We start from the raw sequence: 55,788 nt of genomic DNA, 5'->3' as shown, positions 1-55,788 counted from the left end.
CTCTGCGGCCCGACGCGGAAGCGCGCGCCGTCGAACTCCAGGATCGAGCCGCCGCCCGCCGCCACGGTATGGATGCTCATCATGGGTGCGCGCATGCGCACGCCCGCCACCTGGGTCTCGAACTCGCGCTCGAACTCGCCCGCGAAGTGCGACACGTCGGTGGAGGTTCCGCCCATGTCGAAGCCGATCACCCGGTCGTGCCCCGCGAGCCGCGCGGTGCGCGCCATGCCCACGATGCCGCCGGCGGGGCCGGACAGGATCGCATCCTTGCCCTGGAAGGCATGCGCGTCGGCGAGCCCGCCGGAGGACTGCATGAAGAACAGCTTCACTCCCGGCATCTCGGAGGCCACCTGCTCCACGTAGCGGCGCAGGATCGGCGACAGGTAGGCATCCACCACCGTGGTGTCGCCGCGGCTCACGAGCTTCATCATCGGGCTGGTCTCGTGCGAGGCGCTCACCTGCGAGAAGCCGGTCTCGCGCGCGATGCGGGCCGCGGCCTGCTCGTGCGCGGTGTAGCGGTAGCCGTGCAGGAACACGATCGCGACGCTGCGCAGGCCGCGCGCGTGCGAGGCGGCGAGCGCGTCCCGCAGCTGCGCTTCGTCCAGCGCCTCGATCACGTCTCCGTGTGCGCCCACGCGCTCCCGCGCCTCGACCACCTCGCCGTACAGCAGTTCGGGCAGCACGATGTGGCGGTCGAACAGGCGGGGCCGGTTCTGGTAGGCGATGCGCAGCGCATCGCGGAAGCCGCGCGTGGTGACCAGCAGCGTGGGCTCGCCCTTGCGTTCCAGCAGCGCATTGGTGGCGACCGTCGTCCCCATCTTCACGCACTCGACCTGCTCCGGCCGGATCGCCTCGCCGGCCTGCAGCCCGAGCAGGTGGCGGATGCCCGCCACCGCCGCATCGCGGTACTGCTCGGGGTTGTCCGACAGCAGCTTGTGCGTGACCAGCGTGCCGTCGGGCCGGCGCCCCACCACGTCGGTGAAGGTGCCGCCGCGGTCGATCCAGAACTGCCAGCGGCCGGGCGGGGAGGAAGTGCGGATGTCTTGTGCCATGGCTTTCCCGGCACTGTAGCCTGCGCGGCCACGGCGATGTGTCGGCCCGCGTCGCCGGGGAAACACCGGAGGCGCTGGCATCGTCCTTGCGGCTATGCTCGGCCGCTTACCGTCCGAGCACTGTCCTGGAGCATCATGAACTTCCGACCCGCCCTTCCCCTGCTGGCCGCGTGCGTGGCCGGCCACGCCTTCGCGCAGGCCAAGTGGGACCTGCCCGCCGCCTACCCCGCGGGCAACTTCCACACCGAGAACCTGGTGCAGTTCGCGAACGACGTGGAGAAGGCCAGCGGCGGCAAGCTGAAGATCCAGGTCCACGCGAACGCCTCGCTGTTCAAGGCCAACGAGATCAAGCGCGCGGTGCAGAGCGCGCAGGCGCCGATCGGCGAAGTGCTGCTGGTGAACTTCGAGAACGAGAACCCGATCTACGGCGCCGACGGCATCCCCTTCCTCGCCAGCAGCTACACCGAGGCGCGCAAGCTGGCCGCCGCCCAGAAGCCCTTCCTGGACAAGCTGCTCGCCGCCCAGGGCATGCGGCTGCTCTACACGGTGGCGTGGCCGCCCCAGGGCATCTACGCCAACAAGGAGCTCGCCTCCGTCGCCGACATGCGCGGCCTGAAGTGGCGCGCCTATAGCCCCGCCACGGCGAAGATCGCCGAACTGGTGGGCGCCCAGCCGGTGACCATCCAGGCCGCCGAACTCTCGCAGGCGCTGGCCACCGGCGTGGTGAACAGCTACATGAGCTCGGGCTCCACCGGCTACGACTCCAAGACCTACGAGAGCATCAAGTACTGGTACGACACGCAGGCCTGGTTGCCGAAGAACGCGATCATCGTGAACCAGAAGGCCTTCGACGCGCTGGACAAGCCCACGCAGGAGGCCGTCCTGAAGGCCGCCGCCGAGGCCGAGAAGCGCGGCTGGGCGCTGTCGGAGGAAAAGAACGAGTGGTACAAGAAGGCGCTCGCGGACAAGGGCATGAAGATCATGAAGCCCGCGCCCAAGCTCACCGCGGACATGAAGCAGGTCGGCGCGATCATGCTGGCGGACTGGCAGAAGAAGGCCGGGCCCGACGGCGTCGCGCTGGTGAACGCCTTCAACAAGAAGTAGGGCGGCCGGTTTGCGCCGCTTCCTCGACCGGCTCTACCTCGTCTCTGGCGCCCTCGGCGCCATTTTCGTGCTCCTGATCTGCGTGCTGATGCTGGCGCAGAGCCTGCTGCGCGAGTTCGGGGTGCGGACCGGCGGCGTCAACGAGGTGGTGGCGTGGTTCTGCGCCGCCGCCTCCTTCTTCGCCATGGCGCACGCGTTCAAGCACGGCGACTTCGTGCGGGTGACGCTGCTGCTGGAGCACCTGCCCGAACGCGCCCGCCGGCGGCTGGAGATCGCCTGCCTGGCGGTGGCGGCGGTGGCCGTCGCCTACCTCGCCTTCTGGGCCAACCGCTTCACCTACGACAGCTGGGCCTTCAACGAGATCGCGCAGGGCCTGGTGCCGATCCCGATCTGGATCCCGCAGCTGAGTTTCGCCCTCGGCTCCCTGCTGCTGCTCGTCGCGGTGGTGGACGAACTCGTGCTCGTGCTGCGTGGGGCCAAGCCCAGCTACGTCACGGCGGTCGAGGAACGGCACGCGCGCGGCGACTTCTCCTCCGACGTGTAGGCAGCCATGGACATCCTCCTCGTGGGCGGCCTGCTGCTGCTGGTGATGATGGTGCTGCTGACGGGTGGCGTCTGGATCGCCATGACCCTGGCCATCTGCGGCTGGGTGGGGCAGGCCTTCTTCACCAGCACCTCGCCGGGCAACAACCTGTTCTCCTCCTTCTGGGAGTCGAACGCCTCCTGGGAGCTCGCGGCCCTGCCCCTGTTCATCTGGATGGGCGAAATCCTGTTCCGCAGCCGCCTGAGCGAGGAGATGTTCGAGGGACTGCGGCCCTGGCTCAATCGCGTGCCCGGGCGCCTGATGCACACGACCATCCTGGGCTGCGGCATCTTCGGTTCGGTGTCGGGCTCCTCCGCCGCCACCTGCGCCACGATCTCGAAGGTGGCCCTGCCGGAACTGCTCAAGCGCGGCTACAGCGAGAAGATCGCGCTCGGCTCGCTGGCCACGGCGGGCACGCTGGGCATCCTGATCCCGCCCTCGATCACGATGGTGGTATACGCGGTGGCGGCGGACGCCTCCATCATCCGCATCTTCCTGGCCGGCTTCCTGCCGGGGCTGCTGCTGATGGCCCTGTTCTCGGGCTACATCGTGTGGTGGAGCCTGCGCCACCCGGACCAGGTGCCTCCCGCCGATCCGCCGACCAGCCTGCGCGAGAAGATCCGGCGCTCCGGCAACCTGATCCCGTGCAGCGCGCTGATCGTCTTCATCGTCTGGGTGCTGATCGCCGGCTGGGCCACGGCCACCGAATGCGCCGCCTACGGCGTGCTGGGCTCGCTCGCGCTGGCCTGGTGGAGCAAGTCCCTCACCTGGGAGTCCTTCTGGGAAGGACTCATGGGCACCACGCGCAGCAGCTGCATGATCATGTTCATCCTCGCGGGCGCGGCCTTCCTCACCAAGACGATGGCCTTCACCGGCATCCCGCGCGCGCTGGCCGAATGGGTGAACGCGCTGCAGCTGTCGCCCTATTCGCTGATCTTCGTGCTGACGCTGGTCTACCTCGTGCTCGGCACCGCGCTGGACGGCATCAGCATGATCGTGCTCACCAGCGCCGTGGTGCTGCCGATGATCCAGAAGGCCGGCTTCGACCTGATCTGGTTCGGCATCTTCATCGTGCTGCTGGTGGAGATCGCGGAGGTGACGCCGCCGGTGGGCTTCAACCTGTTCGTGCTGCAGAACATGACCGGCAAGGACAGCAACACCATCGCGAAGGCGGCGATCCCCTTCTTCGCCTGCCTGGTGGTGTGCATCGCCCTGATCACGCTCTTCCCGCAGATCGTCACCGTCCTGCCGGACATGGTGATGGGCAAGGAGAAGTAGGCGGCTCAGGCCGCCGTGCTGCGTTCGAGCTGCTGCACCAGTTCGGCCACCGCCCCGGCGATCTGCGGCGGTCCCGCATCGGCATTGCCCTCGACCGCCAGCAGGTGGTCCATCTCCTGCACCAGCAGCAGCCGCGCATCCCGCCGCGCCGCATGCAGCAGCTCCGCGTTGCGTACCGGCACCTGCGCGTCGGCGCTGCCGTGCACCAGCAGCGCCGGCAGCGGCAGGTCCGCCAGCACCTCGGCGGGGTCGTAGCGGAACCAGGAGATCAGGTAGGGCTGCACGGTGGGGCGGAACAGCAGGCACAGCGCGTCCGGCGGATCGTCCATCGTCTGCTCGTCCGCGAGGGTGGCCAGCGCGGCCTGCACGGCCTCTTCCAGCAATTCCGGCAGGCGGCCCTGGAGCTGTTCGCGCATCAGGTCGCAGGCGCGCATGCCGGCGCCCGCCACCGACACGACCGCCTGGGCGGGCGCGTCCCGGGCCGCGAGCTTGGCAACGAGGGCACCCTCGCTGTGCCCCAGCAGCAGCAGGGTGCCCAGCCGAGGGTCCGCGCGCAGCCGCCCGGCGAGCGCTACCGCGTCGTCGACGAGATGGCGGAACCGGAGATCCTCCTCCTGGAGGCCGGGGTGCACGCTGGCGCCTACGCCCCGCTTGTCGTAGCGCAGCGAGGCGATGCCCTTCGCGACGAGCGCCTGCGCGAGCCTGCGCATGTGGCCGGGGGCGCCCGGCAGCAGGGCGCTGTTGCCGTCCCGGTCGGCCGGGCCGGCGCCCGCGATCAGCAGCACGACGGGCCAGGGGCCCCGGGTGCCCGGAAGCGCCAGGGTTCCGCTCAGCTTGCCGGCGGGGGTCGTGAGTTCGAGCGGCTCCTCGTGCATGTCGAAGGCCAATCTAGCAAGACTGCGGCCTGCCCCGGGTGGGACGGGTCGGCTTGTGCTTGTCGGAGAGGGGGAGGGGGAATCGGTCCAGCTAGCGGGCAGCCGCCACGCCGCAGACGATGGACCCCGGCTCGTTGCCCTGGACCGCCCGCATGTTCTTCGCCTGCCCCACCTCCATGTCGCGCGGCAGGACGACGCCGTTCTTCACGGCCAGCACTTCGGCCATGATGCTCACCGCGATCTCCGCCGGGGTCTTGCTGCCGATATAGACGCCGATGGGCCCGCGCAGCCGCTGCAGGTCGGCCGCCGTGAGGCCGAAGTGCTCGATCATGCGCTGGTGCCGCGCCTCGTTGTTGCGCCGGCTGCCGATGGCGCCGACGTAGAAGGCTTCGGTCTTGAGCGCCTCCATCAGGGCGAGGTCGTCGAGCTTCGGGTCGTGCGTCAGCGCGATGACGCTGCTGCGCCGGTCGGGCCGGAAGGCCGTCACCATGTCGTCGGGCATCTCGGCCACCACGCGCGCGCCCGGCACGCTCCAGGAACCCCGGTACTCCTCGCGCGGGTCGCACACCGTGACCGCGAAGCCGCTGAACAGCGCCATGGTCGCCAGGTATTCGGTGATCTGCCCCGCGCCGATCAGCAGCATGCGGTACTCCGGGCCGAAGGTATTGACCAGCAGTCCGTCGGAAATGCTCAGCTCTTCCGGCGCATCGGCGTCGGCCAGCGTGACCTGGCCATCGGCCAGCCGCACCGTGCGGCGCACGAGCCGCCCTGCCTCCAGCGAACGCACCAGTTCCTCGATCGGGCCCAACCCGGGGTCGTATTCCAGTAGCAGTTCCAGCGTGCCGCCGCAGGGCAGGCCGAAGCGGTGCGCCTCGTCGGCCGTGACGCCGTACTTGACGAAGGACGGCGGCCCCGACGGGATCTGGTGGCCCGGCTCCTTGCCGGAGTAGGCCTGCGTGTGGCGGTAGATCAGGTCGTCCTCGATGCAGCCGCCGGAGACCGAGCCGACCACCGCGCCGTCTTCGGCCAGGGCCATGATGGAGCCCACCGGCCGCGGCGAGGAGCCCCACGTGCGGACCACGGTGGCGAGCAGCGCCCGCTTGCCGGCGGCCCGCCAGTCGCGCAGGGTGCGCAGCACCATCACGTCGAGGTTTTCCATGGCGTCTCCTTGCCCGCGATCAGAAGGCGTAGACGGCGTTCACGCCCAGCAGCCAGGTGCGGCCCGGCGCCGGCTCGAAAAAGCGCCGGTTCCCTTCGTTGACGATCACCGAGCCGATGTAGTCCCGGTCGGCGAGATTGTCCACCCGCACGTATTCACGCACGGTCCACCGGTTCAAATTCTGCGCCAGCGCAAACCTCAGGTTCCACAGGGTTGCCGAGGGGGCGAAGTCGGTGTTCCGGTCGTCGACCGCGATCTTGCCGACGTAGCGCAGTTCCAGCCCCGCCTCCAGCCCCCAGGGCGCGTGCCGGTACACCAGTTCGGCGAAGGCGTTGCCGCGCGGGATCCCGGGGATGCGGTTGCCGGCGGGCACCACGACGGGCGGATTCGCCGCCGTGGGACAGGGCGCCGACGGGCAGGTCAGGAAGTCGGAGCGGTAGGTCGCGTCCAGCCAGGTGAGCGCGGCGTAAGTCGACCAGCCCTCGGCCCAGCTGCCGGCCAGCGCCGCCTCCAGGCCGCGCCGGCGCGTGCTGCTCGCGTTCTGGAAGGTGCTGCGGCCGCCCTGGTTGGTCAGCACCACGAGCTCGTCGGAGGTGTTGGCCTGGAACAGCGCGGCGTTCACGCGCCAGTTGCGCACCGGTTCGGCCTTGACGCCGACCTCGTAGTGGCGGCTGTAGGCGGACCTCAGGTCGAAATTGAGGCCCGTCTGGCCGTTGGGCCGGTAGGAGAGCTCGTTGAAGGTCGGCGTCTCGAAACCCCGGCCCACCGAGCCGTACACGTTCAGGACGTCGCTCACGTGCCAGATGAGGCCCAGCATGGGCGTGGTGGCCGAGTACTTCGCCGAGCCGCTGTCGTCGGGGTTGGCGCCGACGATGAAGTGGTCCTCGGACTCGAAGCGCACGTCGGAGTGGCGCAGGCCCGCGGTGACGCCGAAGCGCTCGCTGTCCCAGTTCACCTGCGCGTACTGGTCGAAGCTGCGCACGCGGTTGTCCTCGTTGCGGCGCTGCGCGCCCTTGACCCCCAGCGTGGTGCCGACGAAGTTCTGGAAGCCCTGGCGGTGCTCGTCCAGCTGGTCGGCATACAGGCCGGCGGTGAAGCTCAGGGGGTTGCCGCCCACGCGGGTCTTGTAGATCCATTGCCCGTCGACGCCCATGAAGTCGCGGGCGAGGTCGATCACCCCGCCCGGATGCGTGATCGGCGCCTGGGTCGCCACCGGGATGGCCTGGAATTGCTCCGTCCCGCGCTGGCCGCGCCAGCCGGTGAGCTTCAGGCCGTTGGCCTCGTTGAACTGGTGCTCCAGGACCATGCCGAGCTGCTGCTGGTCCACCGACTTGCGGGTGTTGAACTGCAGCGCCGCCGGGCTGGCCTGCCGCGGGTCGGCCTCGAATTCGGCCCGCGTGAGCCCCAGCGGATCCTGCGTGTCGGGCATGTCCACGGCGTTGGCCACGAAGGTGACGCGCGTGTCGGGCGAGCCTTGCCACTTCACCTTGGCGTTGAGCCCGTTGCGCTTCGCCGCGCTGTGCTCGCGAAAGCCGTCGGTCTCGAAATGCAGGGCATTCAGGTTCCAGTTCCACGCGCCCTGCTCGCCGGCGAAGCGCGCGTTCACGCGCCGCACGCCGTCGCTACCGACCGCGCCGGCGGCCTCGGCCTGCAGGCCCGGCGCGCCGTCGGCGGTGAAGATGCTGATCACGCCGCCGGAGGAGTTGCCGTACAGGGACGAGAAGGGGCCGCGCAGCACCTCGATGCGGTCGGCCGAAGTCAGGTCGAAGTGCGAGATCTGGCCCTGCCCGTCCGGCGCGGTGGCCGGGATGCCGTCGGCGTACAGGCGCAGGCCGCGCACGCCGAAGGTGGAGCGCGCGCCGAAGCCGCGCACCGAGATCTGCAGGTCCTGCGCGTAGTTCTGGCGATTGAGCGCCACCACGCCGGGCACGCGCACCAGGCTCTCGGACAGGTTCACCTGCAGGTTGGCGTCGCGGATGGTCGCCCCGTCGAGGGCGTCGATGGAAGCCGCCGTGTCGAAGGCCCGCTGCGCGACGCCGGGCGTGGCCGTGACCACCACGGGGCGCAGCGTGCGTTCGGCCTCCTGGGCGGGCGGCGCGTTCGCGGGTGTCTGCGCGTGGGCATGCAGGGACGCCAGCGCGGCGGCTGCAAGGACGGTCGTTCTCATTGGGGCTCCCCGGGGATCGGACGGATTCTGCGGTGCGAGGATTCAGGGCTGAGGGAGGGATTTCACTCAGACGCGACGAGGGCCGGCCGCAGCCAGCCCCCGTTCGCCCGCGGCCCCCGTGCCGCCTACTTCTGCAAGGTGGTGAGGAAGCCGATCACCTCCTCGATCTGCGCGTCGCTGTAGGTCGCCTTCCATGAGGGCATTCCCGCATCCTGGCGACCGTTCTTGATCGTGGTCAAGGCGGTGTCCTTCCAGTTGTCCTTGTAGCGCCGCTGCAGCTTGCGCAGGTCGCGTTCGGACACGGGGCTGGCGCCGTCGGTGCCGTGACAATGCGAGCAGACGTTGTTGAACAGCGTGCGGCCCGGGATGACGCCCTCGGCGGGGGCCGATGCGGCCGGCGCGTTGGTGCGCGCCACCATGGACGAATGCACCGTCAGGCCCGCGGAGAGGTTGGCGGATCGCGCGTCGGGCGCGACCCGGCGTGCCACCAGCGGCATCGGCTTGCCGCGCGGGAAGCCGTACTTGCGCGCCAGTTCCTCGATCTGCGGCTGCAGTTCCGCCAGCGCCTTGTCGATGCGCGCGGCCAGTTCGTCCTGTCCTCGCCGCACGCCGACGGCGACCTGTCCGCCCAGGCCCTCGCCGGTGACGGGCGTCACCTGCCAGCGGCCGCCGTGCCGGCGCGCGTTCTCGTAGCCGGCGTTCGGCCCCCAGAGGATCGCCACCTCGACCTCGCCCCGCTCCAGCGCCGCCAGCGCTTCGTCGTTCGCGCGGAAGCTGCTGGTCGCGTACCCCTGCTGCGCCGCCAGCAGGATGTGCGGCGGCGAGCCGTGCAGCACGCCGATGCGCTTGCCCCGCAGATCCGCCAGGCCGCTCACGGGCAGCACGGACGGCGCCACGATCGCGTAGCTCACGTCGAGGAAGGGCTTCGTCTTCAGCAAGCCGCGCACGCGGTAGTCCGCGTTGGCCGGCAGCGCGAAGTACGCATCGCAGCCATCCTGCAGGATCGTGTTGCGCAGCGCCTTGCGCTGGTTGTAGGTGAGCCACCAGACGAACTCGGGCGACTCGCCGAGCTTCTGGCTCACCAGCCGCGCGAGTTCCACGTACAGGCCCTTCTCGGGGCCCTCGGACTTGCTGAAGGGCAGGTTGTCCGGATCGGCGCAGATGCGCAGGGGCTCGGCCCCGGCGCTCGTAGCGCCGAGCGCGATGCAGGCCGCGAGGGTACAAAGGACCCTTCGCGCGAAACGGCGAATGCTCATGGCAGGCTCCTGGTGCAGGGACGTCAGTTCAGGCTGAACACGAACAGCGTGCCGCCCTCGGGACTGGCTTCGACCATCTTCTCGCCCAGCGCGCCGTAGAAGGCGGGGATCGACAGCGTGCGGCCGGAGACCACGGCCACGTACTGCTTGCCGTCGATCGCATAGGTCATCGGCGCCGCGGAGATGCCGGAGCCGGCGTTGAACTTCCACAGTTCCTTGCCGCTCTTCGCGTCCAGCGCACGGAACCAGCCCTTGATGTCGCCGTGGAACACCAGCCCGCCCGCGGTGGTCAGCATGCCGCCGGTGTACGGCAGGTCGTCTTCGCGGAACCAGACCTTCTGCTGCTTCACCGGATCCCAGGCCGTCACGCCGCCCATGTAGGCGCCGGGCACCTTCTTCGAGATGTCGAAGTTCACGCCGAGGAAGAACTGCCCGCGCTTGTAGTCCTGCTGCACACCTTCCATGTCCATGCAGGAGTTCATGCTGGGGATGTAGACCAGGCCGGTCTGCTGGCTGTACGCCATGGGCATCCAGTTCTTGCCCCCGATCAGGTTCGGGCAGATGTCCGTCGCCTTGCGGCCCATGCCCGGTCGCTTCACGTTGCCGGCGGTCTCGATCGGCCGGCCGGTCTGGAGGTCGATGCCGCTGGCCCAGTTGACCACCGGGATGAACTGCTTGGCCGACAGCAGCTTGCCGTTGGCGCGATCGAGCACGTAGAAGAAGCCGTTGCGGTTGGCCTGCATGATCACCGGCACCTTGCGGCCGTCCACGGGCAGGTCCGCGAACACCAGTTCATTGACGCCGTCGTAGTCCCATGCGTCATGCGGCGTGAACTGGTAGTGCCACTGGATCGCACCGGTGTCCGGGTTCAGGGCGAGCACCGAGGCCGAATAGAGGTTGCTGTACGGCCCGATGTCGGAACTGTCGTTGCCGCGCACCACGGCCGACCACGGGCCCGGATTGCTGGTGCCGTAGTAGACGAGGTTGAGCTTCGGGTCGTAGGAGCCGATGTGCCAGGCCACCGCGCCGCCGTACTTGCCCGAGTCGCCCTTCCAGGTTTCGCTGCCCTTCTCGCCTTGCGCCGGCACGGTGTGGGTGCGCCACAGCTCCTTGCCCGTCGCGGCATCGAGGCCGACCAGCGCGCCGCGCGCGCCGTACTCGCCGCCGCCGAAGCCGGTGATCACCACGTTCTTCGCCACCGTCGGCGGCGAGGTGATCACGGAACCCTGCGTGTAGTCGACCACCTTGGTCTCCCACAGCTCCTTGCCGGTCTTGGCGTCGAGCGCCACCACGTGGCCGTCGAGGCGGCCGACCAGCAGCTTGCCCTCGTGGTAGGCCGGGCCGCGGTTGTTGACGTCGCAGCAGGCGTACTGGTCGATGCCCTTGGGCACGTCGGGCGAGTAGCGCCAGCGGACCTCGCCGGTCTTCGCGTTGACCGCGAACACGTTCTTGGGCCCGAACGAGGAAGTCACGAAGAGCGTGTCGCCGATCAGGATCGGCGTGGACTCCTGCGAGCGCACCGTGCCGAGCTGCAGCGCCCAGGCCACATTGAGCTTGCTTACGTTGGCGGTGGTGATCTGGGCCGCGTTGCTGAAGCGGGTGTTGCCGGTGTCGCCGCCGTACACGGGCCAGTTCTGCGCGGAAGCGCCGGCAGTTGCCAGCGTGAGGCCGAATGCCACGGCCAGGGATGTGAGTCGCATCGAATGTCTCCTCGGGGACCTTGGGGAAGGGAGGAGCGAAGTGTTCGAGACACACCCCGGACGGCCTTTCAGGGTTAGACCTTAGGACCTCGTTTCATTCTCAAATTGGGACAGGAGGGCGCGTCGCGTCTCAATTTGGGACACGTTTTCATCACGTCGAAGCCCGTCCGAACCCCGTCGAACCCCGTCGAATCAGGTCGAATTGCAATCGGCCGCTGTCGAATCCCGTTGGTTCTGCGCCGGGCCGGGAGTTCACGCCGGACCCGCCTGCGGGCGCCGCGCCGCGCCGCGCTGCGGGTCGTAGCCCCACAGCGCCAGCGCGAAGAACGCGACGGTGCTGCCCGCCGCGATCGCGAGGCTGGGCACGAGCGCCTGGCCGTACAGCGCGAAGCGCATGGCCTCCACCGCGTGCGTGAAGGGGTTGAACTGCGCGATCGCGTGGACGATCCACGCGCCCGACTCCTGCAGCTTCCACAGCGGGTAGAGCGCGGTGCTGAGGAAGAACATCGGGAAGATCACGAAGTTCATCGTGCCGGCGAAATTCTCCAGCTGGCGCACGTACACCGAAAGCACGAGCCCCAGCGCCCCGAGCATCAGCGCGGCCAGCAGGAACACGGGCAGGGACGCCAGCACGTAGCGCCATTCGAGGTCGATGCCGAAGAGCAGCGCCGCCAGCAGGAAGGCCAGCATCTGCGCGAGCGTCAGCGTGGCGCCGCCCAGCAGCTTGCAGGCGAGGATCCACCAGCGGGGCAGCGGCGCCGTCAGCAGCAGCCGCATCACGCCCATCTCGCGGTCGTAGACCATGGCGAGCGAGCTCTGCATGCCGTTGAACAGGGCCACCATCCCGAGCAGGCCCGGCACCAGGTAGACCCGGTACTCGATGTAGGTCTCGTAGGGCGGCGCGATGGCGACGCCGAACACGTTCTGGAAGCCGGCGGCGAACACCAGCAGCCACAGCAGCGGCCGCACCAGCGCGGACATCAGCCGCCCCGGCTGCCGCGCGAAGCTGTGCAGCTCGCGGCCGGCCACCGCGCGCAAGGCCCTCAATGCGTGTGCGGCGTTCATGGCGCCTTGCACCCCGTTTCGGGCGCGTCGTAGCCGAGCGTGTCGAGCGTGATGCGCGGATGCAGGAAGCCTTCCAGCGGCGCGATGTCGGCGATGCCGCCGCCGTGCGCCAGCAGGACCGGCTGGCGCAGCTGGCCGTCCCAGGCGCGGAAGGTGAGGCGCTGGCCCTTGTAGCCGTCCACGGCGATGGCGCCCTGGCGCAGCGCCTGCACCTGCTGCGCGAGGGAGGTCTTGATGTAGGCCGCCGCCACTTCCGCCGCGCAGCGCGCCGCCATCCACGTCGCCCAGTCGTAGCTGCCCATGGTCCGCTGGGCGCGGCGCAGGAAGCGGCGCGTGAGCTGCGGCGCGCCGTGCCGCTCGTAGAAGGGGCTCCAGGCCTGCGCCACCAGCCCGTTGCTCCCGAGCACCGGCCGCGGCAGCACGGTGCGGTAGGGCACGCCCGCGGCGAACTCGCCCTGCGCATCGAGCACGACCACCGCGTCGTAGTCGCGCTCGGAAGTGAGCAGGCGCACGTTGCCCAGGTCGCGCTCGCGCGGATCGTTGGACAGCTTGAAGGCGCGCTCGGCGACCGGCTTCACCCCGAAGCGCTTCGCGCTGCGCTGCCAGGCGGCCTGCAGCAGCCGGTCGCCCGGCGTGGGGCCGACCAGCACCACCGGCCGGTTCCACTTGCGCGCCACCAGCAGCTGCGCGATCGCGTCCATCTGCATGGCGTGGCTCGGAAGGGTATGAAAGAGCTGGGGCGCGCACTGGCCGGCGCGCAGGATGTCCTCCGGCGCGGCGGCGTTGAACAGCATCACGTCCTTGCCCTTCGCCGCCGCCACCACCGCGGCCACGCCGGGGGCGGGCAGTTCCAGCACAACGTGCTGCACGCCGCGCTGCAGCAGTTGCTGCAAGGCTGCCGGCAGCCCCGCGGCGCTCTCGGCTTCCACCGGCACGAGCTGCGCCGCGCTGCGCTCCGCCATCTGCAGCGTCACGAGGCTGTCGTTCAGGGCGATCTCCGCGGCGGGCGCCGACCGGCCGGCGGGCGCGTCCGGAAAGCCGCGCAGCAGGGTCTGCGGCGAATAGCGTTCGTCGTCGCCCTGCGTGATCAGCCCGAGCAGGAAAGGGCGCTGCGGCTGCGCGCGCGCCGGCAGGCAGGCGGCCGCGCCGGCGAGCAGCAGCGCCCGCCGTGTGCTCCGCGCTTGCGCGCCCCCTTCAGTCATCGATCACCACGCCGTAGGGCACGCGGCCGACCTTCAGCGTCTTGATTCCCTTCATGGTGGCGGTGTCGACGATGGTCAGGTCGTCCGACAGGCCGTTGGCGACGTAGAGCTTCCCGCCGTCGCGGGACACCGCCAGCCCCCAGGCCCGCCGGCCCACCAGCACGTAGCCCTTGACGTTGCGGGTGGCGACGTCCACCGCCGCGACGTGGTTCGCGCGGCCCAGCCCCACGTAGGCCGTCTTGCCGTCGGGCGACAGGGCCATGCCCACCGGCGTGACGTCCTCGCTGCGCATGCCCTGCGGCAGGAACTTGATGGTGGCCTGCACCGTGTGGTCGCTGGTGCGGATCACGCTGACGGTGCCATCGAGCTCGTTGGTGACCCACAGCTCGCCGCCGGCCGTGAGCAGGAAGCGGCGCGGCCGCTTGCCGACCGGCACGTTCTTCAGCACCTTGCGATTCGCGGTATCGATCACGTGGACCACATTGGCGACCTCCGAAGTGACGTAGACCAGCTTGCCGTCGGCGCTCACCTTGACGCCCTCGGGCTCGCCGCCGATCTTCACCTCGTACGCCTTCTTGCGCGTGCCGAGGTCGAAGGCCGTGAGGACGGAATCCTCCTCGTTGGACACGTACAGCATCTTGCCGTCGGGACTGAGGTCGAAGGCCTCGGGATCCTCGCCGACATCGAGTTTCGCCATCACTTTGCCGGAGGCGATGTCCCAGGTGAGCACGCGGTGGTCGTCGCTGCAGGCGATGTAGAGAAGGCTGCGGTCGGGGCTGTGCTGCATGTGGCGCGGCCGCTTGCAGACGACCGGCGAGGCGATGACCTCGCCCTTGGCGGAATCGATGATGGCGATGGCGTTGTCCTTCTCGGAGGACACGAAGATCCTGCCGGTGTCCCTGGCGAACGTCGCGGTGGTGGTGAGCACGCCAACACCAAACAACCGAACGCAGAGGACGCAAAGGTTTCGCAGAGAACGCAAAGGAATCCTTTCAAGGATGTTTTTTGCGCCCTCTGCGGAACCTTTGCGCCCTCTGCGTTCCGGATGTCGAATTGATGCCCGATCAAGCCGCGACGCGCTCATTCTTCTGTCCTCCGGTGAGTTGCAGGAAGGCCTCCTGCAGCGTAGGCGCGCCCTGCGCCTCGCGCAGGTCCGCGGGGGGGCCGTCGAAGCGCACCTTGCCCTTGTGCAGCACGATCACGCGCTGGGCGCGCTCGGCTTCGTCCACCAGGTGCGTGGCCCAGAGGACGCCGAGGCCGCGCTCGGCGCGGGCGCGCAGCACTTCGTCGACCAGCTGCGCGCGCGAGGCCGGATCCAGCCCCACGGTCGCTTCGTCCATCAGCAGCAGGCGCGGCTCGTGCAGCAGCGCCCGCAGCAGTTCCACCTTGCGCCGGTTGCCGCCCGAGAGCTCGCGCGCCGGCTGCGCCGCCACCGGCGTGAGGCCGAAGCGCTCCAGCAGGGCGGCGATGCGCGGCCGCGACACGGCGCCGGGCAGCCCGTGCAGGTCGGCATGGAACTTGAGGCTGGCCCGCACCGACAGGTTCAGGTCCAGCGCCGGCTGCTGGAACACCACGCCCAGCTGCGCCAGCGCACGCACCGGGTCGCGCCGCATGTCCGCGCCCAGCACCTCCACGCTGCCGCTGTCCGCGACGAACAGGCCCGTCAGCAACTGGAACAGCGTGGTCTTGCCGGCGCCGTTGGGCCCCAGCAGGGCCACCATCTCGCCGGAGCGCACCTGCAGCGACACCCCGTCCAGGGCGAGCGTGCGGCCGTAGCGCTTGGAGACTTCGCTGCAGGCGAGGACGGGCGCGGCGTCCACGTCACTCCGCATGGGTGGGCGTGATGCCGAGCCGGGCGAGCAGCTGGCGCTCGCGCGCCGTCACTTCCTGCACGAAGCGGCCGTAGTCCGCCGTGTTCAGGTACTCGGGCTCCTGGTCGTACTTGGCCAGTTCCTGCAGGTGGATGGGATCGAACAGCGCGGCGCGGAAGGCGTCGTGCAGCTTGCGCACGATCCCCGCGTCCACCGCCGCGGGCACGCCGATGCCGTAGGGCGAGGTGTAGACGGCCTGCGGGTGCCCCAGCTCGCGCAGCGTCGGCACCTGTGGCCAGCGCTTGCTGCGCTGGGCATTGAAGGTGGCCAGCAGGCGCAGCCGGCCGCTTTCGACGTAGGGCGCGAAGCCGGTGGAGTTCACGCCCACCATCAGGGTCTTCGTCGCCACGGCCAGCATCTGGTCGGCCGTCCCCTTGTAAGGCACGTGGATGTAGCCCACGTGTTCGCGCGAGAGCACGTCCTCCATCGCCAGGTGGGCCGTGCTGCCGATCCCCGTCGAACCCACCGTGAGCTCGCCCGGGTGCTGCCGACCCCAGGCGACCAGGTCGCCGAAGGTCTGGAAGGCGCTGTCGGCCGGCACCACCACGCCGAAGGTGACGCCGGAGACCTGGATCACGGGCGTGATGTCCTTCAAGGGGTCCCAGGGCACCTTGCGCTGCAGCGGCGCGCGGTACAGCGTGATCGGCAGCTGGCCGAGCGTGTAGCCGTCCGGGGCGGCGGCGCGCAGCGCGGGGCCCACCAGGGTGCCGGCGGCGCCCGGCCGGTTGTCGATCACGATGCTCTGCCCCAGCTGGCGGGCGGCGAGGTCGGCCAGGATTCGCATGGTGATGTCGGTCTGGCCGCCCGCGGGCCAGGGCACGATCAGCGTGATCGGCCGCGCCGGCCAGGCCGCCGGCTGCGCGAGCGCCAGCGCCGGGCAGGTGACGAGGCTGGCGAAGGCGCCGACGAAACCACGCCGGCGGAGCATTGGGGCACGTTGCGCATCGTCCAAGTTGGAATCCTCCTTCAGCGCACGAGCATCAGCAGCGCCACCAGCACCACGACGCCGAACACGATCCAGACCCACGCGGGCATGCGCCTGGCGCCGGGCTCGGCCAGCGGCGAGGGCGCCTCGGCCGAGGCCACATAGGCTTCGGGATGCCGCCGCTGCATCTCCTCGTCGAACCGGCGGAAGAAGTCGTCGGCCATCGAGCGCGCGACGCCGTCGACCAGCCGCTGGCCGACCTGCGCGATCTTGCCCCCGATCTGGGCCTGGGCGGTATAGGTCAATTCGCAGCCCGCCCCTTCCACGGGTGGGGCGAGGCTGACCCGGGCGTTGCCCTTGCCGAAACCGGCGGCGCCGCCGCTGCCCTCGAAGGTGAGGGTGTAGCCGTTGGGGGCCATCACCTCCTGCAGCTTGATGTTGCCGGCGAACTTCGCGGCCACCGGCCCCACCTTCACGCCCATGTTGATGGCGTACTGGTTGTCGCCGGCCGGTTCCACCTTGTCGCAGCCCGGGATGCAGGCCTTCAGCACGTCCGGGTCGTTCAGCGCGTCCCAGGCCTGCTGCTGGGTGACGGCGAGATGGCGGCTGCCTTGCATTTCCATTCTTGTCGTTCTCCGTTTCTTCTAGCGCTCGAGCAGCGCGGCGAGGCTGGCGGCCAGCTCCTCCAGCTTGCTCAGGTTGTGCACGGCGAGCATCGCATGCGCATGCCGGTGCAGCACCACCGCGCCGCGCGCGAGCGGAGCATAGCCCTCGAAGCGCAGCAGCGGGTTGAGCCACAGGAGCCGGCGGCAGCGGTGCGTCAGCCAATCGAGTTCCCGGGCCAGTTGCTCCGGCTCGCCGGTATCGAGCCCGTCGCTGATGACCAGCACCAGCGAGCGGCGCCCCACCAGCCGGCGCGCATGGCGCTGCCGCAGGGTGGCGAGCGACTCGCCCAGGCGGGTGCCGCCGGCGAAATCGTCGATCGCGGCCGCGGCAGCGGCCAGCATGGCATCCGTGTCGGCGACGCGGAAGGCGGGCGTCAGGTCGGTGAGATGGGTGCCGAAGGCGAACACGTCGCGCCGCCGGTGCGCGCGGGTGGCCGCATGCAGGAAGGCGAGCAGCAGGCGGGCGTAGCGCTCCATCGAGCCGGACACGTCGACGAGCACCAGCAGGGGCAGCGGCTCGCGGGTCCGCCGCATGCGCCGCAGCACCAGCAGCTCGCCGCCGGTATGGGCGGCATGGCGGATCGTGCGCGCCCAGTGCAGCTGCTTGCCGCGCGGGCCGGGACGCATGCGGCGCATCTCGATCTCGGGCACCGGCAGCGCGACCTCGCGCGCGAGCCGCTCCACCAGGCGAAACTCGCTCGCCGAGAGGGCATTGAAGTCGGCGTGCTTCAGGCGCGCCAGGGTGCTGGCCGTCATGGCGGCGTCGAACTCGACCTCCTGGTCCGGCTTGCGCTCGCCGCCGCCGAAGCGCTTCTGCGGCGCCAGCGCCTCGGCCACCCGCGGGCGGCGCTGCGGCTTCGCCGCGGCCTTGGTGGAAGGCAGCATCTGCGCCAGCAGGCGGTGGGCGAGCTCGGGGTCGCGGAAGAAGGCGTCGAAGAGCTCGCGGAAGACGGCGCGTTCCTGCTCGCGGGACACCAGCACGGCCTCCATGGCCGCGCCCAGGTCGGCCTTGTCGGAGACGCCCACCAGCTGCGCGGCCTCCTGGGCCAGCGCGATGCGGGCGCTGTCCACCCGCAGGCCGGCGCGGCGCAGCGCGCGGCCGAAGCCCGCGATGTTGTCCGCCAGCTTGCCGGTCCGCGCGTCGCCGAGGGTCGTCATGGCAGCACCCGCCCGCCCTTCAGGCGGGCTCGGCCTCGGGCTTGAGCAGCTCGGTGGCCAGCTCGCGCGTGAGCGCGGCGACGTCCTCGCGCTGCTTGAACAGGATGCCGGCCGTGTCGGCCACCACCTCCGGATCGAGCGTCAGCGTGTCGAGCGCGACCAGCGCCTTGGCCCACTCCACGCTCTCGGCGATGCCGGGCGCGCGCTGGAAGGCATTGGCGAAAGGCTGGCTGCGCAGCCTCCCGACGAAGGCGGCGACCTGCCGCGACAGCGAGTCGCTGGCTTCCGGCACCCGGGCCCGCACGATGGCCAGTTCGCGTTCGCGCTCCGGGTACTCCAGCCAGTGGTAGAGGCAGCGGCGCTTGACCGCGTCGTTCAGTTCGCGGGTGCGGTTGCTGGTGAGGATGGTCACCGGCGTCGCCCGCGCGGAGATGGTGCCGATCTCCGGGATGCTGACCTGGTACTCGCCCAGGTATTCCAGCAGGAAGGCCTCGAAGGGTTCGTCGGCGCGGTCCACCTCGTCGATCAGCAGCACCGCGCCCGGCTCGGGAGCCTGCAGCGCCTGCAGCAGCGGACGGCGGATCAGGTAGCGGTCCTGGTAGACCTCGCGCTCGATCTGTTCGGCGCTTTCGCGGCCCTCGGCGGCGCGCATGTGCAGCAGCTGCGCCGCGTAGTTCCATTCGTAGAGCGCCTCGCGCAGTTCCAGTCCGTCGTAGCACTGCAGGCGCAGCAGGGTGCGCTGCAGGGCCACCGCGAGCGACTTGGCCAGCTCCGTCTTGCCCACGCCGGGCTCGCCTTCGAGCAGCAGCGGCCGCTGCAGCTTCAGCGCGAGGAACACCGCGGTGGCGAGGCGCCGCTCGGCGAAGTAGCCGGCGGACTGGAGGGACTGCTGCAGGGCGTCGATGGAAGGGAAAGGCGATGCGCTCATGGTCCTTGGGATTGTCCCCTCCCCCTCTGGGGGGAGGGAGGATCAGCCGACTCAGCCGCCCAGCTGCGCGACCGCCCGCTGCGCCAGCACCGAGATCAGGTTCGCCCGGTACTCCGCGCTGCCGTGCAGGTCGCCCGAGAGCTGGCTGGCGTCGATCTTCACGCCGGCCGCCGCGGCCTGGGTGAAGCTCTTGGCCAGCGCCTGCTCCAGCCCCGCGTGCCGGAACACGCCGCTGCCGCCGCCCGTGACCGCGACGCGCACGCCGCCGTCCGTCTGCGCGACCAGCACGCCCACCAGCGCGAAGCGCGAGGCCGGCTGCTTGAACTTCAGGTAGGCCGCCTTCTTCGGGATCGGGAAGCTCACCGCGGTGATCAGCTCGCCTTCCTGCAGCGCCGTCGCGAACAGGCCCTGGAAGAAGTCGTCGGCCACGATCTTGCGCTGTGTGGTCTGCACCGTGCCGTTCAGGCCCAACACCGCCGCGGGGTAGTCGGCCGCGGGATCGTTGTTGGCGACCGAGCCGCCGATCGTGCCCATGGCGCGCACCTGCCGGTCGCCGATGCTGCCGGCCAGGTCCGCCAGCGCCGGGATCGCCGATTTCACGTCGGCGCTCTCCGCCACGTCGGCATGGCGCGTCATGGCGCCGACCACGAGGGCGTTGCCCTCGCGGCGGATGCCGTCGAGTTCGCGGATGGCGCCCAGGTCCACCAGCTGCTCGGGATTGGCGAGCCGCAGCTTCATGGACGCCAGCAGGGTCTGGCCGCCCGCCAGGACCCTGGTGCCGCCGGCCTGCGCCAGGCGCTGCGCATCGGCGACCGAGGCGGGACGTTCGAAGGTGAATGCGTACATGTGAATGTCTCCTTCGTCTTCGGGTCAGGGCTTCGCGGCCTGGATGGCTTCCCACACGCGCCGCGGCGTGGCGGGCATGTCGAGGTCCTTCACGCCGAGGTCGCGCAGCGCGTCGAGCACCGCGTTGATCACCGCCGGCGGCGAGCCGATGGCGCCGGCCTCGCCGCAGCCCTTGGTGCCCAGCGGGTTGTGCGTGCAGGGCGTGCACACCGTGTCGAGCTGGAAGTTGGGCACGTCGTCGGCGCGCGGCATGGTGTAGTCCATGAAGGAGCCGGTCAGGAGCTGGCCGGTGTCCTTGTCGTACACGCACTGCTCCATCAGCGCCTGGCCGATGCCTTGCACCAGGCCCCCGTGCACCTGCCCCGCGACGATCATCGGGTTGATGATGGTGCCGAAGTCGTCCACCGCGGTGAAGCGGTCGATCCGCACCTGGCCCGTGGCCGGGTCCACCTCCGCCTCGCAGATGTAGCTGCCGGCCGGGAAGGTGAAGTTGGTCGGGTCGTAGAACGCGGTCTCGTTCAGCCCCGGCTCCAGCTTGTCGAGCGGGTAGTTGTGCGGCACGTAGGCCGTCAGGGCCACCTGGCCGAAGGGGACCTTCTTGTCGGTGCCCTTGACCTGGAACTCGCCGTTGACGAACTCGATGTCGCCCTCGCCCGCTTCCATCAGGTGCGCCGCGATCTTCTTGGCCTTGGCCTCGATCTTGTCCAGCGCCTTCATGATGGCGGCGCCGCCGACCGAGATGGAACGCGAGCCGTAGGTGCCCATGCCGAAGGGGACGCGCCCGGTGTCCCCGTGCACCACGTCGACGTTCTCGACCGGGATGCCCAGCCGCGCCGCCACGACCTGCGCGAAAGTGGTCTCGTGGCCCTGGCCGTGGCTGTGCGAGCCGGTGAACACGGTGACGCTGCCGGTCGGGTGCACGCGGATCTCGCCGCACTCGAACAGGCCGGCGCGCGCGCCGAGCGCGCCCGCGATGTTCGAGGGCGCGATGCCGCAGGCTTCGATGTAGCTGCTGTAGCCCAGGCCGCGCTTGAGGCCCTTCGCCTCGCTCGCCTTGCGGCGCTGCTCGAAGCCCTTGACGTCCGCCAGCGCGTTGGCCTTGAACAGCGCGCCGTGGTAGTCGCCAGTGTCGTACTGCAGCGCGACCGGCGTCTGGTAGGGGAACTGGCTGATGAAGTTGCGCTCGCGGATCTCGTCCTGCGGCAGGCCGAGTTCCCAGGCCGCGCGCGTCACGATCCGTTCCAGCAGGTAGGTGGCCTCGGGACGGCCGGCGCCGCGGTAGGCGTCCACCGGCGTGGTGTTGGTGAACCAGGCGTCCACCTCCACGTAGATCTGCGGCGTCGTGTACTGGCCCGCCAGCAGGGTGGCGTACAGGATGGTCGGCACCGCGGTGGCGAAGGTGGACAGGTAGGCGCCCAGGTTGGCGTCGGTGTGCACGCGCAGGGCCAGGAACTTGCCCTGGCTGTCCATTGCCAGTTCGGCGTGCGTCGAGTGATCGCGGCCGTGCGCGTCGGACAGGAAGGCTTCGGCGCGGTCGCACGTCCACTTGATCGCGCAATTGAGCTGCTTGGAGGCCCAGGTCAGTGCCACGTCCTCGGCATACAGGTAGATCTTGGAGCCGAAGCCGCCGCCCACGTCCGGCGCGATCACGCGCACCTTGTGCTCGGGCAGGCCCAGCACGAAGGCGGTCATCAGCAGGCGCTCGACGTGCGGGTTCTGGTTGGCGACGTACAGCGTGTACTCGTCGGTCGCGCGGCTGAACTGGGCGACGACGCAGCGCGGCTCCATCGCGTTGGGCACCAGCCGGTTGTTCGTCAGGTCGATCTTCGTGACGTGCTGCGCCTTGGCGAACACCGCGTCCACCGCGGCCTTGTCGCCGATCGCCCACTTGTAGCAGCGGTTGTCCGGCGCGATGTCGTGCAGGGGCGTCGAGGCCGAGGCGTCGCGCGCGTCCACCACGGCGGGCAGCACTTCGTAGTCGACTTCCACCGCTTCGGCGGCATTGCGCGCCTGCTCGAGCGTGTCGGCCACGACCATGGCGACGTGGTCGCCGACGTAGCGCACCCTGCCCTGCGCCAGCACCGGGTGCGGCGGCTCCTTCATGGGCGTGCCGTCGGTGCTGGTGATGAGCCAGCCGCAGGGCAGTCCGTTGACCTTGCCCGCCAGGTCCTGCCCGGTGAAAACCCTGGCGACCCCGGGCATCGCCTGGGCCTTCGACGTGTCGATGCCGCGCAGGTTGGCGTGGGCGTGCGGGGAACGCACGAAGACGGCGTAGCGCTGGTTCGGCAGGTTGATGTCGTCGGTGTACTGGCCGCTGCCGGTCAGGAAGCGGTAGTCCTCCTTGCGGCGGACGGCCTCGCCGATGTGCGGCAGCTTGGCGAAATCGGATGCACCCATGGCGTGTCTCCTCTTCTGGATGTCGTGCTGCTTGTGCTCAGGACCTGGACGCCATCGCGGCCTGGCCCTGCTGGACCGCCTTGACGATGTTCTGGTAGCCGGTGCAACGGCAGAGGTTGCCATCGAGCTGCTCGCGGATCTGCGCCTCGCTCGCGTTGGGGGTGCGGTGGCACAGGTCCAGCGCGCTCATCACCATGCCGGGGGTGCAGAAGCCGCACTGCAGGCCGTGGCACTCCTTGAAGGCCGCCTGCATCGGGTGCATGGTGCCGTCCGGCTGGGCGAGGCCCTCGATCGTGGTGATGTCGGCGCCGGGGTGCTGCACCGCCAGCGTGTTGCAGGACTTGATGGCGCGGCCGTCGACGATCACGGTGCAGGCGCCGCATTGCGCCGTGTCGCAGCCGACGTGCGTGCCCGTCAGCCGCAGGTGCTCGCGGATGGCCGTGACCAGCAGCGTGTTCGGCGCGACGTCCAGCGACGCCGCCTTCCCGTTGACTTTGAATGAAACCAGCATGTCGCGTCTCTCCTGAGAAGGAACCCGGGGAGGGCATTGTTGAATTCGGCATGGGGGCACTGGCTAGGCGAAACCCTAGGTTGGGGTGACACTGGCGCGAAATTCTCAAAATGGAACAGGCAGGACAGTCCCGCGTCAGCGAGTGCGCCGGACACTCCCGCCAGGAGACAAAGGAGCGCCCCATGACCGTTCCAGGACTGGCTGCGGCCCACGACAGGCTGCAGCAGATCGAGCGCGTGCGCCAGGCCGTCCTGGAGGAAGGCCGGTCCATGACCGAGGTGCTCGTCCATGCGTGGTACGACGGCACGTGGATCGAACGTTCCTGGCGCCGCTGCCTGGACAGCGGCCAGCGCCCGGAGTACGACGTCGGCTTCGAACTCGTCCCGCGCCAGCAGGAGAAGCGCGTCGGAGAGGCGAACCACACCCTCGTGGCGGCGGCGCGTCCGGTGCTCGAGCAGCTCGGCCGGGCGATCGCCAGCACGCGCTACTTCGCGATCCTGACCAACCGCGAGGGGGTGGTGGTCGATACCCATGGACCGATCGACATGGCGGACCCCCGCGCGAATGCGATCGCCCGCATCGGCGTCGACCTGTCCGAACGCGCCGTGGGAACCACCGCGATCGGGGCCGCGCTGTCGGAGCTGCAGCCGGTCTGGCTGCACCGGGGCGAACACTTCTTCCACGCCACCAGCTGCTACAGCTGCGCCGGCGCGCCCCTGTTCGGGCCGGACGGCCAGTGCGTGGGCATGCTGGACCTGACCGGCATCGACGCCTCCGAACGGCCCGAGCTGAAGCACCTGGTGGCGCAGTCCGCGCGCAGCATCGAGAACGCGCTGGCCCTGTCGCGGCCGCACAAGCTGGTGCTGCGCCTGAACTGGCCGGGCCGGCTGCTGGGGGACGACGACGACGGCATCGTCTGCCTCGACCGCGACGGCTGGGTCACCGGCAGCAACGGCGCGGCGCGCCAGATGCTGGCCGGCCTCACCCAGGCCGGGGGCGGCGCGGTGCACTGCAGCGAGCTGTTCGCGCAGCCCTGGGAACCCCTGTACGACATCGCCCGGGCCGGCGAGGTCACGCCGGTCGAAGTGCCGCTGTGGTCCGGCCTGCGGCTGTCCTGCCTGGCGCAGGTCGCGGGCAGCACCCGCACCGGGGCGGGCCCGCGGCTGCCCCTGCGCGACGTCGAGATCGCCCTGATCCGCAAGGCCGTGAGCGACGCCCGCGGCAACGTCATGGAAGCCGCGCGGGCGCTCGGCATCAGCCGGGCCACCGTGTACCGCAAGCTGTCGCAGAAACCCCCGGTGCGCGAGTAGGCCGTCGCGCCGGCGACACGGCCGGGAGGGTCGAACGGCACTTGGAAAGCGGGGAGGGTTGCCTATACTCCGCGCACCAGCTCGACCATGACCATCCTGCGCCGCGCCCCTGCCCTCGCGATCGCCCTCCTCACGGCCACGGCGCTGCATGCGGGCCAGGTGCGCGTGGCCGTCGCCGCGAACCTGGGCGCGCCCATGCAGAGGATCGCCAGCGACTTCGGGTGGGCGACCGGGCACGAGGCGGTGGTGGCGCTGGGATCCACCGGCCGGCTCTATGCCCAGATGCGCGGCGGCGCCCCCTTCGAGGTGCTGCTGGCCGCCGACCAGGAAGTCACTTCGCGGGTCGAGCGCGATGGCCTGGCGGTCCCGGGCAGCCGCTTCACCTATGCCGTCGGCCGGCTGGTGCTGTGGAGCCTCGATCCGAACGGGGTCGACGGCCAGGGCAACGTGCTGAAGCGGGCGCCCCACGGCCGCCTGGCCGTGGCCGACCCGCTGCTGGCCCCCTACGGCATGGCGGCCAACCAGACGCTGGTCCGGCTCGGCGTGCTGCCCGCGTGGCAAACCAGCCTCCTGCAGGGCGAAAGCGTCGCGCAGGCCTATCAGTTCGTCGCGACCGGCAGCGCGACGCTCGGCTTCATCGCCCTCTCCCAGGTGATGAGCGAGGGCCGCATCAGCCGGGGTTCCGCCTGGATCGTGCCCTCGCAACTGCACGACCCCCTGCGGCAGGAGGCGGTGCTGCTGAACGCGGGCCGCTCGAATCCCGCCGCCACCGCCTTGATGGATTACCTGAAGACCGAACCGGCGCGCGCGGTCCTGCGCGCCTACGGCTACGAAGTCCCGAAGCCCTGAGCGGCGGCGCCGGCTTCCCGCGCCCCTTCTTTGATCGGATACTGCGCCGTGCCATGAGCCCGGTGCGCCGCCTGCTGCTGCTCTCTTTCGCCTGCTTCTGCGCGGCCGCGCCCGCCCGCGCCGCCGAGACCGTGGTGGTGGGCTCCAAGCGCTTCACGGAGAGCTACATCCTCGGCGAGATCGTGCGCCAGGCGCTCGTGTCCGCCGGCGTCCCGGCGACGCACAAGCAGGGCCTGGGCAACACCGCCGTGATGGAGCAGGCGCTCGCCAGCGGCGGCATCGACGTCTACCCGGAGTACACCGGGACGATCGCGCGCGAGTTGCTCAAGCAGGAGGGTTCGCCCCCGCTGGCGCAGCTTCAGGCGGGGCTGGCGGCGAAAGGCCTCAAGGCGGGGGTGCCGCTCGGCTTCAACAACAGCTATGCGCTGGCGATGCGCGAGGACGACGCGCAGCGCCTCGGCATCGCGAGCCTCTCGGACCTGGCGCGCAGCAAGGCGCCGCTGCGCTTCGGCCTGTCGCACGAGTTCCTGGTGCGTGCCGACGGCTGGCCGGCCCTGCAGCGCGCCTATGCCCTGCCCTTCGCGCCGGGCAGCGGGCTGGACCACGGCCTGGCCTACCAGGCGCTCGCGGCAAAGCAGGTGGACGTGGTCGATGCCTACACGACCGACGCGCAGATCGCGCGCTTGAAGCTGCGGGTGCTGCGGGACGACCGCGACTTCTTCCCCCGCTACGATGCCGTCCTGCTGATGCGCGCCCGGCTCGACGAGCGCCCGCTGGCGGCGCTGGCGGGACGCATCGACGAGGCGGCGATGCGCGCCATGAACGGCGAGGTGGAGATCGACGGCAAGTCCTTCGAGGCGGTGGCGCGCGAGTTCCTCGCCCGCGGCCAGGCCGCCGGGCCGGTCCGGCCCGCGGCGTCGGCGCCGCACCCGCAAGGCTTCGTGCAGCGCCTGTTCGCGCCCGACCTGCCGCGCCTGGTGCGGGAGCACCTCGTGCTGGTGTTCGCCTCGCTGGCGATCGCGGTGGCGCTCGGCGTGCCCCTGGGCGTGCTGGCGCATCGCCATCCGCGCTGGTCGGGGCTGCTGATGGGGCTGGTGGGGATGGTGCAGACGGTGCCCTCGCTGGCGCTGCTCGCCTTCCTGATCGCGATCGTCGGCACGATCGGCTTCGTGCCGGCGCTGCTGGCCTTGTTCGTCTATGCGCTGCTGCCGATCGTGCGCAACACGCATGCCGGGCTGGCCTCGCTGCCCCCGGGCATGCGCCAGTCCGCGCTGGCGCTCGGGCTGCGCGAAGGCCAGGTGCTGCGCAGCATCGAGCTGCCGCTGGCGGCGCCCACCATCTTCGCCGGCGTGAAGACCGCGGCCGTGCTGAACGTCGGCCTGGCCACGGTCGCCACCTTCATCGGCGCGGGGGGGCTGGGGGAACGCATCGTCGCCGGCCTGGCGGTGAACGACACCGCCTTCATGCTGTCCGGCGCCGTGCCGGCCGCGGTGCTGGCCCTGCTCACGCAGTGGGTGTTCGACGCGCTGGAGCGCTGGCTGCGGCGCCAGCCGTACTAGCATGGAGGCCATGGCAGACCCGCTGCAAGCGCTGGTGGACGACCTGCTCGAGTGGGTGGCCACGCCGCGCCCCTACGCCGAGGTGATGGACGCCTGGCGCACGTCCTGCCCGCGGCTGCCGGTGTGGGAAGAGGCGAATCGCCAGGGACTGCTGCAGTGCAGCCGCGATGCGGCGGGGGTCGAGCAGGTGGCGCTGACGCCGCTGGGCCGCGAACGCCTGCGGGCGCGCCGGGCCTACTTCCAGTAGGCGTACGCCCAGGCCGTCGCGAAACCATGCCGCGCGTACAGCGCCCGGGCGCGCGCATTGCCCTCCTCCACCTGCAGGAAGCAGCGCTGCACCCCGCGTTCGCGCGCCTGCGCGCCCAGCGCGGACAGCACCGCGCCCGCCAGGCCGCGGCCGCGGTGCGCCGCCAGCGTGCGCATGCCGTGCACGCCGCACCAGGCGCCGCTGAAGCACGCCGCCCCCACGGCGACGGTGCGCCCCGCCTCGCGCGCGCTCGCGAAGACCGAATCCCGGCCGCGCCGCAGGATGGCGAGGCGGCTCGCGCCATCGACCGGATCGAAGCCTTCGCCCAGGAAGACCTGTTCCCAGTCGGCCGCTGCCGTGGACGCCAGTTCCATTTCGACCCGCGCGTGGCCGGGGACGGCAAGCTCCCCCACGCGGCCGGTCTGCACCAGCGTCGGCTTGGTGCGCACATAGCCCGCCTCGCGCAACTGCGCCTGGAAACCCGCGAACGCCGGCAGCTCCGGGACCCGCAACACCAACGGCAGGCCGGCGGCGGCATAGCGCGCCTCGAGCCCCTCGAGCGTGCCGCGCCCCGGCGCCTCGTGCACCAGGGGCGCCGCGCTGTGGCAGCGCCCCACCGTGCCCTCATCGAAGGCCAGCAGCCAGCCGTTCCAGCGCTCCTGCGCGCGCGGCGGCACCGCCGCCAGGGTCGCGCGTTCGATCGCCTCGATCTCGTCCATCCATTTCATTGTGCCCCGGGCAGTTCGCACTCCAGCGCGGCGCGGTCCCACCGGCCCCTTTGGGCGGCGGCCTCGTAGGTGGACTGCAGGAAGGCGAGCAGCGCCGCATCCGGGTCAGCGGCCTGGCGAACCACCTCGTAGGGCAGGATGAATTCCCGCAGTTCGCGGCTGTAGTAGGCGCCCTGCGGCTGCACCGGCGCGTCGGCGAAGCCTTCCGGTTCCGGATAGGCATAGGAATAGAAGGCGGGCTCGCCGAGGCCGGTGCCGGCCCAGAAGCCGCAGCTGCTGACCTCGTGCGAATAGGCCTCGCGCACCACCCAGTCGGCCAGCTGCGGCGCGCCCCCCGGATGCGGCGGCGCCGCGCGGCCGGAGAAGCGCGTGACCGCGAGGTCCATGGCGCCCCAGAAGAAGTGCACCGGGCTGCACTTGCCCCGGAAGCGCGCCCGGAAGATGCGCAGCACGCGGTCGGCCTGCAGCAGGATGCGCCACCAGCGCTGCGCGGCGTCGCCGTCGTAGGGGCGCGGCGCCGTGTCCTGCTCGAAGGGCAGCGCGTCGGGGATCTCGCAGGGCAGCGTGCGGATCGCCAGCGGGATCCCGAGCGAACGCAGGGCTTCCGCCACGCCCGCGTGGAACTGCGCCACCGATTGCGGCTGCAGCGGCACGGCGGCCGAGGTCCCGTCGCTCACCGAGAAGTTCAGCCGGTGCGCGAGGAAATCGAACTCCGCCTGCCAGAAGCGCCCGCCGCAGGGCAAGGGCCCGCTCGCGATGCCGCGCGCGGTGAGCGGCAGCGTCACGTGCCACGAATGGTTGGTCCAGGGCGTGCACGCGAGGCGCAACTTGCCCACGACCTGCATCCAGCGGTGCAGGGCGGCATGGGTGCCCTCCCATCCGGAGAGGGGCAGCGGGGGCCAGGAGGAAGCGTTCATGGGGACTCCGTGACGAAAGGCAGCACCACGTCCACGGCCAGGCCGGGCTGCGCGTTGCGCAGCACGAGCCGCCCGCCGTGCGCCTGCGCCACCAGGCTGCACAGGTACAAGCCGAGGCCGACCCCGCCGGTCGCACGCTGGCGGGCGGTGTCGGGGCGGAAGAAGGGCTGCGCGAGTTGCGGCAGCACGGCCTCGTCCACGCCGGGGCCGAAGTCGCGCACCGTGAGCAGGACATGGCCGTCCTCGCCCCGTGCCAGCCGCACCTGCGGCGCAGGCCCGCCGCCGCCATGGCGCAGTGCGTTGTCCACCAGGTTGCGCAGCAGCAGGCGCACGCGGGCGCGATCCAGCGCCAGCTCGGGCAGCGCGGGCCCGGTCTCGATCTCCACCGGCTGCTCCTGCAGCACTTCGCGCACGAGGGCGGCGAGGTCGGTCGCCTCGCGGTGCAGGGCGGCGTGGCCCTGCCCCAGGCGTTCGCTTTCGAGCAGGTCCGTCACCAGGCCGGCCATCTCCTGCAGTTCGCGCAGCAGCGCCTCGCGGCGCGTGCCCGCCTCGCCCTGCTCCGGCAGCAGCTCGACATGCAGGCGCGCCCGCGTCAGCGGGCTGCGCAGCTCGTGGCTGATCGCCAGCAGCAGCGCGCGCTTGGCCTCCAGCATCTGGTGGATGTTGGAAGCCATCGCGTTGACGTCGGCCGCCAGGTCGCCCAGCTCGTCGCGCCGCCGCACCGGGATCGCCTCGCCGAAGGCGCCGCGGCCGAAGCGCTGGGCGCCGGCGCGGATGTCGTCCAGCGGCCGCAGCAGCCGCCGCACCGCGTGGTACGCCACCGCGGTGAGCATCAGCACGGCCGCCAGGGTCGTCCAGCCGATGCGGCGCGGCCGCTCCTGCCAGGGCCGCAGGCTCAGGCCGAAGGTGATGCGGTGGCCGTCGGCGGTGGTGCGGGACACGAGGCTGTCCTCCGGATCGTCCCAGCGCCCGCGGTGCGGGCCGACGAAGCCCTCGCTGCGCCAGCGGACCTGCGGGCCGTCGATGGCGATCGTGACCGGCAGGCGTTGCGCCAGCGCGCGGGCACGCTCCAGGTCTGGCGGCGTGCCGATCTCGGCCGCGAGCCGGTCGATGTAGTCCGACAGCAGCGGCCGCACCGCGCCGCGCCAGCCGCTGCCCAGCGCGACCTGCATGCCGGACAGGAAGGCCGCCGTGATGCCCAGCGCCAGCAGCAGGAACAGCAAGACCAGGCGGGCCCGCAGCGAGTGGCGCAGGCGCCGGTGCGCGCGGCGGTGCCAACGCGCCGGAGCGGGCAGCGCCGCGGCCTCAGCCATGCGCGGGGCTCTCCGCGGCGCGCAGCGCCAGCGCGTAGCCGGCATTGCGCAGCGTCTTGATGGCCGCGACGGGTTCCAGCTTGCGCCGCACGCGGCTCACGAGGATGTCGACCGCGCGCGTGTAGAGCTCGGCCTCGTGCCCGCGCAGCTCGTTCAGGATCTCGTCGCGGCCGAACACCCTGCCCGGCTGGCGGGCCAGCAGCAGGAGCAGTTCGAACTCGGTGCTGGTCAGCTCCACGACATCGCCCTGCCGCTGCACGGTGCGCGTCACCGGGTCGATCACCAGGCCCTCGAAGCGCAGGCGACCGTCGCCCACGCGCGGGCCGCGCCGCCGCAGCACCGTCTGCAGCCGCGCCACCAGCTCGCGCGGCTCGAAGGGCTTGGGCAGGTAGTCGTCGGCCCCGAGCTCGAGGCCGACGACGCGGTCCATCACCTCGCCGCGCGCGGTGAGCATCACGACCGGGATGTCGCTGCCCGCGCGGATCGCCCGGCACAGCGCGAAGCCGTCCTGCTCGGGCAGCATCACGTCGAGGATGGCGGCGTCGAAGCCGCCCTGGCGCAGGCGCTCCAGCCCCTCGCTCGGCCGCAGCGCCTGCACCAGCTCCAGCCCGAAGCGCTGGAAGTACGCGGCCAGCGGCTCGCCCAGTGCCTGGTCGTCGTCGATCAGCAGGATGCGGGGCATGGACTCATTGTGCGCGGCCGTCAGCCCCGGCGCCACCAGCCGCGCCGGTGCTGGAGCACCTCGCGCACCTTCGCCTGCTGCTTCGCGTCGAGGCTGTCGTAGAAGTCGCCCAGGGCGGCGATCACCTCCGGGCTGCGGGTCTCCAGCGCCGCGGCGGTCTTCGCCATCAGGGCCTGGGCGCCGGCACGGTCGAACTTGTCGCCGGCGACCAGCGCCTGCAGCTGGGCGCGCGCGTCGGGCTGCTGGCCCGCGAAGGCGCTGCGCTGCTCGTGCAGCTTGGCGACCAGCACCGCCAGCTTGGCCTTCTGCGCCTCGTTCAGTTCGAGCCGCGTGCCGATGCGGTCCACGATGTGCTCGCGGTGCCGCGCCTGCTCCTCGGGCGTGGCGCCCCAGCCGGCGTGGTCGCGGTGGTGGCCGCAGGCGCCCAGCGCGCCCAGCGTGAGGACGGCGGCAAGGCCGGCGAGGGTTCGGCGGATCCAGCGTTTCATGGCTTGCTCCTGGCAGCGTTGATCGGGACCTGCAGCTTGCCGGCCGGGCCGTGCGCGGTCATCGCGGCCCGGTCGCGTTTCATTTCGTTTTGTTTCGCCCCGCAGGTCGTGCGCATCGGCACGTCGGCCCGCTGTCCGGTGCGCAGGCGCGCTACGGCAAGGACAACGAGAACGGCGTCCGCAGGTCGCTCGACGAGATCAACGCGCAGGCGCCGACCATCGGCGGCAAGACGGTGCGCTTCGAGCTGGCGGCCGAGGACGCCGCCGGCAGGAGGGCCGCCAGCGCGCGCGTCTCAATTGGCCGTGCCGGCGTTTGGGAAGAACAGCTGCTCGCCGTTGATCCTGTAGCTGGCGATCGCCTGCTGGCCCGCCGGGGAGGTCACCCAGTCGACGAACTTCTGCGCCTCCGCGGCCCTCACGTGCGGGAACTTCTGCGGGCTCACGATCATGACGCCGTACTGGTTGAACAGGCGCCGGTCGCCCTCGACCAGCACCGCCAGCTCGCCCCGGTTCTTGAAGCCGAGCCAGGTGCCGCGGTCGGCCAGCACGTAGGCGTTGCTGGACGCGCCGATGTTCAGCGCCGGGCCCATGCCGCAGCCGCATTCCTTGTAGCCGCTGCCGCGGTTCGCGAGGCCGGCCTGCGTCCAGTAGCGCTTCTCCGCGGCATCGGTCCCGCTCTTGTCGCCGCGCGAGACGAAGGGAGCGTTGGCGGCCGCGACCTTCTTCAGCGCCGCCACGATGTCGTTGCCCCGGGTGCCGGCGGGATCGTTCTTCGGCCCGACCAGCACGAAGTCGTTGTACATGACGGGGTAGCGGCGTGGCGCGAAGCCCTCGGCCACGTACTTTTCCTCCGCCGCGCGGTCGTGCACGAACAGCACGTCGGCGTCGCCGCGCTTCGCGATGTCGATGGCCTGCCCGGTGCCGACCGCGACCACCTTGACCGTCACGCCGCTGGCCCTGGCGAACTCCGGCAGCAGGTGCGAGAACAGGCCCGACTGCTCGGTCGACGTGGTCGAGGCCATGACCATGGTGGGCTGCGCCAAGCCGCCGGTGGCGGCCAGGGCGAACGCGAAGGCGCACAGCGCGCGGCGGGCGAAATTCATCCCAGCTCTCCCTTGACGAACAGTTCGGCCTCGCGCGAGGTCTGTCCCAGCGGGCCGGTGAAGAAGGCGCGGACCGGCAGGTCCGCCAGCACCCGGCCCTGCTCCAGGTAGACCACGCGGGTGGCCAGGCGCTTCACCTGGCCCAGGTTGTGGCTGGCGAAGACCAGCGTGGTGCCGGCGGCGGCGAAATCCGCCATCAGCGATTCGACCTCGCGCTTGGCATGCGGGTCGAGGCTGGCGGTGGGCTCGTCCAGCAGAAGCACGTCGGGCCGCAGGCTCCAGGCGCGCGCGAACGCCATCCGCTGCAGCTGCCCGCCCGAGAGCGTGCGCGCGTTGCGCAGCGCCACGGCCCCGAGGCCCACGCGGCCCAGCGCCAGCACGGCCTGTTCCCGGGCCGCGCGCCAGCGCGCGCCGCGCAGCCACGGGGCCAGCGCCACGTTGAACAGCACCGAGGCCCGCAGCGCGAAGGGGCGCTGGAACACCATGGCCTGGCGCAGGCGCACGTCGCGCACGACGGAGCCGGCCGAGGGGCGCAGGATGCCTTCCAGCACCCGCAGCAGCGTGCTCTTGCCGCAGCCGTTGGCCCCGATCAGGGCGACCCGCTCGCCCGTCGCGATGCGCAGGTCGACGCCGCGCAGGGCCTGCACCGCGCCGTAGTCCAGGTCGACGCCCTTCAGCTGGATCCACCCCGCCATCACGCCGTCCCCGCGAGCACCACGCCCTCGGCATGCGCGCCGCGCCAGCGAGTGATCAGCGCGATGCCCGCATTGAGACCCAGCACCACCACCAGCAGCACGAGCCCCAGCGCCAGGGCCAGCGGCAGGTCGCCCTTGCTCGTCTCGAGCGCGATCGCGGTGGTCATCACGCGGGTGAAGCCCTCGATGTTGCCGCCGACGATCATCACCGCGCCGACTTCCGAGATGGCGCGGCCGAAACAGGCGAGCAGCACCGTCAGCAGCGCGTAGCGCTCGTCGAAGGCCAGCAGCAGGCTGCGCAGCGCGCCGCTCGCGCCCATGGAGCGCAGCTGCTCGCCGTTGGCGCGCTCGGCGTCCTCCACCACCTGGCGCGTCAGCGCCGTGCACACCGGCAGCACCAGCAGCACCTGCGCGAACACCATCGCCTTGAACGAGAACAGCCAGCCGAGGAAGCCGAAGGGCCCGCTGCGCGAGAGCAGCAGGTACACCACGAGGCCCACCACCACCGAAGGCACGGCGAGGAAGGTGTTCAGGACGGTCACCACCGCGCCGCGGGCGGGAAAGCGCGAAACGGCCAGCCAGCCCCCCAGCACCAGCCCCAGGGCGCAGGCGAGCAGGCAGGCCAGCCCGCTCACCGCCAGCGAACGCGCCACGATCTCGAACAGCGCCGGATCGCCCCCCACGACCAGTCGGAGGGCCCGCGCCAGGCTCTCCTGGAATGGATTCATGGGCCGCGATGGTAAGGGGTCGCGGCCCCGCGGCCTCTCGGGGCTTGCGAGTTATGAAGGCGCGTGCATAGGGGCGAGCAGGCCCAGCATGATTTCCGGCGCCAGCGGCTTCACCAGGTGTTCGTCGAACCCGGCCTCCAGCGCGCGCTCGCGGTCCGCCTGCGAGCCGAAGCCGGTCAGCGCCACCAGCCGTGCGCGCAGGGCCGGGAGCTGCCGCAGCCGGCGCGCGGTCTCGTACCCGTCCATGCCGGGCAGGCCGATATCGAGCAGGATCAGCTTCGGGTCGAAGGATTCGGCGAGCCGCAGCGCCTCCTCCCCTTCGTGCGCGATGCGGGTCTGGGCGCCCATCACTTCGACCAGGGCGGCCAGCGTTTCCGCGCCGTCGCGGTTGTCGTCCACCACCAGGACGCGCACGGCCTCGAGCGCGGCGGGCTGCATCTGCATCGCCGCCGCGGACCCGGGCGCCGGCGCGACGCAGGCCGCCGTCAGCAGCGGCAGGCTCACGGTGAAGATGCTGCCCAGGCTCGCCCCGCGGCTGTAGGCCGACACGCGGCCGCCGTGCAGTTCCACCAGCCGGCGCACCAGCGTGAGGCCGATGCCCAGCCCGCCCTGCGAATGCGCCCCGGCGCAAGGAACCTGCGTGAACATGTCGAACACGCGCGACAGCATGTCCTGCGGAATGCCGATGCCGCTGTCCTGCAGCACCACCGAGACGCGATGCTGGTCCAGCACGACCGACACCGCGATGCGCCCGCCCTCCCCGGTGTACTTGGCCGCGTTGCCCAGCAGGTTGACGAAGGCCTGCGTGAGCCGCACGCGGTCCCCGTGGACCTGCGCCGCCGTCGGTTCCGTGAGGCGGACCAGCCGGTGCGAACGCTTCTCCATCAGCGGGCGCACGGACTCGATCGCGTCGTCGAGGATTTCCTGCAGCGCGAGCCGCTCGCGCCGAAGCTCGATCTGCCCGCGGCTCACGCGGGAGACGTCCAGCAGGTCGTCGACCAGGCGGGTGAGCTGCTGCAGCTGGCGCGCCATCACGTCGAGCTGGCGCGCCACCAGCATGTCCTGCGCCGAGGGGCCGCGGCGCAGGAGCTCGATCGAATTGGCCAGCGGCCACAGCGGATTGCGCAGCTCGTGGGCCAGCATGGCGAGGAATTCGTCCTTGCGCTCGTGTTCGTAGCGCAGCTGCAGGTTCAGTTCGGCGGAAGCCGAGCGCGACGCGTCCAGCGCGTGCGCGAGCTCCTGCGCCTGCGCGGCGGCGTCGCGGGCGGCGGCCGCTTCGGCGCGCTCGACCTGCAGCATCTGCTGCGCGTTCAGCAGCGCGGCCAGCAGGGGGAAGGCGTCCTCCAGTTCGTCCAGCGCCTGCCTCGCGGGCAGCGCACCCACCAGGATCAGCGCGGCGCCGTCGGCCGCGATCGCCTGCGCGTCCAGCTGCGCATCCGCCGGAAGGTCGACCTTGCCGACGGGGCGCGCCTCCGCCTGGCAGCGGCGCAGGAACGCTCGCCATTGCGGGCCGCCCGCGACAGTCTTGGGCATGCCGGGCGCCGGCAGCAGCACCGCGAGCGCGGGGTCCTTCACGTACAGCAGCAGCCGTTGGGCACCGAGCACGCCAGCCAGCACGCGCGCCGCCTCGTCCCGCTGTGCCGGATCGGCGAGGGGGTGCAGCAGGTCACGCAGGGGCCGCGACCCGGTGGTCACTGGGGCAGCGCACACACGACGGCAGTGCAGTTGTGGAAGCCGCTGGACTGGCCTTCGGCGCGCGCGATCTGCCCGTAGGTGTCGCAGCCGACGAAGCCGGCGGGCTCGAGCAGTCGGGCGCAGGCCTCGAGCTCGTCCCCGAAAGCGCTGCCCATGCGCAGCCGCGTCGCGACGCAGCCGAACACGAAGGCGGCGGCGGGCCGCGCGCCGGCGAGCGCGCGCAGCGCCTCCGAGGTGGCCTGGCGCGCCGCCAGCACGGTGGAGGCCGCCGTGGTCTTCATGACGTGCACCACCGAGCCCTCGGACAGGGCGGCGGCGCACAGGATCGCGCCGTCGTCCTGCACGGCCAGGGGCGCGCGCAGCCGGTAGCCGTCGCCCCGGCGGATGCCGATCACGTTGTGCAGGAAGAATGGCATGGGGTCCTTCAGGTGGAACTTCTGGCCGGTGAGCTCGGCGTACTCCTGCAGGGCGTGCACGGCCGGGATGCCATTGAGGCTGACGAGCCGGTGGCCCTCGGCCTCGGTCACCCGCAGGCCCGGCCCGGCCGGCACCCAGCCGTGCGCCACGCCCACGCCGACCGGGCTGTGCGACAGGATCTCCAGCGCGGCCAGCGCATCGGCGTGGGCGGCGCGCCCGGCGAACACGCAGGTGCGCTGCAAGCGGCCGTCGTCGCCGGCGCCGCCACCGAAGAAGCAATAGTTGCCGGCCGTGCGGAGCGTGAGTTCCTCCACCAGCAGCCCGCCGTGCGCAGCCGGCGCATCGGTCATGACCAACGCGCTGCGGTAGGGCTGCGAGGCGCGCAGCACGCCCTGGAAGGCGGACACGGCCTCGGTGGCCGCGCGCCCGGCGTCGACGCCGACGCCCTTCCCCAGGCCCACGGCGAAGTGCATCGTGTCCGAACGCAGCCCCATCGCCGCCGCCCGGCCCTCGCCGCCCTGGCCTTCGACGAACTCTCCGGCCGAGGACGCACCGACGATGGCCTCGGTGCCGGCCTCGTCGGCGAGCGCATTGAGCAAGGCCGCGTGCCCGTGGCCGGCCGAGGCGAACACCACGACCGCATCGGCCGGGGCGCCGTGAAAGGCCTTGCGGATGGAGCGGCCCAGTTGGAAGCCGGCACGTGCGCTGTCCCGTTCATCGGTGATCGCGCTATGGCCCTCGGTCATGGACAGGCTCCCTTGGGGAGCTTGAACTATGGGTGGAGGCCGGGCTCCACGCTGTAGGACGGCAGCGGCCTTCCCCCTGGGCAGCGGGCTACACGGCTCGTCCATACTCCACGCATGGACAAGGTGGAACTGCGCTACGACTTCGCCCCCCGCCGCCAGGACGGCTGGGTGCGAAACGCCCTGATGGACCTCCTGCACGCCGTGCAGGAACAGGGTTCCATCTCGGGCGCGGCGCGCGAGCTGGGACTGTCGTACCGGCACGTGTGGGGCGAGCTGCGGCGCTGGGAGGCGCAGCTCGCGCATCCGCTGATCGTGTGGGAGAAGGGCCAGCGGGCCCGCCTCGCGCCCTTCGGCGAGAAGCTGCTGTGGGCCGAGCGGCAGGCGCAGGCGCGGCTCGCGCCGCAGATCGAGGCGCTGCACGCGGAGCTGGAGCGGGCCTTCGCGGTCGCCTTCGACGACACGGCGCAGGTGCTGACGCTGTTCGCGAGCCACGACGACGGCCTGTCGCTGCTGCGCGGCTTCGCCGTGGACCGGGCGCGGCTGCACCTGGACGTGCGTTTCTGCGGCAGCGTCGACGCGATCACGGCGCTCAACGAGGGGCGCTGCACGCTGGCGGGCTTCCACAGCTCGCAGCAGCCGGGGCTGGGCAGCCTGACGCAGCGCACCTACCAGCCGCTGTTGCAGACGGGTCGCCACAAGCTGATCGGATTTGCGGAACGCAGCGAGGGGCTGATGGTGGCTCCGGGCAATCCGCTGCGGCTGGCATCGTTCTCGGATGTCGCCGGGCGGCGCGCGCGGTTCGTGAACCGGGCGCGAGGCAGCGGGACGCGGCTGCTGTGCGAGGAGTTGCTGGCGCGCGAGCGACTGGCGCGTTCGGACGTTTCCGGCTTCGAGCGCGAGGAGCCGTCCCATGCTGCCGTGGCGCAGGCCGTGGCCTCGGGCAGCGCCGATGCGGGCCTGGGGATCGAGGCCGCGGCGCGCGCGCGCGGGCTCGACTTCGTGTCCTTGCTGCAGGAGCGCTATTACCTCGTGTGCCTCAAGGAAGCGCTGGAGGAGCCGCCGATCGCGACCCTGCGGCGGCTGCTGCAAAGCGAGGAGTGGCAGCGGCAGGTGGGCGCGCTGGCGGGCTACACGCCGTGGCGCAGCGGCGAGGTGTTGAGCCTGAAGGCGCAGTTGCCGTGGTGGGATCTACCGCCCAAGCGTGCTGCGTAGGGGCTCGATCTTCCCGGGGACGTCGCGGCAGGCGATGTGCGGCAGGCGCGACGAACCCCGCCCCGAAACGAAGCCGCTCACAGGGCGCAAGTCCGGAAACCGACGAACCCGTCATCCCGCCCCGGCAGCGCCCACCAGCGCGCCTTCGGATGCTTCATCCGCGCGCGCGTCGCGAAGGAGGCGCCGCGCTGCACCCGCGCCTTGCCGAACACCGCCTGTGCATCGAGTTCCGCCGTCGGCGACCAGGCGGCCGGCGCGAAGCCGGCCCAGGGCCGCAGCGTCCCCGCCGTCCATTCGCGCACGTCGCCCCAGCGGAAGCCGCGGCGGCCGGCCTGGTGGGCGGCGATCTCCCATTCGGCCTCGGTCGGCAGGCGCCGCTGCGCCCAGCGGGCATAGGCGTCGGCTTCCCACCAGCTCGCATGCATCGCGAACTGGCTGCCGCCCATGCGCGTGGGGCGGCCGAACAGCGTCTGCAGCACCGCGCCGCTGGCCACGCCGATCTGCTCCACGTGCCCCGGGGCGCGTCGGCCCTCCCCCTCGGCCTCGCGCTGCAGCCAGTTCCAGCCTTCCGGATGCCACAGCTCCTGCCGGTCGTAGCCGCCGTCGTCGATGAATTCGACGTACTGCGCCCAGGTCACCGGCTGCGCGTCGATCTCGAATTCGGGCACCAGCACCACCTCGTGGCCGCGCTCGACGTCCAGCGCGAAGCCGCCGTCCGACCAGCCGATCGTCCAGCGCGTGGCCGGCAGGCCCAGCGGCGGCCGGGCGGCCACGCCCTGCGGAAGTGCGATCCCGACCTGCACGCCGGCCGCCTGGGCGAGCATCACCAGTTCCTCGCCGCGCAGGTCCTCGTGGAACAGCGCCATGCGGAAGAAGTAGAGCGCGTCGTCCTCGTCGGGCGTGTGCTCCAGCAGTTCGAGCGTGGTCTCCAGCGTGTCGAGCAGGTACGCCTTGACTGCCTCGGGCCCGGGCAGCTCCAGCGACGCGCGCTCGGCGCGGGGGACCAGCGAGGGATCGAACCAGCGGTCCGCCTGCGGCTCCACGCTGGCCAGGTGCATGCCGTCCGTCGGACAGCGCGGCCCCAGGTTGCGCTGCGGGTTGCGCCCGATCCAGTACTCGGCGAGCCAGCCCATGTGCCCCGCCAGCCACAGGGGCGGCACGCCGTCGGTGCCCGGCGGCAGGCGCAGCATGGCCCCCAGCGCCTGCTCGAGGCGGGCCAGCAGCTGCAGGGTGTGGTTGCGCGCGTCCATCAGCGCCAGCGACAGCCGCTCGCGGTCCGCGCGCCGCATGTCGGGCGTGTCGATGAGGGCGAGGGCGTCAGCCATGGGGCGGGTATGGCGGCGGGTGCGCTGGCCGTCCAGCCCGTGCAAACACGGATGCTTGTATCCGGTTGCGTCACGATGCTGTCAGGTTGGCCAGAACCGGCTTCCTAGAATTTCTGCTTACTTCCACTCTACCCGACAATCCGGGGTCCGCTCGGCCATCGGAAATCATAAGACGGAGACAGCATGCGTGGTCTATTGAAACTCTCCGGCGCGATCGACTGGCTGAACGCGCTGGTCGGCAGATGGGTCATCTGGCTCATTCTCGCCTCCACGGTGATCAGCGGCATCAACGCCCTCGTCCGCAAGGTCTTCAACGCCAGTTCCAACGCCTACCTCGAAGTGCAGTGGTACCTGTTCGCCGGCGCCTTCCTGCTGGCCGCGGGCTACACGCTGCTCAATGGCGAGCACGTGAAGATCGACGTGGTCTCCAGCCGTCTCGCCAAACGCAAGCAGATCTGGATCGACGTCATCGGCTTCGCCCTGTTCCTCACGCCCATGTGCCTGGTCGTGCTGTGGTTCGGCACCCCCTTCTTCCTGCAGGGTTTCCGCTCGGGCGAGATGTCGTCCAACGCCGGCGGCCTGATCCGCTGGCCGGTGTACCTGCTGATGCCGATCGGATTCGGCCTGCTGCTGCTGCAGGGCCTCTCCGAATTCATCAAGCGCATCGCCTTCCTGCAGGGGCTGATCCCCGATCCCACCGAGAAGAAGATCGCCAAGACCGCCGAAGAGGAACTGGCGGAAGAACTGCGGCGCCAGGCGGAAGCCCAGGGCCGCGTCTGAACTGCGAAAACGAGGAGCACTGACCCATGACGCAGTTCATCGCGCAAAACCTGGCCCCGATCATGTTCGCGGGCCTGATCGTCTTCCTGCTGTTCGGGTTCCCCGTGGCCTTCAGCCTCGGCGCCTGCGGCCTGTTCTTCGGCATCGTCGGCATCGAACTGGGCGTGCTGCCCGAGTCGCTGCTGCAGGCCCTGCCGCTGCGGATCTTCGGCATCATGCAGAACGACACGCTGCTGGCCATCCCCTTCTTCACGCTGATGGGGTTGATCCTGGAACGCAGCGGCATGGCGGAGGACCTGCTGGACACCATCGGCCAGCTGTTCGGCCCGATCCGCGGCGGCCTGGCGCTGGCCGTGATCTTCGTGGGCGCCCTGCTCGCCGCCACCACCGGCGTGGTCGCGGCCTCGGTGATCTCCATGGGCCTGATCTCGCTGCCCATCATGCTGCGCTACGGCTACGACCGGCGGCTCGCCTCCGGCGTGATCGCGGCCTCGGGCACGCTGGCGCAGATCATCCCGCCCTCGCTGGTGCTGATCGTGCTGGCCGACCAGCTCGGTCGCAGCGTGGGCGACATGTACAAGGGCGCCTTCATCCCGGGCTTCATGCTGACCGGCATCTACGCCGCCTACGTGATCGGCGTCGCCATCTTCAAGCCGCAGTGGGCGCCGGCGCTGCCGCTGGAGGCGCGCTCGATCCGCGAGGACAACGGCAAGACCGGCCTGCCCTCCCTGGGGGTGCTGACGCTGATCTCCGCCGGCGTCGCCATCTACCTGGGCGAGAACTGGTCGCGCGTGACGGCGTGGTGGACCGACGGCCGCGTGACGACCGCGCCCACCGACGAGACGATCGTGGTTTCGCTGTGCGCCGGCGTGATGCTCGCCTTCGTGATCGCCGTGGTGAACAAGGTGCTGCGCATCGGGTTGCTGTCGAGGATGGCCGAGCGCGTGACCTTCGTGCTGATCCCGCCGCTGCTCCTGATCTTCCTGGTGCTGGGCACGATCTTCCTGGGCATCGCGACGCCGACCGAAGGCGGCGCCATGGGTGCGCTGGGCGCCCTGGTGATGGCCGTGGCGCGCGGACGCCTGTCCTTCCAGCTGCTGAAGCAGGCCCTCAACACCACGACCAAGCTGGCCTCCTTCGTCGTCTTCATCCTGATCGGCTCCACCTTCTTCAGCCTGGTGTTCCAGGGCGTGGACGGCCCGCGCTGGGTGGAGCACCTGCTGACCAGCCTGCCCGGCGGCCAGCTGGGCTTCCTGATCGTGGTGAACCTGCTGATCTTCTTCCTGGCCTTCTTCCTCGACTTCTTCGAGCTGTCCTTCATCGTGGTGCCGCTGATCGGCCCGGTGGCGGAGAAGCTGGGCATCGACCTGATCTGGTTCGGCGTGCTGCTGGGCGTGAACATGCAGACCTCGTTCATGCATCCGCCCTTCGGCTTCGCCCTGTTCTACCTGCGCAGCGTGGCGCCGGAGAAGGAGTACATCGACAAGGTCACGCGCAAGCCGATCGCTCCCGTCACGACCATGCAGATCTACTGGGGTGCGGTGCCCTTCGTCCTGATCCAGGTCATGATGGTGGGCCTGATCATCGCCTTCCCGGGCATCGTCTCGCGCGACAAGGAAGAGAAGATCGACCTCGACAAGGTCAAGATCGAGATGCCCACCGACATGCCGGGCGCGGCTCCGGGCAGCGACCCCTTCGCCGCCCCGCCGCAGCCGGATGCGTCCGGTGCCGCGGCCAACGATCCCCTGGCCCCTGCCCCCCTCACCAGCTCCGAGGACGAGGACAAGAAGATGCAGGACCTGTTCGGCAGCGGAAAGAAGTGAAGTAGCATCCGCAGCCGAGAGCATGGACGCCAGAGGGCCCCGCGGGGCCCTCTTCCTTTGGGACGAAACCTGTGAGCACCATCGACACCCTCGCTGCCGTCCTGTTCGCCATCGCGTTGCTGCACACGTTCGCAGCACGCCAGCTCGAGCGCCTGGCGCACCGCTTTCCGCAGCACGAGGGCCTGTTCCACCTGCTCGGCGAGGTGGAAGTGGTGTTCGGGTTCTGGTCCCTCGTGCTGGTGCTCGCGATGGCGGGGCTGGGCCGCTGGCAGGAAGCGGTCCTCTACGTCGAAAGCCGCCAGTACACCGAGCCGCTGTTCGTGTTCGTGATCATGGTGATCGCCGCCTCGCACCCGGTGCTGGAGGCCTTGCGTGCGACCGTGCAGCGGGTCGCCCGGCTGCTGCCGCTGGACATAGGGCTGGCCACGGTGTGGCTGTGCCTCGCCGCGCTGCCGCTGCTCGGATCCCTCGTGACCGAGCCGGCCGCGATGACGCTGTCGGCGCTGCTCCTGCGGGCGCGCGTGTTCCGCACCGAGGTGCCGGAGCGCTGGAAGTACATGGCCCTGGGCGTGCTGTTCGTCAATGTGTCGATCGGCGGCACGCTCACCTCGTATGCAGCGCCGCCCGTGCTGATGGTCGCCTCGGCCTGGGAATGGGACACGGCCTTCATGGCGCGCACCTTCGGCTGGAAGGCGGCGCTCGCGGTGCTGGCGAACGCGACGCTCGCGTGCTGGGTGCTGCGGCGCCACCTGCCGGGGCTGTCGGCGCCGGTGCCGCAGGGGCAGGGGCCGGCGGTGCCGCTGGGCGTGCGGCTCGTGCACCTGGGCTTCCTCACCGGCGTGGTCCTCACCGCGCACCATCCCGCCGTGTTCTTCGGCCTGTTCCTGTTCTTCCTCGGATTCACCGCCGCCTACGGCCGTTTCCAGCAGCCGCTGCTGATCCGCGAGGCCCTGCTGGTGGCGTTCTTCCTCGCCGGACTCGTCGTGCTCGGAGGGATGCAGCAGTGGTGGCTGCAGCCGCTGGTGTCCTCCATGGACGCGAACGCGCTGTTCTTCGGCGCGCTGGGGCTCACGGCCGTGACGGACAACGCCGCCCTCACCTACCTCGGCTCGCTGATCGAAGGGCTGTCGACGGAGGCGCGCTATGCGCTGGTGGCGGGCGCGGTGGCGGGCGGCGGCCTCACGGTGATCGCCAATGCGCCGAATCCGGCGGGCGTGGCGCTGCTGCGCGGTGGATTCGAGGACGAGAGCATCGGGGCGGGCGGGCTGCTGCTGGGCGCGGCGATTCCCACGGCCATCGCGGCAGCGGCCTTGTTGCTCCTCTGAAGCGCGTCAGAACGCCCGCATCGCACCGAAATCCGGCAGGGCCCCGCTCGCGAATCCGGCGCACGCCAGCGAGCCGATCGCGATCTCGCCGCCGCGGATGCGCAGCCGCACCGCCCCGTGGCTGTCTTCGTACAGGTCCGGATGCGCGCGCAGGAAGGCCAGCTGCTCCGCCCGCGGCAGCGCCTTCATGCCGTCGACGTAGTGGTGCCCGTTGCGCTCCACGTGCCGGATCCCCAGCAGGTTCACCAGCGCCAGGTCCTGCTGCACCGACAGGCCGGCCTGCGTCGTCAGGTCCTCGCCCGACATGAAGTAGCGCGCGCCGCCCTCCTCCCGGTTCCAGGCCTCGCAGCGGGCGGCATTCAGCACCGACTTGTAGAAGCCCTTGCAGGTCTTGGAGGACACGCCGGCATAGCCGCGCGAGCGCGCCTGCACGAAGCTGTCCAGTTCGCCGTCGGATTCGTCGACGATCACCGGCTTGCCGAAGTCCGCCGCCCGCAGGTCGACCTCCAGTGCCAGCTTGCGCGCGATCGGCTGCTCGATGAACAGGATGGATTGCCACAGGCGCTGCAGCTTCGGATCGGCGCGCACCGCCCGCACCAATTCCAGCACGCCCTCGGCGTCCTCGTACTGCTCGTTGCCGTCGAGGGACGCGTGGTACGGCGCATCCGCGCGATCGAGCACCGAGGCGATCGCCCGCAGCCGCTCGACGTCGGCCTGCACCTTGCCGCCCACCTTCAGCTTGAAGTAGCGATGGCCGCAGGCCCGCACCACCTCCTCCAGCGTCTCGGGCAGGCCGTCGCCCACGCGCTCCGTCCGGTCGGCATCGGTGATCGCGTCGACCAGTCCCACCGTGTGGCGTGCATGGATGCTGGCGGCGGGCTGCAGCCGCGAGAGGAAGCGCCCGAAGTCGATGCCGGCGAAGGCGGGGTGCGCCGCCCCCATGCCGGCAAGGTTGGCGCGCATCGCTTCGTAGAAGGACACGCCCCGCGCCCGGCCCAGGGCGTCCAGCACGGCGCGGTCGACGAGCGCCGGCCCGTAGCTCGCCAGCAGCGGATTGAAGCCCTGCTGCGCCGCCGCGCGGGCATGGGCCTCGTGGTGGCGCGCGAAATGGCCGAAAGCCGTGGCGCGCGACACGTCGGACAGGTAGGCGGAACGCGCGAGCCGCAGCACGGTGCGCAGTTGATCGAAGTTGTCCTCGTTCGACAGCGCCAGGTTCTTGTCGAACCACTTCGGCGCCATCAGTTCGGCCGCCGCGCCCCAGGACGTGCGCCCGTCCGCCAGCGCCACCTGCACGCGCGCGAAGGCCTGCGGGCATTCCGTCAGCGTGACCACGCCGAAGCGGAAGGGCATGCGCAGATGGACAGGCCGCTCGTACAGTTCGATCGCGCGGAGCGCGAGCGGGGGTGCATCAGCCATGGGCTTGCAGTCCCTGCAGGACGCCCTTCAGGTAGCCGATGGCGCGCGCGGAGCAGCCCGGCCCGTCGGGCACGTAGTCGAAGGGCTCCACGGCGACGATGCCGGGGAAGTGGCCCGCGGCCTCCATGCGCGCCAGCACGCCCAGGATGGGCCCGAAGTCCAGCGCCCCCTGGCCGGGGCCGCGCCGGTTCGGGTCGTTGACCTGCACGTGCGCGACCACGCCGCGCGGCATCCACCGCTCCATCAGGCGGTGCACCGGCTCGGCCTCGGCCTGGCCGGCGGCGCTGCAGTCGATCATGGTGCGCAGGCCCGGCGAGGCGACCTCCTCCACCATGCGCACGGCCTCTTCCACCGTGTTGACCAGGTCGGTCTCGCGCCGCGCCAGCGGCTCCAGGCAGTAGGTGACGCCGTGCCGCGCCGCGGAGCCGCCGGCGGCTGCCAGGCAGGCCCGCGCGCGTTCCCAGGCCTGCTCGCGCGTGCTTCCCTCCGGCACGCTTCGCTGCTTCGGCGAGCCGTGCACCAGGTAGCTGCCGCCCAGCAGCGCGCACAGTTCGACCAGCCGCGTCATGAGGTCGGTCGTGCGTCCCCGCACCTGCGCATCCTCGCTCACGATCGACAGGCCCGCGGGCGCGACCAGCAACCAGTGCAGGCCGAAGATCCGCAGGCCGTGGTCCTCCGCGATGCGGCGGAACTCCGCGGCCTGCGCGTCGACCATCTTCCCCGGATCCTCGGCCAGCGTGAACGGCGCGAGTTCCAGGCCGTCGTAGCCGAGGTCCGCGGCCAGCTTGCACTGCCGCGCGAAGGGCAGCGGCTGCAGGACCTCGTTGCACAAGGCGAAGCGCATCTCAGTTCTCCACCACGTCGCCAAAGAGCGTCGGCGCGCGGGATCGCATGCCCTGGCCCAGTGCCACCGCGGAACCGGCTTGGCCGGGCCGGTGGTGGCGCCCCCTCGAGGGGGAGGCGCCGAAGGCGCTTCGGGGCTGGGCTTTCACTTCAGACCCGGCGCGCGAACATGCCGCGCACCGCGTCGGCGGCCGCGGACTTCACCCTGTTCACGGCGCGCTTGAAGGGCGGCACGTACAGCAGGATGGTGAACAAGGTGACGGCCGCGAAGGCCATCGCGATCGGCCGCGTGAAGAAGGGAAGGACGCTCCCGTCGGACAGCACCAGGCCGCGGCGCAGGCTCTTGTCCAGCAGCGGCCCGAGCACCAGGCCCAGCACCAGCGGCGCCATCTCGTAGCCGCGCCGGCGCAGGAAGTAGGCGCCGACGCCGATGAACAGCATGGCGTAGATGTCGAACAGGCGCGAGGCGGTGGCGAAGGCGCCCACGGTGCACAGCAGGAACACGATCGGCATCAGGATGCCGCGCCGCACCTTCAGCACGTGCAGCAGCGGGCGCACGCCGAACAGGCCGAACAGCAGGATGGTGATCGACGCCAGGGTGGTCATCGCGACCACCTCGTAGATGAAGTGCGGGTGCTGGATCATCAGCATGGGCCCGGGCTGCACCCCGTGGATGATCATCGCGGCCATCAGCACCGCCGAGGGCGCGGAGCCCGGGATGCCGAGGGCGAGCGAGGGAATGATGTGGCCGGGGATCGACGACATGTCGCCGGTCTCGGCGGCCATCAGGCCGTCGATGGAGCCCTTGCCGAACTTCTCCGGCTCCTTGCTCACCGCCTTGGCCGCGGCATAGGACATCCAGGCGCCGGCATCCTCGCCCACGCCGGGCAGCAGGCCCGTCAGCACGCCGATGATCCCCGAGCGCAGCACCGTCCACTTGTAGACCACGATCTCGCGCCAGCGCGGGAGCACCGAGTCCTTCAGGTCGACGATCTTGCGCTCGATGGGGTCGGCCAGGGTGGTCAGCACCTCGGCGAGGCCGAAGGCGCCCACCAGCGCCGGGATCAGCGCGATGCCGCCCGAGAGTTCGCCCCAGCCGAAGGTGAAGCGGTCGTAGGCATAGAGGCTCTCCTGGCCCACCTGCGCGAGGAACAGGCCCAGCAGGCCCATCAGCCAGCCCTTGAGCGGATCGCCGCCGACGATGCTGCCCGACATGGTCACGCCGAACAGCGTCAGCCAGAAGAACTCGAAGGCGCCGAACTGCAACGCGACCTCCGCCAGCAGCGGCGTGAACAGCGCCAGGCACACCACGCCGAGCAAGGTGCTGACGAATGCGCCCGAGGTGGCGATGCCGATGGCGCGGCCCGCCTGCCCCTGCAGGGCCAGGGCGTACCCGTCCGCGCAGGAAGCGGCGTTGGCCGCGGTGCCGGGGATGTTCAGCAGGATCGCCGTGCGCGAGCCGCCGTAGAGCGCGCCGACGTAGGAGCAGATCAGCACCAGGATCGCGTCGTTGGCACTGAGCTTGATGGTGAGGGTGGTGAGCAGGGCGATGGCGAGCGTCGCCGACAGCCCCGGCAGGATGCCCATGACGATGCCGACGAAGGCGCCGCCCAGCCCGTACAGGAGCGTGAGCGGGTTCATGAAGCTCAGCCAGGCCGTCCCGAGGTCTTGCAGTCCTTGCAGCATGGGGGGATGGGTTCAGGGCAGGCGGACGAGGAACAGCTTTTCGAACACCGCCCAGGTGACCACGGAGGAGATCACGCCGATCGCCAGCGCCTTCCCCCACGCCCGCGGCGTGAGCCGGCGCTCCGCCAGGTCGTGGCTGATGCGCTGGAACAGCAGGATGGAAGCCGTGACGTAGAGCGTGGAGGCGAGCCAGAACGGGATGCCGTGGCCCACCAGCACGATGCCGTAGCCGCAGCACAGCGCGACGGCGAGGGCGACGCGCCTGCGCTCCTCGCGCCGGTGCGCCGTGACCGGCGGCGCGGCGTGCGCGAACGCCCCGCGGCGCCAGCTGCGCACGCCCAGGATGAGGCCCAGCAGCATCATCGCGATCCCGAGCAGGCCGGGCAGCAGGCCCGGCACGGTGACCGGGTTGATGTTCTGCTGTTCCAGCCGGTCCATCGCGAGCGAGCCGATCAGGACGGCGGCGCCCAGTGCGATCCAGCCGACCGCGTCCTTCAGGTCGGAGCGCGGCGCCGCGGTTTCGCCGGAGACGACTGCGGGGTCGCTCATCGGGTAACCTCCCCCAGGCTCCGCACTGCGTGCTCCGCCTCCCCCCTCCGCAAGCGGAGGGGGCGAGCGCCTTCGGGCGGCCGTGCGGCGCTCATGCGCTCAAGGCTTGGGGATGCCCACCGTGTCCGGCGCGACCTTGGTCTTGCCGCCCGCGTGCAGGTTCCAGGCATTGGCCTGCACCGCCGGGAACACCGCCTTCTGCGCGGCGTCGCCGGCCAGGGGGTGGAACAGCGCGCCGCGGCTGGTGGCGTACTTCTTCAGCGCCTCGCTCTTGACGATCTGCTCGGCCCAGATCTTCTCCACGGTCTTCACCACCTCGTCCGGCACGCCCCGGGGGATGAAGATGCCGAAGTAGTTGGTCGGGGCGGTGAAGCCGGGCACCGTCTGCGACAGCGGCGGGATGGTGCCGAAGCCTTCCAGCTCCAGCGCCTTGTCGCTCACGCTGGCCAACGGGCGCAGGCGCTTGCCGCGGATCATGTCGGCCTGCTCCACCGCGAGTTGCGTCGTGATGTCGGCCTCGCCGGCCACGGTGGCGACCACGGCGGGGTTGCCGCCGTCATAGGACACTTCCTTGTACTTCACGCCGGTCGCCTTGACGATCTGGTCCATCGCGTTGTGGCCGGCGGACGTCACGCCCGCGGTCGCCACCGCGATCTGGCCCGGGCGCTTCTTCATGTCGTCGAGCAGCTCCTGGGCGTTCTTCCAGGGGCGGGTCGGGTTGACGCCGATCACCTGCACGTTGGCCACATTGAGGAACAGGTGCCAGTCCTTGATGCTGGTGTTGACGGAACCGAGGGCCTGGTACGCGCCTAGGTCCTGCGCCGCGCCGGCCGTCCAGGTGTAGCCGTCCTTGGCGGCATCGAGCGCGCTCTTGGTGCCTATGGCGCCGGAAGCGCCCGGCTGATTCACGATCACGATGGTCTGGCCCAGCGCCTTTTCCAGCTCCGCGGCGGTGACGCGGGTGACCTGGTCGGTGGAGCCGCCGGCGGCCCAGGGCACGATCAGGTTGATCGGGCGGGTAGGCTTCCAGTTCTGGGCGGCGGCCGGCAGGGCCGCTCCCAGGGCGGCAGCAGCAGCCAGGACATGGAGGAAAAAGCGCTTCTGCATGTTCGCGTCTCCGGGTTAATTCTCTAACTGGTTAATTAACCACTCTACGGCGGGCGGGGGAGGCCTGTCAACGCGGCTTCCCCGGACGCGTGCGGGCACGGCACAGTGATTCACCAGACGGTGAATTGACGCAGCCCAGGAATCGAACCGCCCTCAGGCCGCGCAGCGCTCCAGCACGTGCCGCGTCATCGCCCGCGCCAGTTCGTGCTCCCCCACGAACACGCTGCCGGCGAGTTCCTGCTCCAGTCGCTGCGCCTCCTCCTCGTTGTGCGAACGCACCGCCAGCTCGATGCCCGGGTTGAGCAGGCGCGCGTGCGCCGCCATCTGGCGCACGCCCAGCGTGTCGGGCGTGGCGATCACCAGCATGCGGGCCCGGGCCACGTGCGCCTGCACCAGCACCTCGGGCAGCGCCGCGTCGCCGAACACGGCGGGGATGCCCGCCGAACGCAATTCCTCCACCACCGCGCGGTTCTGCTCCACCACCACGAAGGGGATGTGGTGCGCCTGCAGCGCCTCGCCGAGCTTGCGCCCGACGCGCCCGTGGCCCACCAGCACGACCTGGCGCGAGAGGTACTTCGGGTCCGTGCTGAGGGGCAGTTCGGCCAGCGGGTCGTCCCGCGCCGCCAGGTTGCGCGCCAGCTGCGAGCGCGCCAGCAGCCAGCGCTGCAGCGGCTCGATGCCGCGGAACACCAGCGGGTTGAGCGCGATGGAGATCAGCGCGCCGGCGACCACCAGGCTCTGCGCCTGCGGCGGCACCACTCCCAGCGAGCCGCCCAGCCCGATCAGGATGAACGAGAACTCGCCGATCTGCGCCAGGCTGGCGGAGACGGTGAGCGCCGTGTGCAGCGGATAGCGCAGCAGCAGCACCAGCGCCGCGGCCGCCAGCGACTTGCCCAGCACGATCACGCCCAGCACGGCCAGCACGCGCAGGGGCTCGTCCACGAGCACGCGCGGATCGAACAGCATGCCGACCGAGACGAAGAACAGCACCGCGAAGGCGTCGCGCAGCGGCAGCGTCTCCTCGGCCGCGCGGTGGCTGAACTGCGATTCGCGCAGCACCATGCCGGCGAAGAAGGCGCCCAGCGCGAAGGACACGCCGAACAGGTGGGTGGCCCCGTAGGCGATGCTCACCGCGGCGGCCACCACGCACAGCGTGAACAGCTCGCGCGAGCCGAGCTTCTGCACCTGCCAGAGCAGCCAGGGGAACAGCCGCCGTCCCACCACCAGCATCAGCGCCACGAAGGCCACCACCTGCAGCAGCGTGGTCGCGATGCTGCGCGCGATCTGCTCCGGGTCGGTGGAGGTGGAGCCGGTCAGCGCCGTGGCGATCGGCGGCAGCAGCACCAGCACGATCACCATCGCCAGGTCCTCCACCACCAGCCAGCCCACGGCGATGCGGCCGTTGAAGCTCTCCAGCTGGCCCAGGCTCTCCAGCGCGCGCAGCAGCACGACGGTGCTGGCCACCGACAGCGCGATGCCGAAGACCAGCGAGGCCGCCAGGCTCCAGCCCCAGAAGGTGGCGACCGCCACGCCCATGGCGGTGGCGGCGAGGATCTGCACGATCGCGCCCGGGATCGCGATGCGCCGCACCGCCAGCAGGTCCCCGAGCGAGAAGTGCAGGCCGACGCCGAACATGAGCAGCATGACGCCGATCTCGGCCAATTCGGAGGCGAGCTTGGTGTCGGCGACGAAGCCGGGCGTGAACGGCCCGATCACCACGCCGGCGAGGAGGTAGCCCACCAGCGCCGGCAGCCGCAGGCGCGCGGCGACGAAGCCGAGCACGAGCGCGAGCCCCAGGCCGGCGGCGATCGTGGTGATCAGCGGGAGGTTGTGGTCCATCCCCCCATGATGACGGAGGAGCGCAAGAGAAAAGCCCGCCGGAGGCGGGCTTTCGGTCGGACGGTCAGCTGGCCGTCAGAGCTTCACGGAAGTCATGTACGAGTCGAAGCGGAACTCGGAGAAGCGCGTCCACAGGATCTGGTCGCGCTGGAAGGCGCGCATGTCCTGGTGGATCTTCTTGAACTCGGGCGACTTGGCCTCGTGCTCGGCGAAGACTTCCATGGAGGCCTTCCAGCCGGCGTCCATGATCTCCTTGGTGAAGGGCATCAGCTTGGTCTTGGCGGCCACCAGGCGCTTCAGCGCGATCGGGTTGAAGGCGTCGTACTTGGCCGTCATGTCGCGCGCGGCCACCTGGGTCGCGGCGTCGAGGATCGCCTTGTTTTCGGCCGACAGGGCGCCGTAGGCCTTGGTGTTGACGAAGAACTCCAGCTCGGCGCCGCCTTCCCACCAGCCCGGGTAGGCGTAGTACGGGGCCACCTTGTTGAAGCCCAGCTTCTCGTCGTCGTAAGGGCCGACGAACTCGGTGGCGTCCAGCGTGCCCTTCTCCAGGGCCTGGTACACCTCGCCGGCGGGCATGTTCTGCGCCACGACGCCCAGCTTGGCCATGGCTTCGCCGAACAGGCCGCCGCCCATGCGCATCTTCAGGCCCTTGAGGTCGGCGACGGTCTTGATCTCCTTGCGGAACCAGCCGCCCATCTGGGTGCCGGTGTTGCCCGCGCTGAAGCTCTTGATGTTGTACTTGCCGTAGAACGCGTCCATCAGCTTGCGGCCGTTGCCGTGTTCCATCCAGGCGTCCATCTGGCGCGCCGTGAGGCCGAACGGGACGGCGCAGCCGAACGCGAAGATCGAGTCCTTGCCGGTGAAGTAGTAGGGCGCGGTCTGCGCCATCTCGACGGTGCCGTTCTGCAGCGCATCGACGACGCCGAAGGCGGGCATCAGCTCGCCGCCGGCGTGCACGGAGATCTCGAACTTCCCGCCGGACAATTCCTTGACGGTCTTGGACAGCATCTCGGCGCTGCCGAAGATCGTGTCGAGCGACTTGGGGAAGCTGGAAGCCAGGCGCCAGCGGACGGCGGCCTGGGCGTGCACCGCGGGAGCGATGCCGGAAGCGAGCACGCCGGCGATGCCGGCGCGCTTGATGAGGGAGCGACGATCCATGGGAGAGGGAGAGGGAGAGGGAGAGGGAGTGATGGAAAGGGAAGCGGGACGATGATGCGCCCGCCACCCCCGCAAACCTGTCAGAAGTCTTGCACTCCCCCGGTGCATGCAAGGCAAAAGCCGCACTTCCGTGCGGCTTTTGGCATGAGCTGCGGGCCTCTCCCGCCGGGCTTCAGAGCTTCTGCGCCTGCATGAAGCGATCGAAGGTCGCCTCGGTGAAGCGGAACCACAGGTTCTGGTCGGCGCGGAACTTGGCGTAGTCCGCGTAGACCTTCTTCCAGCTCTCGTTCTTGGCCGACAGCTCGTCGTACACCTGCATCGAGACCTTGAAGGCCTGGTTCATGATGTCGTTCGGGAACGGGCGCAGCTTGGCGCCGGAGCCGACCAGCTGCTTCAGCGCCGCCGGGTTGCGGGCGTCGTACTTGGCCTGCATGTCGACGTGGGCGTGGCTGGACGCCGCCTCGACGATGGCCTTGTACTCGGCCGGCAGGGCGTTGAACTGCTTCTGGTTGATGAAGAAGTCCACCTGCGGGCCGCCTTCCCACCAGCCGGGGTAGTAGTAGAAGGGCGCGACCTTGTTGAAGCCCAGCTTCTGGTCGTCGTACGGGCCCACCCACTCGGCCGCGTCGATGGTGCCCTTCTCCAGCGCCTGGTAGATCTCGCCGCCGGGGATGTTCTGCGGCACGCCGCCCATGCGCTCGATGATCCGGCCGGCGAAGCCGCCGATGCGGAACTTCAGGCCCTTCACGTCGGCGAGCGTCTTCAGCTCCTTGCGAAACCAGCCGCCCATCTGCGCGCCGGTGTTGCCGCCCGGGAAGTTGATCATGCTGTACTTGGCGTAGAACTCGCGCATCAGCTTCAGGCCGTTGCCCTCGTACATCCAGGCGCTCATCTGGCGGCTGTTGAGGCCGAAGGGGATGGCCGCGCCGATCGCGAAGGTCTCGTCCTTGCCGAAGAAGTAGTACGGCACCGTGTGGCACATGTCCACGGTGCCCTTCTCCACGCCGTCCACCACGCCGAAGGCGGGCATCAGCTCGCCGGCGGCGTGCACGGAGATCTCGAACTTGCCGCCCGACATCGCCTTGACCTGCTGCGAGAACACTTCGGCCGCGCCGTAGATGGTGTCCAGCGACTTCGGGAAGCTGGAAGCGAGGCGCCAGCGGATGGTGGCCTGGGCATGCACCGCGGGCGCGACGCCGGCGGCGAGCACCCCGGCGATGCCGGCATTCTTCAGGACGGAGCGACGATCCATGGAAACTATCTCCTTCGTTGTAGGCGTAAGTGGGCGGATCATCGATTCCTTCGTTTGCACCAAGCTGTCAAGGAGCTGTCATGGCGGCACGGACCGACGAACGAAAAAGGGCTCCCGACAGCCCTTTTTCGTCGCCGTGCGGGCGCCCGGGCGCCCGGGCGATCTCACAGCTTCTGCGCCTGCATGAAGCGGTCGAAGGTGGCCTCGGTGAAGCGGAACCACAGGTTCTGGTCGGAACGGAAGCGCGCGTAGTCGCCGTACACCTTGTTCCAGTTCGGGTTCTTCGCGGACAGCTCGGCGTACACCGCCATCGACTGCCTGAAGGCATCGGCCATCACGTCGGCGGGGAAGGGACGCAGCTTGGCGCCCTGCGCCACCAGCTGCTTCACGGCGGCGGGGTTGCGGGCGTCGTACTTGGCCTGCATGTCCACGTGCGCGTAGGCGCTGGCGGCTTCGACGATCGCCTTGTTCTCGGGCGAGAGGGCGTCATGGGCCTTCTGGTTGACGTACAGGTCCAGCTGCAGGCCGCCTTCCCACCAGCCGGGGTAGTAGTAGAAGGGCGCGACCTTGTGGAAGCCCAGCTTGAGGTCGTCGTAGGGGCCGATCCACTCGGCCGCGTCGATGGTGCCCTTCTCCAGCGCCTGGTAGATCTCGCCGCCGGGGATGTTCTGCGGCACGCCGCCCATGCGCTCGACGACCTTGCCGGCGAAGCCGCCGACGCGGAACTTCAGGCCCTTGATGTCGGCGGCCGACTTGATCTCCTTGCGGTACCAGCCGCCCATCTGCGCGCCGGTGTTGCCGCAGGGGAAGCTGACGATGTTGTACTTCGCATAGAACTCGCGCATCAGCTTCAGGCCGTTGCCCTCGAAGGTCCAGGCACTCATCTGGCGGCTGTTGAGGCCGAAGGGGATGGCGCCGCCGATCGCGAAGGTCTCGTCCTTGCCGAAGAAGTAGTAGGGCGCGGTGTGCGCGGCCTCGACCGTGCCCTGCTGCACGCCGTCCACCACGTTGAAGGCCGGCATCAGCTCGCCGGCGGCGTGCACCGACACCTCGAACCGGCCGCCCGACAGCTGCTTCACCTTCTGGGCGAACACCTCGGCGCCGCCGTAGATGGTGTCGAGCGACTTGGGGAAGCTGGAGGCGATGCGCCAGCGGATCGCGGCCTGCGCGTGCACTGCCGGCGCGGCGGCGGAGGCCAGGACACCGGCGATGCCGGCATGCTTGAGAACGGAACGACGGTCCATGAACTGCTCTGGAAGTTGCAACGTGCCGTCCATGATCGCCCGTGCGTCGCGCGGCTGGCTGTCAGGCGGCTGGCGCGCCGCACCCGTGTTTGCACTTAGAACCTCCCAATGAAAAAGGCCCCGCAGGGCCTTTCCCGTCGCAGCGCCGGGCGGCTCAGAGCTTCTTCGCCTTCACCTGCGCCTGCATGAAATTGTCCAGCGAGGCCTCGGTGAACTGGAACCAGAGGTTCTCTTCCTGACGGAACTTGGCGTAGTCCGCATAGACCTTCTTCCAGTCCTCGTTCTTGGCGCCGATCTCCGAATACAGCGCCATGGCTTCCTTGAACGCGGTGTTCATCACGTCGGCGGGGAAGGGACGCAGCTTGGTGCCCTGCGCCACCAGCGTCTTCAGCGCGTCAGGGTTGCGGCCGTCGTAGCGCGCCTGCACGTACACGTGCGCCTCGGCCGCCGCGGCCTGCACGACCGCCTTGTACTCGGCCGACAAGGCTTCGTAAGCCTTGGTGTTGATGAACACGTCCAGTTCGGGACCCACTTCCCACCAGCCGGGGTAGTAGTAGTACTGCGCGACCTTGTGGAAGCCGAGCTTCAGGTCGTCGTACGGGCCCACCCATTCGGCGGCGTCGATCGTGCCCTTCTCCAGCGCCTGGTAGATCTCGCCGCCGGGGATGTTCTGCGGCACGCCGCCCATGCGCTCGACGACCTTGCCGGCGAAGCCGCCGACGCGGAACTTCAGGCCCTTGATGTCGGCCATCGACTTCACTTCCTTGCGGTACCACCCGCCCATCTGGGCCCCGGTGTTGCCGGCCGGGAAGTTGATGATGTTGTACTTGGCGTAGAACTCGCGCATCAGCTTCAGGCCGTTGCCCTCGTGCATCCACGCCGTCATCTGCCGGCTGTTGAGGCCGAACGGGATCGCGCAGCCGAGCGCGAACACCTCGTTCTTGCCGAAGAAGTAGTAGGGCGCGGTGTGAGCGGCTTCGACCGTGCCCTGCTGCACGCCGTCGACCACGCCGAAGGCGGGCATCAGTTCGCCCGCGGCATGGGTGGAGATCTCGAACTTGCCGCCGGTCATCGCCTTCACGCGGGCGGCGAACACCTCGGCGCCGCCATAGAGGGTGTCGAGCGACTTCGGGAAACTGGAAGCGAGACGCCAGCGGATGGCCGCCTGGGCGTGCACGGCCGGGGCGATGCCGGACGCGAGCACGCCCGCGATGCCTGCATTCTTGATAAGCGAGCGACGATCCATGGTGTCTCCTGGAATGAGTTGAACGGACTACGCGTCCGCGCCCGTCGTAACCTTTCGTAGCGGTTCGCGGGGTGGCTCATTCTGGAGACTGACGGCTTGCTGTCAGACCGGGGTTTTCCCTTGAGAAAGGGGTGCGCGGTGAGGGGCTGTTTGGGAGGTCCGTTGCTCCGGAGCCGGACCAGGATGGGACAGTCCGCCTCGGCGACTGTCCCCCGGCGCGGATGAGAGCCCCGCCCCGGGCGATGGTTGCGCCCGCGCCTCCTCCTTTATGTCGCCGAGGCGGACTGTCCCATCCTGGTCCTGCGCTGCGCCTTTGGGTAGCGCGCGTCCTCCGCGAAGTCACTCAGTGAGTGTCCGGCGATCTCGAACGAAGCCGCTGCGTCCGAACCGACACATCGCAGGATCAGACCGGGACTGTGACCCGTCCTGAAATGGGTTGACACCTTTCTGGCCACCAGAAAGGAAAGTCAATGACGGAATGGACCAAGAGAACACAGAACGACTACACGCTTGCGTTCAAGCTTGCAGTGGTTGAACAGGTCGAGAAGGGCGAACTGACGACCGGCCAAGCACAAAGGCGCTACGGCATACAGGGGTCATCGACCGTTCTGACCTGGATGCGAAGGCATGGCAGCCCGCGGTGGCGCAAGGCATCATCCATGGGCAAATCAGTCCAGAAGATGTCAGACCCCAGCAAACCCGTGCCGCCGGAGCAGCGGATCAAGGAGCTTGAGCTGCAGCTCAAGGAAGCCCAGCAGAAGGCG

49 protein-coding genes and 1 pseudogene (1 of these 50 only partly in view) are annotated in these 55,788 nt (G+C 70.4%); 12 read left to right on the top strand and 38 right to left on the bottom strand.

What is annotated here, in order from left to right:
- Window positions 1-1,052, bottom strand: the start of a protein-coding gene (locus JJ685_RS27950) for a hydantoinase B/oxoprolinase family protein (RefSeq protein ID WP_201677670.1). The gene continues 2,635 nt to the left of window position 1, outside the view; only the first 1,052 of its 3,687 coding nucleotides appear in the window; its start codon is at window positions 1,050-1,052; the stop codon falls past the left edge of the window.
- Window positions 1,053-1,187: 135 nt separating this feature from the next.
- On the opposite strand from JJ685_RS27950, the gene JJ685_RS27945 reads away from it, so the two are divergent.
- Genes JJ685_RS27945 through JJ685_RS27935 form a run of 3 tightly spaced genes read left to right on the top strand, consistent with a single transcriptional unit; the run spans window position 1,188 to window position 4,017 of the window.
- Complete coding sequence (locus JJ685_RS27945) at window positions 1,188-2,156, top strand: TRAP transporter substrate-binding protein (RefSeq protein WP_201677669.1); 969 nt, start codon at window positions 1,188-1,190, stop codon at window positions 2,154-2,156.
- Window positions 2,157-2,166: 10 nt separating this feature from the next.
- On the top strand, window positions 2,167-2,700 hold the full coding sequence (locus JJ685_RS27940; protein WP_201677668.1) for a TRAP transporter small permease: 534 nt from the start codon (window positions 2,167-2,169) through the stop codon (window positions 2,698-2,700).
- 6 nt (window positions 2,701-2,706) lie between these two features.
- Window positions 2,707-4,017: a TRAP transporter large permease gene (locus tag JJ685_RS27935; RefSeq protein WP_201677667.1), complete on the top strand. Its 1,311-nt coding sequence runs from the start codon at window positions 2,707-2,709 to the stop codon at window positions 4,015-4,017.
- Window positions 4,018-4,022: 5 nt separating this feature from the next.
- Here JJ685_RS27935 and JJ685_RS27930 read toward each other — a convergent pair whose 3' ends face one another.
- From JJ685_RS27930 to JJ685_RS27855, 16 genes are all read right to left on the bottom strand, one after another.
- Window positions 4,023-4,904 carry an alpha/beta hydrolase family protein gene (locus JJ685_RS27930; protein ID WP_201677666.1) on the bottom strand — a complete coding sequence of 294 codons (882 nt, stop codon included), beginning with the start codon at window positions 4,902-4,904 and terminating at the stop codon, window positions 4,023-4,025.
- Between the two features lie 79 nt (window positions 4,905-4,983).
- Entirely contained in the window at window positions 4,984-6,051 is a 1,068-nt protein-coding gene (locus JJ685_RS27925) for an XdhC family protein (RefSeq protein WP_201677665.1), read from the bottom strand.
- 19 nt (window positions 6,052-6,070) lie between these two features.
- Complete coding sequence (locus JJ685_RS27920) at window positions 6,071-8,218, bottom strand: TonB-dependent receptor family protein (RefSeq protein ID WP_201677664.1); 2,148 nt, start codon at window positions 8,216-8,218, stop codon at window positions 6,071-6,073.
- A gap of 125 nt (window positions 8,219-8,343) precedes the next feature.
- Window positions 8,344-9,474, bottom strand: coding sequence for a c-type cytochrome (locus tag JJ685_RS27915; RefSeq protein WP_201677663.1), 1,131 nt, complete (start codon window positions 9,472-9,474; stop codon window positions 8,344-8,346).
- A gap of 23 nt (window positions 9,475-9,497) precedes the next feature.
- Window positions 9,498-11,174, bottom strand: coding sequence for a pyrroloquinoline quinone-dependent dehydrogenase (locus JJ685_RS27910; protein WP_201677662.1), 1,677 nt, complete (start codon window positions 11,172-11,174; stop codon window positions 9,498-9,500).
- A 252-nt stretch (window positions 11,175-11,426) separates the two neighbouring features.
- The gene (locus JJ685_RS27905; protein WP_201677661.1) at window positions 11,427-12,239 is read right to left on the bottom strand and encodes an ABC transporter permease; all 813 of its coding nucleotides are present in this window, start codon (window positions 12,237-12,239) and stop codon (window positions 11,427-11,429) included.
- On the bottom strand, window positions 12,236-13,441 hold the full coding sequence (locus tag JJ685_RS27900; protein WP_236599348.1) for an ABC transporter substrate-binding protein: 1,206 nt from the start codon (window positions 13,439-13,441) through the stop codon (window positions 12,236-12,238). Before JJ685_RS27900 ends, JJ685_RS27905 begins: the two co-directional genes overlap by 4 nt.
- On the bottom strand, window positions 13,434-14,369 hold the full coding sequence (locus JJ685_RS27895) for a PQQ-dependent catabolism-associated beta-propeller protein (RefSeq protein ID WP_330901863.1): 936 nt from the start codon (window positions 14,367-14,369) through the stop codon (window positions 13,434-13,436). The genes JJ685_RS27900 and JJ685_RS27895 overlap by 8 nt, the downstream gene beginning before the upstream one ends.
- A 136-nt stretch (window positions 14,370-14,505) precedes the next feature.
- Window positions 14,506-15,273, bottom strand: coding sequence for an ABC transporter ATP-binding protein (locus tag JJ685_RS27890; RefSeq protein ID WP_201677659.1), 768 nt, complete (start codon window positions 15,271-15,273; stop codon window positions 14,506-14,508).
- Window positions 15,263-16,240, bottom strand: a complete 978-nt coding sequence (locus JJ685_RS27885; RefSeq protein WP_201677658.1) for a tripartite tricarboxylate transporter substrate binding protein — start codon at window positions 16,238-16,240, stop codon at window positions 15,263-15,265. Before JJ685_RS27885 ends, JJ685_RS27890 begins: the two co-directional genes overlap by 11 nt.
- A gap of 38 nt (window positions 16,241-16,278) precedes the next feature.
- Window positions 16,279-16,860, bottom strand: coding sequence for a CoxG family protein (locus tag JJ685_RS27880; RefSeq protein ID WP_201677657.1), 582 nt, complete (start codon window positions 16,858-16,860; stop codon window positions 16,279-16,281).
- 21 nt (window positions 16,861-16,881) lie between these two features.
- Complete coding sequence (locus JJ685_RS27875; RefSeq protein WP_201677656.1) at window positions 16,882-18,060, bottom strand: vWA domain-containing protein; 1,179 nt, start codon at window positions 18,058-18,060, stop codon at window positions 16,882-16,884.
- A gap of 19 nt (window positions 18,061-18,079) precedes the next feature.
- Window positions 18,080-18,988 carry an AAA family ATPase gene (locus JJ685_RS27870; protein ID WP_201677655.1) on the bottom strand — a complete coding sequence of 303 codons (909 nt, stop codon included), beginning with the start codon at window positions 18,986-18,988 and terminating at the stop codon, window positions 18,080-18,082.
- A gap of 51 nt (window positions 18,989-19,039) precedes the next feature.
- On the bottom strand, window positions 19,040-19,834 hold the full coding sequence (locus tag JJ685_RS27865; protein ID WP_201677654.1) for an FAD binding domain-containing protein: 795 nt from the start codon (window positions 19,832-19,834) through the stop codon (window positions 19,040-19,042).
- A 24-nt stretch (window positions 19,835-19,858) separates the two neighbouring features.
- On the bottom strand, window positions 19,859-22,231 hold the full coding sequence (locus JJ685_RS27860) for a xanthine dehydrogenase family protein molybdopterin-binding subunit (RefSeq protein WP_201677653.1): 2,373 nt from the start codon (window positions 22,229-22,231) through the stop codon (window positions 19,859-19,861).
- Window positions 22,232-22,268: 37 nt separating this feature from the next.
- Window positions 22,269-22,742, bottom strand: coding sequence for a (2Fe-2S)-binding protein (locus tag JJ685_RS27855; protein WP_201677652.1), 474 nt, complete (start codon window positions 22,740-22,742; stop codon window positions 22,269-22,271).
- Window positions 22,743-22,924: 182 nt separating this feature from the next.
- On the opposite strand from JJ685_RS27855, the gene JJ685_RS27850 reads away from it, so the two are divergent.
- The 4 genes from JJ685_RS27850 to JJ685_RS27835 all read left to right on the top strand — a co-directional run bounded on the left by JJ685_RS27850 (window position 22,925) and on the right by JJ685_RS27835 (window position 26,707).
- Complete coding sequence (locus tag JJ685_RS27850; protein WP_201677651.1) at window positions 22,925-24,052, top strand: sigma-54-dependent Fis family transcriptional regulator; 1,128 nt, start codon at window positions 22,925-22,927, stop codon at window positions 24,050-24,052.
- Window positions 24,053-24,139: 87 nt separating this feature from the next.
- Entirely contained in the window at window positions 24,140-24,901 is a 762-nt protein-coding gene (modA, locus tag JJ685_RS27845; protein WP_201677650.1) for a molybdate ABC transporter substrate-binding protein, read from the top strand.
- 53 nt (window positions 24,902-24,954) lie between these two features.
- On the top strand, window positions 24,955-26,460 hold the full coding sequence (locus JJ685_RS27840; RefSeq protein ID WP_201677649.1) for an ABC transporter permease/substrate-binding protein: 1,506 nt from the start codon (window positions 24,955-24,957) through the stop codon (window positions 26,458-26,460).
- 10 nt (window positions 26,461-26,470) lie between these two features.
- A complete protein-coding gene (locus JJ685_RS27835) occupies window positions 26,471-26,707 on the top strand; it encodes a hypothetical protein (RefSeq protein WP_201677749.1) in 237 nt (78 codons plus the stop codon).
- Here JJ685_RS27835 and JJ685_RS27830 read toward each other — a convergent pair.
- The 10 genes from JJ685_RS27830 to JJ685_RS27785 form a co-directional block, all read right to left on the bottom strand.
- Entirely contained in the window at window positions 26,695-27,426 is a 732-nt protein-coding gene (locus tag JJ685_RS27830) for a GNAT family N-acetyltransferase (protein WP_201677648.1), read from the bottom strand. The genes JJ685_RS27835 and JJ685_RS27830 overlap by 13 nt on opposite strands.
- A 5-nt stretch (window positions 27,427-27,431) precedes the next feature.
- The gene (locus JJ685_RS27825) at window positions 27,432-28,352 is read right to left on the bottom strand and encodes a DUF5996 family protein (RefSeq protein WP_201677647.1); all 921 of its coding nucleotides are present in this window, start codon (window positions 28,350-28,352) and stop codon (window positions 27,432-27,434) included.
- The gene (locus JJ685_RS27820; protein WP_201677646.1) at window positions 28,349-29,665 is read right to left on the bottom strand and encodes a HAMP domain-containing sensor histidine kinase; all 1,317 of its coding nucleotides are present in this window, start codon (window positions 29,663-29,665) and stop codon (window positions 28,349-28,351) included. Before JJ685_RS27820 ends, JJ685_RS27825 begins: the two co-directional genes overlap by 4 nt.
- Window positions 29,658-30,347, bottom strand: a complete 690-nt coding sequence (locus JJ685_RS27815; RefSeq protein WP_201677645.1) for a response regulator transcription factor — start codon at window positions 30,345-30,347, stop codon at window positions 29,658-29,660. The genes JJ685_RS27820 and JJ685_RS27815 overlap by 8 nt, the downstream gene beginning before the upstream one ends.
- 20 nt (window positions 30,348-30,367) lie before the next feature.
- The gene (locus JJ685_RS27810) at window positions 30,368-30,835 is read right to left on the bottom strand and encodes a Spy/CpxP family protein refolding chaperone (protein WP_201677644.1); all 468 of its coding nucleotides are present in this window, start codon (window positions 30,833-30,835) and stop codon (window positions 30,368-30,370) included.
- 293 nt (window positions 30,836-31,128) lie between these two features.
- The gene (locus JJ685_RS27805; RefSeq protein WP_201677643.1) at window positions 31,129-31,938 is read right to left on the bottom strand and encodes a substrate-binding domain-containing protein; all 810 of its coding nucleotides are present in this window, start codon (window positions 31,936-31,938) and stop codon (window positions 31,129-31,131) included.
- Window positions 31,935-32,633: an ABC transporter ATP-binding protein gene (locus JJ685_RS27800; protein WP_201677642.1), complete on the bottom strand. Its 699-nt coding sequence runs from the start codon at window positions 32,631-32,633 to the stop codon at window positions 31,935-31,937. Before JJ685_RS27800 ends, JJ685_RS27805 begins: the two co-directional genes overlap by 4 nt.
- Window positions 32,633-33,361: an ABC transporter permease gene (locus tag JJ685_RS27795; RefSeq protein ID WP_201677641.1), complete on the bottom strand. Its 729-nt coding sequence runs from the start codon at window positions 33,359-33,361 to the stop codon at window positions 32,633-32,635. The genes JJ685_RS27800 and JJ685_RS27795 overlap by 1 nt, the downstream gene beginning before the upstream one ends.
- 51 nt (window positions 33,362-33,412) lie before the next feature.
- On the bottom strand, window positions 33,413-35,056 hold the full coding sequence (locus tag JJ685_RS27790; RefSeq protein WP_201677640.1) for a hybrid sensor histidine kinase/response regulator: 1,644 nt from the start codon (window positions 35,054-35,056) through the stop codon (window positions 33,413-33,415).
- Window positions 35,053-36,219: an FIST signal transduction protein gene (locus tag JJ685_RS27785; RefSeq protein WP_201677639.1), complete on the bottom strand. Its 1,167-nt coding sequence runs from the start codon at window positions 36,217-36,219 to the stop codon at window positions 35,053-35,055. Before JJ685_RS27785 ends, JJ685_RS27790 begins: the two co-directional genes overlap by 4 nt.
- 114 nt (window positions 36,220-36,333) lie before the next feature.
- Between JJ685_RS27785 and JJ685_RS27780 the strand changes: the two genes are divergently transcribed.
- Complete coding sequence (locus JJ685_RS27780) at window positions 36,334-37,431, top strand: substrate-binding domain-containing protein (protein ID WP_201677638.1); 1,098 nt, start codon at window positions 36,334-36,336, stop codon at window positions 37,429-37,431.
- A gap of 77 nt (window positions 37,432-37,508) precedes the next feature.
- On the opposite strand, the gene JJ685_RS27775 is transcribed toward JJ685_RS27780, so the two are convergent.
- Window positions 37,509-38,756, bottom strand: coding sequence for an SUMF1/EgtB/PvdO family nonheme iron enzyme (locus JJ685_RS27775; protein WP_236599347.1), 1,248 nt, complete (start codon window positions 38,754-38,756; stop codon window positions 37,509-37,511).
- 183 nt (window positions 38,757-38,939) lie between these two features.
- Between JJ685_RS27775 and JJ685_RS27770 the strand changes: the two genes are divergently transcribed.
- The 3 genes from JJ685_RS27770 to JJ685_RS27760 all read left to right on the top strand — a co-directional run bounded on the left by JJ685_RS27770 (window position 38,940) and on the right by JJ685_RS27760 (window position 42,684).
- The gene (locus JJ685_RS27770; RefSeq protein WP_201677637.1) at window positions 38,940-39,536 is read left to right on the top strand and encodes a TRAP transporter small permease subunit; all 597 of its coding nucleotides are present in this window, start codon (window positions 38,940-38,942) and stop codon (window positions 39,534-39,536) included.
- Between the two features lie 26 nt (window positions 39,537-39,562).
- Entirely contained in the window at window positions 39,563-41,359 is a 1,797-nt protein-coding gene (locus tag JJ685_RS27765) for a TRAP transporter large permease (RefSeq protein WP_201677636.1), read from the top strand.
- Window positions 41,360-41,430: 71 nt separating this feature from the next.
- Window positions 41,431-42,684, top strand: coding sequence for a putative Na+/H+ antiporter (locus JJ685_RS27760; protein WP_201677635.1), 1,254 nt, complete (start codon window positions 41,431-41,433; stop codon window positions 42,682-42,684).
- 6 nt (window positions 42,685-42,690) lie between these two features.
- On the opposite strand, the gene JJ685_RS27755 is transcribed toward JJ685_RS27760, so the two are convergent.
- From JJ685_RS27755 to JJ685_RS27710, 10 genes are all read right to left on the bottom strand, one after another.
- Window positions 42,691-44,100, bottom strand: coding sequence for an enolase C-terminal domain-like protein (locus JJ685_RS27755; protein WP_201677634.1), 1,410 nt, complete (start codon window positions 44,098-44,100; stop codon window positions 42,691-42,693).
- Complete coding sequence (locus JJ685_RS27750) at window positions 44,093-44,944, bottom strand: sugar phosphate isomerase/epimerase family protein (protein WP_201677633.1); 852 nt, start codon at window positions 44,942-44,944, stop codon at window positions 44,093-44,095. The genes JJ685_RS27755 and JJ685_RS27750 overlap by 8 nt, the downstream gene beginning before the upstream one ends.
- Window positions 44,945-45,093: 149 nt before the next feature.
- Window positions 45,094-46,629, bottom strand: coding sequence for a tripartite tricarboxylate transporter permease (locus JJ685_RS27745; RefSeq protein WP_201677632.1), 1,536 nt, complete (start codon window positions 46,627-46,629; stop codon window positions 45,094-45,096).
- Window positions 46,630-46,641: 12 nt separating this feature from the next.
- Window positions 46,642-47,178, bottom strand: a complete 537-nt coding sequence (locus JJ685_RS27740) for a tripartite tricarboxylate transporter TctB family protein (RefSeq protein WP_201677631.1) — start codon at window positions 47,176-47,178, stop codon at window positions 46,642-46,644.
- A gap of 99 nt (window positions 47,179-47,277) precedes the next feature.
- Window positions 47,278-48,285 carry a tripartite tricarboxylate transporter substrate binding protein gene (locus JJ685_RS27735; RefSeq protein ID WP_201677630.1) on the bottom strand — a complete coding sequence of 336 codons (1,008 nt, stop codon included), beginning with the start codon at window positions 48,283-48,285 and terminating at the stop codon, window positions 47,278-47,280.
- 153 nt (window positions 48,286-48,438) lie between these two features.
- Window positions 48,439-50,124, bottom strand: a complete 1,686-nt coding sequence (gene ybaL, locus JJ685_RS27730) for a YbaL family putative K(+) efflux transporter (protein WP_201677629.1) — start codon at window positions 50,122-50,124, stop codon at window positions 48,439-48,441.
- Window positions 50,125-50,199: 75 nt separating this feature from the next.
- Window positions 50,200-51,282, bottom strand: coding sequence for a TRAP transporter substrate-binding protein (locus tag JJ685_RS27725; RefSeq protein ID WP_201677628.1), 1,083 nt, complete (start codon window positions 51,280-51,282; stop codon window positions 50,200-50,202).
- A 172-nt stretch (window positions 51,283-51,454) separates the two neighbouring features.
- Window positions 51,455-52,534 carry a TRAP transporter substrate-binding protein gene (locus JJ685_RS27720; RefSeq protein ID WP_201677627.1) on the bottom strand — a complete coding sequence of 360 codons (1,080 nt, stop codon included), beginning with the start codon at window positions 52,532-52,534 and terminating at the stop codon, window positions 51,455-51,457.
- Between the two features lie 164 nt (window positions 52,535-52,698).
- The gene (locus JJ685_RS27715; protein ID WP_201677626.1) at window positions 52,699-53,778 is read right to left on the bottom strand and encodes a TRAP transporter substrate-binding protein; all 1,080 of its coding nucleotides are present in this window, start codon (window positions 53,776-53,778) and stop codon (window positions 52,699-52,701) included.
- Window positions 53,779-53,932: 154 nt separating this feature from the next.
- Window positions 53,933-55,024, bottom strand: a complete 1,092-nt coding sequence (locus JJ685_RS27710) for a TRAP transporter substrate-binding protein (RefSeq protein ID WP_201677625.1) — start codon at window positions 55,022-55,024, stop codon at window positions 53,933-53,935.
- Between the two features lie 470 nt (window positions 55,025-55,494).
- Between JJ685_RS27710 and JJ685_RS29980 the strand changes: the two are divergent.
- Window positions 55,495-55,788 (top strand): annotated as a pseudogene (locus tag JJ685_RS29980) (IS3 family transposase); the annotation flags it as partial.

Source organism: Ramlibacter monticola (genome assembly GCF_016722785.1).
In the GTDB taxonomy this organism is placed as follows: domain Bacteria; phylum Pseudomonadota; class Gammaproteobacteria; order Burkholderiales; family Burkholderiaceae_C; genus Ramlibacter; species Ramlibacter monticola.
Note: the sequence above shows the minus strand (reverse complement) of the source record. Positions and strands in the feature narration are given on the sequence as shown.

What these genes read in the sequence shown, in the direction of transcription:
- JJ685_RS27945 (WP_201677669.1), top strand. Translation starts at nt 1,188, where the DNA reads ATGAACTTCCGACCCGCCCTTCCCCTGCTGGCCGCGTGCGTGGCCGGC.
- JJ685_RS27935 (WP_201677667.1), top strand. Translation starts at nt 2,707, where the DNA reads ATGGACATCCTCCTCGTGGGCGGCCTGCTGCTGCTGGTGATGATGGTG.
- JJ685_RS27925 (WP_201677665.1), bottom strand. Translation starts at nt 6,051, where the DNA reads ATGGAAAACCTCGACGTGATGGTGCTGCGCACCCTGCGCGACTGGCGG.
- JJ685_RS27920 (WP_201677664.1), bottom strand. Translation starts at nt 8,218, where the DNA reads ATGAGAACGACCGTCCTTGCAGCCGCCGCGCTGGCGTCCCTGCATGCC.
- JJ685_RS27915 (WP_201677663.1), bottom strand. Translation starts at nt 9,474, where the DNA reads ATGAGCATTCGCCGTTTCGCGCGAAGGGTCCTTTGTACCCTCGCGGCC.
- JJ685_RS27910 (WP_201677662.1), bottom strand. Translation starts at nt 11,174, where the DNA reads ATGCGACTCACATCCCTGGCCGTGGCATTCGGCCTCACGCTGGCAACT.
- JJ685_RS27905 (WP_201677661.1), bottom strand. Translation starts at nt 12,239, where the DNA reads ATGAACGCCGCACACGCATTGAGGGCCTTGCGCGCGGTGGCCGGCCGC.
- JJ685_RS27900 (WP_236599348.1), bottom strand. Translation starts at nt 13,441, where the DNA reads ATGACTGAAGGGGGCGCGCAAGCGCGGAGCACACGGCGGGCGCTGCTG.
- JJ685_RS27890 (WP_201677659.1), bottom strand. Translation starts at nt 15,273, where the DNA reads ATGCGGAGTGACGTGGACGCCGCGCCCGTCCTCGCCTGCAGCGAAGTC.
- JJ685_RS27885 (WP_201677658.1), bottom strand. Translation starts at nt 16,240, where the DNA reads ATGCTCCGCCGGCGTGGTTTCGTCGGCGCCTTCGCCAGCCTCGTCACC.
- JJ685_RS27880 (WP_201677657.1), bottom strand. Translation starts at nt 16,860, where the DNA reads ATGGAAATGCAAGGCAGCCGCCATCTCGCCGTCACCCAGCAGCAGGCC.
- JJ685_RS27875 (WP_201677656.1), bottom strand. Translation starts at nt 18,060, where the DNA reads ATGACGACCCTCGGCGACGCGCGGACCGGCAAGCTGGCGGACAACATC.
- JJ685_RS27870 (WP_201677655.1), bottom strand. Translation starts at nt 18,988, where the DNA reads ATGAGCGCATCGCCTTTCCCTTCCATCGACGCCCTGCAGCAGTCCCTC.
- JJ685_RS27865 (WP_201677654.1), bottom strand. Translation starts at nt 19,834, where the DNA reads ATGTACGCATTCACCTTCGAACGTCCCGCCTCGGTCGCCGATGCGCAG.
- JJ685_RS27860 (WP_201677653.1), bottom strand. Translation starts at nt 22,231, where the DNA reads ATGGGTGCATCCGATTTCGCCAAGCTGCCGCACATCGGCGAGGCCGTC.
- JJ685_RS27855 (WP_201677652.1), bottom strand. Translation starts at nt 22,742, where the DNA reads ATGCTGGTTTCATTCAAAGTCAACGGGAAGGCGGCGTCGCTGGACGTC.
- JJ685_RS27850 (WP_201677651.1), top strand. Translation starts at nt 22,925, where the DNA reads ATGACCGTTCCAGGACTGGCTGCGGCCCACGACAGGCTGCAGCAGATC.
- modA (WP_201677650.1), top strand. Translation starts at nt 24,140, where the DNA reads ATGACCATCCTGCGCCGCGCCCCTGCCCTCGCGATCGCCCTCCTCACG.
- JJ685_RS27840 (WP_201677649.1), top strand. Translation starts at nt 24,955, where the DNA reads ATGAGCCCGGTGCGCCGCCTGCTGCTGCTCTCTTTCGCCTGCTTCTGC.
- JJ685_RS27835 (WP_201677749.1), top strand. Translation starts at nt 26,471, where the DNA reads ATGGCAGACCCGCTGCAAGCGCTGGTGGACGACCTGCTCGAGTGGGTG.
- JJ685_RS27830 (WP_201677648.1), bottom strand. Translation starts at nt 27,426, where the DNA reads ATGGACGAGATCGAGGCGATCGAACGCGCGACCCTGGCGGCGGTGCCG.
- JJ685_RS27825 (WP_201677647.1), bottom strand. Translation starts at nt 28,352, where the DNA reads ATGAACGCTTCCTCCTGGCCCCCGCTGCCCCTCTCCGGATGGGAGGGC.
- JJ685_RS27820 (WP_201677646.1), bottom strand. Translation starts at nt 29,665, where the DNA reads ATGGCTGAGGCCGCGGCGCTGCCCGCTCCGGCGCGTTGGCACCGCCGC.
- JJ685_RS27815 (WP_201677645.1), bottom strand. Translation starts at nt 30,347, where the DNA reads ATGCCCCGCATCCTGCTGATCGACGACGACCAGGCACTGGGCGAGCCG.
- JJ685_RS27810 (WP_201677644.1), bottom strand. Translation starts at nt 30,835, where the DNA reads ATGAAACGCTGGATCCGCCGAACCCTCGCCGGCCTTGCCGCCGTCCTC.
- JJ685_RS27805 (WP_201677643.1), bottom strand. Translation starts at nt 31,938, where the DNA reads ATGAATTTCGCCCGCCGCGCGCTGTGCGCCTTCGCGTTCGCCCTGGCC.
- JJ685_RS27800 (WP_201677642.1), bottom strand. Translation starts at nt 32,633, where the DNA reads ATGGCGGGGTGGATCCAGCTGAAGGGCGTCGACCTGGACTACGGCGCG.
- JJ685_RS27795 (WP_201677641.1), bottom strand. Translation starts at nt 33,361, where the DNA reads ATGAATCCATTCCAGGAGAGCCTGGCGCGGGCCCTCCGACTGGTCGTG.
- JJ685_RS27785 (WP_201677639.1), bottom strand. Translation starts at nt 36,219, where the DNA reads ATGACCGAGGGCCATAGCGCGATCACCGATGAACGGGACAGCGCACGT.
- JJ685_RS27780 (WP_201677638.1), top strand. Translation starts at nt 36,334, where the DNA reads ATGGACAAGGTGGAACTGCGCTACGACTTCGCCCCCCGCCGCCAGGAC.
- JJ685_RS27775 (WP_236599347.1), bottom strand. Translation starts at nt 38,756, where the DNA reads ATGGCTGACGCCCTCGCCCTCATCGACACGCCCGACATGCGGCGCGCG.
- JJ685_RS27770 (WP_201677637.1), top strand. Translation starts at nt 38,940, where the DNA reads ATGCGTGGTCTATTGAAACTCTCCGGCGCGATCGACTGGCTGAACGCG.
- JJ685_RS27765 (WP_201677636.1), top strand. Translation starts at nt 39,563, where the DNA reads ATGACGCAGTTCATCGCGCAAAACCTGGCCCCGATCATGTTCGCGGGC.
- JJ685_RS27755 (WP_201677634.1), bottom strand. Translation starts at nt 44,100, where the DNA reads ATGGCTGATGCACCCCCGCTCGCGCTCCGCGCGATCGAACTGTACGAG.
- JJ685_RS27750 (WP_201677633.1), bottom strand. Translation starts at nt 44,944, where the DNA reads ATGCGCTTCGCCTTGTGCAACGAGGTCCTGCAGCCGCTGCCCTTCGCG.
- JJ685_RS27745 (WP_201677632.1), bottom strand. Translation starts at nt 46,629, where the DNA reads ATGCTGCAAGGACTGCAAGACCTCGGGACGGCCTGGCTGAGCTTCATG.
- JJ685_RS27740 (WP_201677631.1), bottom strand. Translation starts at nt 47,178, where the DNA reads ATGAGCGACCCCGCAGTCGTCTCCGGCGAAACCGCGGCGCCGCGCTCC.
- JJ685_RS27735 (WP_201677630.1), bottom strand. Translation starts at nt 48,285, where the DNA reads ATGCAGAAGCGCTTTTTCCTCCATGTCCTGGCTGCTGCTGCCGCCCTG.
- ybaL (WP_201677629.1), bottom strand. Translation starts at nt 50,124, where the DNA reads ATGGACCACAACCTCCCGCTGATCACCACGATCGCCGCCGGCCTGGGG.
- JJ685_RS27725 (WP_201677628.1), bottom strand. Translation starts at nt 51,282, where the DNA reads ATGGATCGTCGCTCCCTCATCAAGCGCGCCGGCATCGCCGGCGTGCTC.
- JJ685_RS27720 (WP_201677627.1), bottom strand. Translation starts at nt 52,534, where the DNA reads ATGGATCGTCGCTCCGTCCTGAAGAATGCCGGCATCGCCGGGGTGCTC.
- JJ685_RS27715 (WP_201677626.1), bottom strand. Translation starts at nt 53,778, where the DNA reads ATGGACCGTCGTTCCGTTCTCAAGCATGCCGGCATCGCCGGTGTCCTG.
- JJ685_RS27710 (WP_201677625.1), bottom strand. Translation starts at nt 55,024, where the DNA reads ATGGATCGTCGCTCGCTTATCAAGAATGCAGGCATCGCGGGCGTGCTC.